Origin of the sequence: Enterobacter cloacae complex sp. P17RS, assembly GCF_014895885.1 — a bacterium.
Taxonomy (GTDB): Bacteria; Pseudomonadota; Gammaproteobacteria; order Enterobacterales; family Enterobacteriaceae; genus Enterobacter; species Enterobacter bugandensis.
Genome location: NZ_JADBQK010000010.1, coordinates 115344 through 172829 on the forward strand (window position 1 = coordinate 115344; position 57486 = coordinate 172829).

Below are 57486 nucleotides of genomic sequence, written 5' to 3' on the forward strand. Positions count from 1 at the left end.
AAGGCAACAGAGTTGTCGTCTACCTATAATAAAATAAAGCCCCACCGTGATGGGCATGTCGTGAAAACAGGGGGCAAGGGATGTTGCTAAAGAAAGAATGTGGTCGTCAGCTGTCAGCGCTGAGTTTATGTCTGGCAGTGATGTTTGCTCCACTGTTAACCGCCCAGGCCGACGAGCCTGAAATTGTGCCGACTGACAGCACCGCAACGACAGGCGCGCAGCCGACGTCATTGTCTCAGCCGCTGGAACAGTCTACGGCAACGGCCATCATGGCCGGGATTAAGCCGCTGCCGGAAGGCATCGACGTTGAATCGCTCAGCCAGCAGCTCCAGACAGGCCTGCCTTCAGGCTACACGCCTGCCTATATCAATCAGCTCACGCTGCTTTATGCTGCCCGCGATATGAAACCCATGTGGGAAAATCGTGAAGCCGTGCGCGCCTTCCAGCAACAGCTGGCGGAAGTGGCGATTGCGGGATTCCAGCCGCAGTTTACGAAGTGGGTTGAACTGTTAACCGATCCTGCCGTCACTGGTCAGGCGCGGGACGTGGTCCTTTCCGATGCCATGATGGGCTACCTGCAGTTTGTGGCGGGTATTCCGGTCAATGGCAACCGCTGGCTGTACAGCGATAAACCCTATAAGCTGGCTACGCCAGCCCTGTCGGTGATTAACCAGTGGCAATTAGCGCTGGATAACGGCGACCTGCCGCGCTTCATTGCCAGCCTCGCGCCGGCGCATCCACAGTATGCCACGATGCACCAGTCGCTCCTCGCGCTGGTCGGGGACTCGCGTCCATGGCCGCAAATGCGGGGGACCGCAACGCTGCGTCCGGGTCAGTGGAGCAGCGATGTGCCAGCCCTGCGCGAGATCCTTAAACGCTCCGGTATTCTTGATGGCGGGCCGAACATTGCCCTGCCGGGCGACGATCCGCAAAGCGCGGTGGTCAGCCCGTCAGCGCCCGTAAAAGAGAACAAGACCACTACCCTGAGCAATAAGCCCAAGGCTTACGATCGCGAGCTGGTTGCCGCGGTTAAACAGTTCCAGGCCGCACAGGGGCTGGGAGCCGATGGCGTTATTGGACCCTCAACGCGTGACTGGCTTAACGTATCGCCTGCGCAGCGGGCCGGGGTGCTGGCGCTTAATATTCAGCGTTTGCGTTTGCTGCCGGGCACGCTGTCTACCGGCATTATGGTCAATATCCCGGCCTATTCACTGGTTTATTATCAGGATGGTAGCGAGAAGCTGGCCTCGCGCGTGATTGTCGGGCGTCCGGATCGCAAAACGCCGATGATGAGCAGCGCGTTAAATAACGTGGTAGTTAACCCGCCGTGGAACGTGCCGCCGACGCTGGCGCGTAAGGACATTCTGCCTAAGGTCTGGAACGATCCGGGTTATCTGGAACGTCACGGCTATACGGTCATGCGTGGCTGGAACAGTAAAGAGGCGATCGATCCTTACATGGTCGACTGGTCGACGATCACGGCCTCCAACCTACCGTTCCGCTTCCAGCAGGCTCCCGGAGCGCATAACTCGCTGGGGCGCTACAAATTCAACATGCCAAGTTCAGATGCTATCTATTTGCACGATACGCCGAACCACAATCTGTTCCAGAAAGATACCCGGGCACTGAGTTCAGGCTGCGTGCGCGTGAATAAAGCTTCGGAGTTGGCCAACATGCTCCTGCAGGATGCGGGCTGGAACGATACGCGTATTTCTGACGCCCTGAAGCAGGGTGATACGCGCTACGTGAATATTCGCCACAACATTCCGGTTAATCTTTATTATCTGACAGCGTTTGTGGGTGAAGACGGTCGCACTCAGTACCGTACAGATATTTACAATTATGATCTCACCGCGCGATCCGGCGCACAAATTTTGCCAAAAGCGGAACAATTAATCAGGTAAATGAAGTAGTTCGGGAAAAATGATTGTCGTAAGTTATGGTGAATCGGGGCCAATATCGCTGTAAGCCGCGTATTCACTGGGGTTGGGCGCCTTGACGTACCCTGTTTTGCCAGTTAAGGTGCCCTTCGTGCGCTAAGCATATTACGATTTCCTTGACCTGTAGACCTGATTATCATGGACAAATTTGACGCTAATCGCCGCAAGCTGCTGGCGTTAGGTGGTGTTGCGCTTGGCGCAGCGGCCATCTTACCGACGCCAGCATTTGCCACCCTCTCGACACCTCGTCCGCGCGTTTTAACGCTCAGCAATCTTCACACCGGTGAGTCGCTAAAAGCGGAGTTTTTCGATGGCAGAGGCTATATTCAGGATGAATTAGCAAGACTCAACCATTTTTTCCGTGATTTCCGCGCGAATAAAGTAAAAGCCATCGACCCAGGACTGTTTGATCAGCTTTTCCGCCTTCAGGGCCTGCTGGGCACCAGCAAGCCGGTGCAGCTTATTTCTGGTTATCGCTCAATTGATACCAACAATGAACTGCGCGCCCATAGCCGTGGGGTAGCGAAAAAAAGCTACCACACGAAGGGACAGGCAATGGATTTCCACATTGAAGGCGTTTCGTTAGCCAATATTCGCAAAGCCGCGTTATCTATGCGCGCGGGTGGTGTAGGATATTACCCACGTAGCAACTTTGTGCATATTGATACCGGGCCGGTTCGGCACTGGTAATAACGAAACACAGGAGCAGTATGAACTATCGTATTATTCCGGTTACCGCGTTCTCCCAGAATTGTTCATTAATCTGGTGCGAGCAAACCAAACTGGCCGCGCTTGTCGATCCCGGCGGTGACGCTGAGAAAATCAAGCAGGACGTTGCCGACAGCGGCGTGACGCTGATGCAGATTTTACTGACGCATGGTCACCTCGACCACGTAGGCGCAGCAGCTGAACTGGCTAAACACTACGGTGTGCCGATTATTGGCCCGGAAAAAGAAGATGAGTTCTGGCTGCAGGGGTTACCCGCCCAAAGCCGCATGTTTGGCCTTGATGAGTGTCTGCCATTGACGCCCGATCGCTGGCTGAACGAAGGAGAGCGCGTTAACGTAGGGAATGTGACTTTACAGGTGTTGCATTGTCCTGGGCATACGCCAGGCCATATCGTTTTCTTTGACGACCAGTCCCGTCTGCTGATTTCCGGCGATGTGATTTTCAAAGGTGGCGTAGGACGCAGCGATTTTCCGCGCGGCGATCACGGGCAGCTGATTCAGTCGATCAAACAGAAGTTATTGCCGCTGGGTGATGACGTAACGTTTATCCCTGGACACGGTCCGATGTCGACGCTGGGCTATGAACGGCTCCATAACCCGTTCCTTCAGGATGAAATGCCTGTCTGGTAACCAGCATAAAAAAAGCCTGCTTAACGCAGGCTTTTTTGTGGGCGCAAATTACAGGACGGCGACAATCGCTTCGCACAGTGGCGCCATGTTGTCAGGGGTCATGCCTGCAACGTTTACGCGGCCAGAGGCTACGGCGTATACGCCAAACTCTTCACGCAGACGCAGAACCTGCTCTTTGGTCAGGCCGCTGAACGAGAACATACCGTTCTGTTTGATGATGAAGCTGAAGTCGCGGTCAGCGCCTTTCTCAGCCAGGGTGTTCACAAACAGCAGGCGCATGCGCTGGATACGCTGACGCATATCGTTCAGCTCTTGTTCCCAAATCGCGCGCAGCGCATCGTTGCTCAGAATGGTCGCAACAACAGACGCACCGTGTGCCGGCGGGTTAGAGTAGTTAGCGCGGATAACGGACTTCATCTGGCTGAAAGCGCGATCGGCGGTCTCATCGTTAGCCGCAACCAGTGTACAGGCACCTACACGCTCATTGTACAGACCAAAGTTCTTGGAGTAGGAACTGGCAACGATCAGTTCCTGATGCATGGCTGCGAACGCGCGCAGGCCTTCGGCATCTTCTTCCAAACCGCGGGCGAAGCCCTGGTAAGCAAAGTCAAACAGCGGCAGCCAGCCTTTCTCAACGGACAGCTTCGCCAGGTGTTCCCACTGCTCAAGCGTTGGATCGATACCGGTTGGGTTGTGGCAGCAGCCGTGGAACAGCACCACGTCACCCGCCTGCGCTTCGCTCAGGCTTGAGAGCAGGCCGTCAAAGTCGAGAGCGTGGTTTGCCGCATCGTAGTAAGCATATTCGCGCACTTCCAGGCCCGCAGAGTTAAAGACGCTCTTGTGGTTCGGCCAGCTTGGATTGCTCACCCATACGCGCTTCACAGAGGTGTTTTTCGCAAGGAAATCCGCCGCCACGCGCAGCGCGCCGGTACCGCCAGGGGTCTGTGCTGTGCGGGCACGTTTGTCACTCACAATTGCGCTGCCTTTACCGAACAGCAGCTCCTGGGTGCAGCGACCAAATTCAGGGATACCATCAATACCGAGGTAGTTTTTGGTGGTTTCATTTTCCAGCAGATACTGCTCAGCTTTCTTAACGCTGGTCAGTACCGGAGTTTTGCCGGTTTCATCTTTATATACACCAATACCCAGGTTGATTTTGCCAGGGCGGTCGTCGGCACGAAACAGATCGGCCAGGCCCAGAATAGGGTCGGCAGGAGCGGCGGTAATGTTCTCAAACATGACGAAGTTCCATTGTGATTACAGAAGTGAAATCCGCTATCAGGTTAACGGTAGATTTACAAAATGCCAACCGTTTGCGACGAAAAGCGTGCGGCTTTTCAAAAGTCGCCATTATTTTCTGTCAGGCATAAAAAAACAGGGCCGAAGCCCTGTTCATTATGCATATAACAAAGTGGTGTTCTGATTAGAACTGGTAGGTTACACCCACAGCAGCCATATCGTCGTTGCCGTTCAGACCGCCAACAGCTTTCGCGTAGTCGGTGTCTTTATCCAGCAGGTTGATGTAGTAGTCAGCCCACACGTTGAAGTTTTTGTTGAAGTAGTAAGTGGTACCAACCTGGATGAATTTAGCCAGGTCTGCATCGCCACCGCTGAAGCCGCCGACGGCAGCCAGGTCTTTACCTTTGGTCTGCACGTAGGAGATTGCTGGACGCAGGCCGAAGTCGAACTGGTACTGAGCAACCACTTCGAAGTTCTGAGTTTTGTTAGCAAAACCTGCATCACCGCTAGAACCGGTACGGGTGGTGTTACGGGTTTCTGCATAGGTAGTTGCCAGGTAGAGGTTGTTAGCGTCGTATTTCAGACCCACGCCCCATGCTTCAGCTTTATCACCCTGGCCATCAGCTTTCTGGTTCAGAGTACGGTTAGCGTTGCTGTAAGATGCGATTGCACCGAAGCCTTCGCCGAAGTCGTAACCCAGAGAGTAACCTACGCCGTCGCCGTTAGAGGTTTTAACGTCAGCACGGTCATTTTTACCCTGGTACTGTACGCCCAGGCTCAGACCGTCAACCAGACCGAAGAAATCGCTGTTACGGTAGGTCAGCAGGCCGGTGCTGCGGCTGGTCATAAAGTTATCAACGTAGTTACCGCCCCAGGTCATACCGGAGAAGGACGGCGCCATATCGGTGTATGACTCAACGTCGTATACGATACCGTAGTTACGACCGTAGTCGATGCTGCCAGCGTCGCCCGCTTTCAGACCAGCAAAGGCCAGACGGTTTTTGTTAGACTGAGCGGTGTTCTCAGCCTGGTTAGCCATGAAGCGGTATTCCCACTGGCCGTAACCGGTCAGCTGGTCGTTGATCTGAGTTTCGCCTTTGAAACCGATCTGCGCGTAGGTAGCGTCGTTATTGTTAGTGTCATCGCCGGAGGTCACGAAATCGTGCTCGGCGTTAACTTTACCGTAGAAGTCCAGTTTGTTGCCGTTCTTGTTATAGATTTCTGCAGCGTTAGCTGCACCGGCTACCAGCAGGGCAGGGATTACCACTGCCAGAATATTGCGCTTCATCATTATTTATTACCCTCATTGGTTTTTTTATGACACTCGCCACTGCCGTCAATAAATTCTGTCAATAAATATTTCCGGAACTATTGATGAGAGTTTGGTGTCTTTATGTATCTGACAGGCATCTTTCCATTCACCGAAGCGTTTCGCTAGCCTGAAAGTGCTACAATTCTCAAGATTGAGTTACAGAAAGAAAATATGTGTAACTAAATGTGTATTTTTGGGAACTTTGTGAACCATCTCAAATTTCAGAACCCCCTGGCGAATTAAGCATCGGTTTGTTTCCTATATATATGAATTCCTTATGTTTAATTTGGATAAAGGCAATTCCTATAAACGAATGTTAAACGACTCGTTTTTTCTTATGACCCAATAAAGACTTCTGGATGGCTGAAAAATTGGTTGAAATTTGTGCTATTACTTCAGAATGTAATAATCGCAATAAGAATGAGGTTGATTTTTTGTGGCTGGATATTTCGCGGAAACAAAACGTAACAGGTAGCGGTTGTGACGGGGTAGTGGTTTAAAAACGCTGACTTTACGCTGACAAAAACTGACAGGGCAGAATAAAATAATGGCCAGCAAATGCTGGCCATTGTCTGTTGCGTTGCTTAGAAGCTGGCGTTGCGTGGTGTACGCGGGAACGGAATTACGTCACGCACGTTCTGAACGCCGGTAACGTAGGCGATCAGACGCTCGAAGCCCAGACCGAACCCAGCGTGCGGAACGGTGCCATAACGGCGCAGATCGCGATACCAGCTGTAGTCCGCAGGGTTGAGCCCCATCTCTGCCATGCGCGCGTCAAGCACGTCCAGACGTTCTTCACGCTGAGAACCACCAATGATTTCACCGATGCCCGGCGCCAGTACGTCCATCGCTGCCACGGTTTTCCCGTCTTCGTTAAGGCGCATATAGAAGGCCTTAATGTCTTTCGGGTAGTTTTTAACGACAACCGGCGCTTTGAAATGTTTCTCGGCGAGATAGCGTTCGTGCTCAGACGCCAGATCGACGCCCCAGTAAACCGGGTTCTCAAACTTCTCACCGCATTTCTCAAGGATCGCCACCGCATCGGTGTAGTCCACCTGCGCAAAGTCGGCAGAGACGAAACGCTCCAGACGCGCTACAGCATCGCTGTCTACGCGTTCGGCGAAGAACTTCATGTCGTCAGGACGCTCTTCCAGCACCGCTTTGAAGACGTACTTCAGCATCGCTTCTGCGAGACCTGCAACGTCATTCAGATCGGCAAACGCCACTTCCGGCTCCAGCATCCAGAACTCCGCCAGGTGGCGGCTGGTGTTGGAGTTTTCGGCGCGGAAGGTTGGGCCGAAGGTATAGATCTTAGACAGCGCACAGGCGTAGGTTTCGCCGTTGAGCTGGCCGGATACCGTCAGGAAGGCTTCTTTACCAAAGAAGTCTTTGTCGTAGTCGACTTTACCTTCCGGCGTGCGCGGCAGGTTTTCCATGTCCAGCGTCGAGACGCGGAACATTTCGCCTGCGCCTTCCGTATCGGACGCGGTGATCAGCGGGGTAGACACCCAGAAATAACCCTGCTCATCGAAGAAGCGATGCAGCGCCTGGGCCAGCGTATGGCGCACGCGAGCCACCGCACCAATCAGGTTGGTACGCGGACGCAGGTGCGCGACTTCACGCAGGTATTCAATGCTGTGACGTTTTGCCGCCATCGGGTAGGTGTCCGGATCTTCAACCCAGCCAGTCACTTCAATGGCAGAGGCCTGGATCTCGAAACTCTGGCCCTGGCCCGGGGATGCCACAACCACACCGGTGACGATAACGGAACAACCCGTCGTCAGGCGCAGAACGTCATCATTGTAATTGGGCAGAGAATTATTAATGACGGCCTGTACAGGATCAAAGCAGGAACCGTCATAGACGGCAAGGAAGGAGATGCCAGCTTTAGAATCTCGGCGAGTACGCACCCATCCGCGCACGGTGACCTCCTGGTCAACGGCGACACGGCCCTGGAGTACGTCGGCTACAGGCACAACGCTCATAATATTCTCTCTGTTAATAGTCGGAAAAAATAAACACTTGTCCACCCCAAGACGGGGGGATATCTATGTTACCTGCCAACCGCTATCAGACAAGTAAATTTCGCAGTCAAAAGAGAAGAATTGAGAAATAAATAAGGGAAGGGAGCCCTGAAGGCTCCCGTAAGCGCTTAACTGGCTTTTTTGATCTGGGGGAGATCGAACGCTTTACGCAATGCGCGAACAAACGCTTTGTCATGGCAGATGGTTTTACCCGGACTGTCGGAGAGCTTTGCCACCGGCTTGCCGTTACATTCCACCAGCTTTATCACGATATTCAGAGGTTTTACCTGAGGAATGTCGCAGGTCAACCGGGTACCGATCCCGAAGCCCAGATTAATTCTGGCATTGAAATGACGATACAGTTCGACGGCTTTTGCCAGGTCGAGATTATCGGAGAAGACCAGTACCTTGCTCATCGGGTCAATGCCGAGTTTTTGGTAATGAGCAATCGCCTTTTCGCCCCATTCAACCGGATCCCCTGAGTCGTGGCGTAACCCCTGGTAACGCTCAGCGAACTCGGGACCAAAGTCGCGCAGGAAGGCATCCATCGTAATACAGTCGGTCAGGGCGATCCCGAGTTGATTCGGGTACTCTTCAAGCCACGCAGCCAGCGCCGCACGCTGGCTGTTAGCCAGGTCCGGGCTAATTTGCTGATGCGCCTGGAACCACTCGTGCGCCTGAGTGCCCATTGGCGTCAGGTTGAGGCGACGCGCCAAATCGTAGTTGCTGGTACCCACGAACCACGGCTCCTGCTGCAGACGTTCAACGATAGCTTGCTGAACCTCGCGAGAGAAGCGGCGACGGGTGCCGAAATCCATCAGGCGGAAGCGGGACATATCCAGCCCTTCGGTCAGCGTTGAGAATGCCTCAAGTTTGTTCTCCAGCGAGGCGACCGCCTGTTCGACGCCCGTTTCAGGCGAACGGTAGCGGTGAGCCAGCTCGCTGATGACGGCCAGAAGCGGCACTTCCCACATGATCACTTCCCGCCACGGACCTTCAAGACGAATATCCAGCTTGCCGTTTTCGTTGGTCACGGTGACCTGTTCAGGCTTATAGCGGAAGTCGCGCAGCCAGTTCAGATAGTCTGCTTTAAAGAAAGGCAGGCCAGAAAGCCACTGATATTCGTCATCGGTGAGCGCCAGATGCTGCATCGCATCGACCTGTTCACGAATGGAGTCTGCGTAGATACCGAGCAAGTCGTCACCACGGCAGCGGAATTCCGCCGCGACGTGAACGTCATAGTAATGGTGGAAAACGGCTTGCTGCATATGCAGTTTATACGCGTCGGTATCCAGCAACGTATGCAGAACCGGAGAAGCGAATTGAGTCATAGGTGCGCTGTAGCATCCTCTCACGGGAGCGTTTAGTACAATAAACAACTCCGGAGTATACCTTGTTTAGTGATTTATTGAACCCCGATCACAACATAAGCACACTTTATGGTCGAGAGCATTTCGTGCCCCGTGTTATACAAATGTAGCGAAAAAGGTGTTTAAGCCTGAAAAGATGAACATTCTGCATAGCGCGTTTTACGCAACAGGAATATATTGAAACGTTACTCGACAAACGATGCATAAGGTTTTCTATGACACAACAGCCACAAGCCAAATACCGCCACGACTACCGTGCGCCGGAATACCTGATTAGCGATATCGACCTGACTTTTGACCTGGATGCCACAAAAACCGTTGTGACGGCCGTAAGCCAGGTGACGCGCCACAGCGCGACTGCCGTACCGCTGCGTCTGGATGGCGAAGACCTGACGCTGGTCTCCCTGCACATTAACGATGAAGCCTGGTCAGATTATAAAGAAGAAGGCAACCAGCTGGTCATCGACAACCTGCCGGAACGCTTTACGCTGCGCATCGTGAATGAAATCAGCCCTGCCGCCAACACGGCGCTGGAAGGGCTCTACCAGTCAGGCGTGGCCCTGTGTACCCAGTGTGAAGCCGAAGGTTTCCGCCACATTACCTGGTACCTGGACCGCCCGGACGTGCTGGCGCGCTTTACCACCAAAATCATTGCCGATAAAACCCTCTATCCGTTCCTGCTCTCCAACGGTAACCGCGTGGGTGAGGGCGAGCTGGAAAATGGCCGTCACTGGGTGCAGTGGCAGGATCCGTTCCCGAAACCGTGCTACCTGTTTGCGCTGGTGGCGGGTGATTTCGACGTGCTGCGCGATACCTTCAAAACCCGCTCTGGCCGCGAAGTGGCGCTGGAGCTGTTCGTTGACCGCGGCAACCTTGATCGCGCGCCGTGGGCGATGACTTCACTCATTAACTCCATGAAGTGGGATGAAGAGCGTTTCGGCCTCGAATACGATCTCGACATCTATATGATCGTTGCCGTCGACTTCTTCAACATGGGCGCGATGGAGAATAAAGGCCTTAACATCTTTAACTCCAAGTACGTGCTGGCGCGTACCGATACCGCCACCGATAAAGACTACCTCGATATCGAACGCGTTATCGGCCACGAGTATTTCCATAACTGGACCGGTAACCGCGTCACCTGCCGCGACTGGTTCCAGCTGAGCCTGAAAGAGGGGCTGACCGTCTTCCGCGATCAGGAGTTCAGCTCCGATCTGGGCTCGCGGGCGGTCAACCGCATCAACAACGTGCGCACCATGCGCGGCCTGCAGTTTGCGGAAGATGCCAGCCCAATGGCGCACCCGATCCGTCCGGATAAAGTCATTGAGATGAATAACTTTTACACCCTGACGGTGTACGAGAAGGGCGCTGAAATTATCCGCATGATCCACACCCTGCTGGGTGAAGAGAATTTCCAGAAAGGGATGCAGCTTTACTTCGAACGTCACGACGGCAGCGCGGCTACCTGCGACGACTTTGTGCAGGCGATGGAAGACGCGTCCAACGTTGATCTTTCTCACTTCCGCCGCTGGTACAGCCAGGCCGGGACCCCGATTGTCACCGTTAAGGACGACTACAACCCGGAAACCGAGCAGTACACTCTGACCATCAGCCAGCGCACGCCGCCAACCGCGGAGCAGGAAGAAAAATATCCGCTGCACATTCCGTTCAGCATTGAGCTGTACGACAACGAAGGCAACGTTATCCCGCTACAGAAGGGCGGCCACCCGGTGCACCACGTGCTGAACGTGACCCAGGCAGAGCAGACCTTTATCTTCGATAACGTCTACTTCCAGCCGGTGCCTGCGCTGCTGTGCGAGTTCTCCGCGCCGGTGAAGCTGGAGTACAAGTGGAGCGACCAGCAGCTGACGTTCCTGATGCGTCACGCCCGCAACGATTTCTCCCGCTGGGACGCGGCGCAGAGCCTGCTGGCAACCTACATCAAGCTTAACGTGAACCGCTACCAGCAGGGCCAGCCGCTGACGCTGCCGGTGCATGTGGCAGACGCGTTCCGCGCTATCCTGCTGGACGAGAAGATTGACCCGGCGCTGGCGGCTGAAATTCTGACGCTGCCGTCCGCGACTGAAATTGCGGAGCTGTTCGACATTATCGACCCGATTGCCATCGTGGCGGTGCGCGAAGCGCTGACCCGCACGCTGGCGACCGAACTGGCGGATGAATTCCTGGCGCTCTACAACGCTAACAAGCTTGACGCGTATCGCGTGGAGCATGCGGATATCGGCAAGCGTACCCTGCGCAATACCTGCCTGCGCTATCTTGCGTTTGGTGAGGCCGAACTGGCGAACACGCTGGTGAGCAAGCAGTATCACGAAGCGGATAACATGACTGATGCGCTCGCGGCCCTGGCGGCAAGCGTTGCCGCTGAACTGCCGTGCCGCGATGCGCTGATGCAGGAGTATGACGACAAGTGGCACCAGGATGGCCTGGTGATGGACAAGTGGTTTATTCTGCAGGCGACCAGCCCGGCGGCCGATGCGCTTAGTAAGGTTCGCAGCCTGCTGAAGCACCGTTCGTTCACCATGAGCAACCCGAACCGCGTTCGCTCGCTGATTGGCGCATTTGCCAGCAGTAACCCGGCCGCGTTCCACGCCGAAGACGGCAGCGGATACCAGTTTATGGTGGAAATGCTGACCGAGCTGAACAGCCGTAACCCGCAGGTTGCATCACGTCTGATTGAGCCGCTGATCCGCCTGAAACGTTATGATGCGCAGCGTCAGGCGAAGATGCGTGCCGCGCTTGAGCAGCTGAAAGGGCTGGAAAATCTGTCTGGCGATCTGTACGAGAAGATTGCTAAGGCGCTGGCCTGATGTAAAAAAGCCCGGTGGCGCTACGCTAACCGGGCCTACGTGGGGGCGCGGGGCATCGGTTTTCTCCCTCTCCCCTGGGGAGAGGGCCGGGGTGAGGGCATCAGGCATTGGCCTTTATCCGCTGAATCTCCGCTTCCCCACGTTTCATCACCCGATCCAGCACTTCGGCTTCCAGCTCCGCCAGTCTCGCCGAGCCCACGCGACGAGGGCGCGGGATGTCCACCGTCAGATCCAAACCGATTTTCCCGTTTTCTATAAGCAATACCCGGTCCGCCATCGCCACGGCTTCGCTCACGTCATGCGTCACCAGCAGTACCGTAAAGCCGTGCGCCTGCCAGAGGGATTCAATCAGATCCTGCATTTCTATCCGCGTCAGGGCATCAAGAGCGCCAAGCGGCTCATCAAGCAACAGCAGGCCCGGACGGTGAATCAACGCCCGCGCCAGCGCCACGCGCTGCTTCTGGCCGCCCGACAACGCCGCAGGCCATTCACCTGCACGGTTTTCCAGCCCGACGGCGGCCAGCGCCTGACGGGCTTCATCCCGCCAGTTGCCTTTGAGCCCTAGCCCGACGTTATCAATCACCGTTTTCCACGGCAGCAGGCGCGCATCCTGAAACATCATGCGCGTATCGTCCTGAATATTGGCCAGCGGCGTGGTTCCTGCCAGAATCTCTCCTCCGTTGGGGGCCTCCAGCCCGGCTAAAAGACGCAGGAGTGTGCTTTTTCCGCCGCCGCTGCGCCCGACTACAGCCACAAACTGGCCGGCGGGAATGTGCAGATCCAGCCCGTTAAGGATGGTGTTTTCGCCGTAGCGTTTGGTTACGCCGTTCAGCAGCAGCGGCGTGCCCTGATTGAGTCGTGCGGTATTCATGCTTTCGCCTCCTGAAGGGTATAGGCCGGGTTCCAGCGCAGCCAGCTGCGCTCCAGCCACTGTGCGCTGACGTCGGCGAGTTTGCCGAGCAGTGCATACAGAATGATGGCGACCACCACCACGTCCGTTTGCAGGAATTCGCGGGCGTTCATCGCCAGGTAGCCAATACCGGAGTTGGCTGAGATGGTTTCCGCCACAATCAGCGTCAGCCACATCAGGCCGAGCGCAAAGCGCACCCCGACCATAATGGAGGGCAGGGCGCCCGGCAGAATCACGTGAGCAAAGAGGGAAAAACCCGATAAGCCGTAGCTGCGCGCCATCTCCACCAGACCGCGATCGATATTGCGGATGCCGTGCCAGGTGTTGATGTATATCGGGAACAGCGTGCCCAGCGCCACGAGGAAGATTTTGGCGCTCTCATCGATCCCAAACCACAAAATGACCAGCGGGATCAGCGCCAGATGCGGCACGTTGCGCAGCATCTGGATGGAGGTATCCAGCAGCCTTTCCCCCCAGCGTGAAAGGCCGCTGATCAGACCCAGCACCAGACCGATGCTGCCGCCGATGGAAAACCCAATCACCGCGCGCCAGGAGCTGATCGCCAGATGTTGCCACAGCTCTCCGCTGACGCTCAGCGACCAGAACGCTTCGATAACGCCCTCCGGAGAGGGCAAAATGCGGCTCGACAGCCAGCCGGTAGACGATGCGAGCTGCCAGAGCGCCACGATGCCAACGGGCAAAAACCACGGGGCGGCGCGCAGCAGCCATTTTTGTGAGGTGGCAGACATGGTCACTCCTTAGCTCTGTGCGGCTTTGCGCGGAATAAACTCGTTTGCCACGGCTTCGCCCTGCAACTGGAGCCGCTGCGGCTGCGGAATTTCCGGAACGGCGACATCCAGATGCGGGAATAACAGCTCGCCCACCCTGTAGGCCTCTTCCAGGTGCGGATAGCCGGAGAGAATAAAGCTGTCGATGCCCAGGTCAGCGTATTCATTAATACGTGCAGCCACGGTTGGCCCGTCGCCGACCAGCGCCGTGCCCGCGCCGCCGCGTACCAGACCCACGCCCGCCCACAGGTTCGGGCTGATTTCCAGATTCTCGCGCTTGCCGTTGTGCAGAGAGGCCATGCGGTGCTGCCCGACGGAGTCGGTTTTGGCAAACGCAGCCTGCGCCTTCGCAATGGTCTCATCGTCCAGATGGGAGATCAGACGGTCTGCCGCCTGCCAGGCTTCTTCATTGGTTTCGCGCACAATCACGTGCAGGCGAATCCCGAAGCGCACCTTGCGGCCATGGGCGGCGGCTTTGGCGCGGACCTGGGCAATTTTCTCTTTCACCAGCTCGGGCGGCTCGCCCCAGGTCAGATAGAGATCGACCTGCTCGGCGGCCAGATCCTGGGCCACATCCGACGATCCGCCAAAATAGAGCGGAGGGCGCGGCTGCTGCACCGGCGGGAAGTAGAGCTTCGCGTCGCGAACGTGAATATGCTTACCTTCAAAGGTGACGGTTTCGCCTTCCAGCAGGTGTCGCCAGACGCGGGTAAATTCGGCGGAGGCTTCATAGCGCTCGGTATGGTCGAGGAACACGCCGTCACCCGCCAGCTCCTGCGGATCGCTGCCCGTCACCAGGTTAAACAGAGCGCGGCCGTTGGAGAGCCTGTCCAGCGTTGCTGCCTGACGCGCCGCCACGGTGGGTGAAACGACGCTCGGACGCAATGCAACCAGGAATTTAAGGCGCTGGGTGACCGGGATCATCGACGCGGCCACCAGCCAGGCATCCTCGCACGAGCGTCCGGTCGGGATCAGCACGCCGGTAAAACCGATTCGGTCCGCCGCCTGGGCAATCTGCTGAAGATAGCCATGGTCAACCGGGCGCGAGCCCTCTTCTGTACCAAGATAGTGTCCATCACCGTGGGTGGGTAAAAACCAGAAAAGATTCAGACTCATGATTTAGCTCCTTCTTTGCCAGCGGGCTGCCAGATGCGTTCGCGAATATCGACCTGTTTTGGTACCAGGCGGTTTTGATAGAAGAGGTCAGCAGTCTGTTGCTGAAGCGCGGCGACGTGCGCGTCGACAGGCGCAATGGTGGTGGGCGGACGGTGGCTGAGGTAGCTCGCGATCACCGGCTCAGGTAAGCCCATGGTTTTTGCCAGCAGGGCGATGCTCGCCTGACGCTGACTCTGGGTCAGGGCATCTGCCTGCGTAAAGGTATCCAGTACGCCCTGAATAAACGCGCCGTTTTTTTCGGCGTAAGGGCGTGAGGCGAGGTAGAACGAACCGGTTTGCTTCAGCGTGGTACCGTCTTTCAGCACCCGTACGCCACCCTGCAGTAATGCCGCGGAGTAGTAAGGATCCCAGATAGCCCAGGCATCAACATTCTTCTGCTGGAACGCGGCGCGCGCGTCAGCGGGCGTCAGGTAAACGGGCTGAATGTCGGTGAACTTGAGCCCGGCTTCCTGTAAGGCGCGCAGCAGCAGGTTGTGCGAGCTGGAACCCTTCTGGAAAGCGACCTTACGCCCTTTAAGGTCGGAGACGCTTTTAATGTCACTGTTTTCAGGTACCAGGATGACTTCGGCTTTCGGCTTAGCGGGTTCTACACCGACGTATACCAGGTCTGCCCCGGCAGCCTGAGCGAAAATAGGCGGGATGTCGCCCGTACTGCCAAGATCGATACTGCCGACGTTCAGGGCTTCAAGCATCTGCGGCCCTGCCGGGAACTCTACCCATGAGAATTTGGTGTCCGGGAAGCGTTTTTCCAGCAGCTGGTGGCTTTTTGCCAGCACCATACTGACGCTGCCTTTTTGGTAGCCAATCCGTAAACTGTCCGGTGCGGTTTCTGCGGCATGTGCCAGCGCGGTAAACGCCATCAGGCCAGCCAGTCCGAGGCGGGTTAAGGTTTTAAACATGTGCGACTCCCTGCGGCGGATTAAAAGAAGGAACCTGGATATCCCGGCGATGCAGCGCGTGCCAGAAAGTTTCCAGCGAGGCATCAAGGCGCGTTTGCAGATTCGGCGTGAAGTGCGGCTTATGCTGGTAGTCAATGACCTGCGAATCATCCGCGAAAACGCCGTGAAGGATCTCCTGCGCCTTCAGGGCGTTCAGCACCGGCTTCAGGGCGTAATCCACCGCCAGTAAATGGGCCACCGTGCCGCCCGTTGCCAGCGGCAGAACCACTTTGCCGTCCAGTGCGCGCTCGGGGAGAAGATCGAGCAGCGTTTTCAGCGCACCCGAAAAAGAGGCTTTATAAATCGGGGTCGCAACGATGAGGCCGTCCGCTTCCTTGAGCTGCTCAGTGAGGGTTTTCAGCGCGGGGCTGTCGAAGCGGGCATACAGCAAATCTTCAGGTTCGAAGTTATGCAGATTCCAGTGGCACACTTCCACGTCCAGGGCATTGAGCTTGTCGCGGGCATATTCCAGCAGGGCGCTGGAACGCGAAGGGAATCGTGGACTTCCGGCCAGGGTAATGACGCGCATACTTCCTCCTTATAACTAATTGTTTGCTTTTGTCTAACATTCATAACAATTTTCAGGAGTGTGACACCGCGCGGTTATTCCACTAAATGATTTATCCGCAATTAAACTGCGAAAAACTGCATAAGAAAGAGAGTGGGAGGTAAACGATTGCGTTTTACGCCGATTTTTTTGCCGCAGGTCAATTCCCTTTCGTGACGGGATCGCCCATAATCCCCTCCCGGTTTGCACACCGGGAATCCAGGAGAGTTCATGTACTACCCCTTCGTTCGTAAAGCCCTTTTCCAGCTCGACCCCGAGCGCGCTCATGAATTTACATTCCAGCAATTACGTCGTATTACAGGAACGCCTCTGGCGGCCCTGGTGCGTCAAAACGTGCCGGAAAAGCCTGTGCAGTGCATGGGGCTGACCTTTAAAAATCCGCTGGGTCTGGCGGCCGGTCTGGACAAAAATGGCGAGTGCATTGATGCCCTGGGCGCGATGGGCTTTGGCTCCATCGAAATTGGTACCGTCACGCCGCGCCCGCAGCCGGGAAATGACAAGCCGCGCCTGTTCCGCCTGGTCGAAGCCGAAGGGTTGATCAACCGCATGGGCTTTAATAACCTCGGCGTTGATCATCTGGTAGAGAACGTGAAGAAAGCCCATTTTGATGGGGTGTTAGGCATCAATATTGGCAAAAATAAAGATACGCCGGTTGAGCAGGGTAAAGATGACTACCTGATTTGTATGGAAAAAGTCTACGCCTATGCCGGGTATATCGCGGTGAATATTTCCTCACCCAATACCCCGGGGCTGCGCTCCTTACAATATGGCGAAGCGCTGGACGATCTTCTGAGTGCCATTAAAAATAAACAAAATGAACTCCAGGCGATCCACCATAAATATGTTCCGGTCGCGGTGAAGATCGCGCCGGATCTTTCTGTCGAAGAATTGATCCAGGTTGCCGACAGTTTGGTTCGCCATAATATTGACGGGGTGATTGCAACGAATACCACGCTCGATCGTTCGCTCGTTCAGGGAATGAAAAACTGTGACGAAGCGGGTGGGTTAAGTGGCCGTCCGGTACAATTAAAAAGCACCGAAATTATTCGCGCGCTGTCTGCGGAATTAAAAGGCCGTTTACCGATTATTGGCGTCGGCGGTATCGACTCGGTGATTGCTGCGCGCGAGAAGATGGCGGCCGGTGCGTCACTGGTGCAAATCTATTCCGGCTTTATTTTTAAAGGCCCGCCTTTGATTAAAGAAATCGTTACACATATCTAATCTTTTTTCTTAATCAGACAACCAGGGCTTTATTTCCAGCCCTGGTTGTTTTATATTCCGTCACTGTTGCTTATTTAGACATTATCGTCTTTTATTACTAGTGTTATAAACGAAGCGGCGAACAGGACATTTTTAGTACAGGACGTTTGGGGACGGGAGAGACACATGCGAATTAAACCTGACGATAACTGGCGCTGGTATTTTTGCGACGAGCATGACCGTATGATGCTCGATTTAGCCAATGGCATGTTGTTTCGTTCTCGTTTTGCCCGCCGAATGTTAACCCCGGACGCGTTTTCTCCATCGGGCTTTTGCGTTGACGATGCGGCGCTTTATTTCTCCTTTGAAGAAAAATGCCGCGACCTGATGCTCTCTAAAGAGCAGCGTGCCGAACTGGTATTAAATGCGCTGGTGGCTATCCGTTTCCTGAAACCGCAAATGCCGAAAAGCTGGCATTTCCTGCCTCACGGCATGGACTGGACGCCAGCAACGGGCGATGCGGCCAGCGTTAACCTGAGCGATACCGCCGAAGAGGTGAGCCTGTTAGTGGTTGAACCGGGCGAAAACGCCGCACTCTGTCTGCTGGCGCAGCCCGGCGTGACGATTGCCGGGCGTGTAATGCAGTTAGGTGATGCGATCAAAGTCATGAATGACAGGCTGAAGCCACAGCTGCGCGTCGATGCCTTCAGCCTCGAACAAGCGGTTTAAGCTTCCAGTTGTACCGACGTTTTCGGTACGCAGCTACAGCACAGGATTGTGCCGTCATTTCCAATTGCAGATTTTTTCAGCGCACTCACTTCTCCCTCCAGCAGCTTGATGCGGCAGCATCCGCAAATTCCCGCGCGGCAGGAATACGGTACGCGAATACCGGCTTGCTCCAGCTGCTCCAGTAAAACCTGCTGATTGTTGCCACGAATAACCTTGCCCTGCCAGTGAATATCCACCCCAGTGGCGACATTCGTCTCAACCTCGACCATTTCTTCTTCCTGGCCTGAGCCGTACACTCGCGCCGGCCCGCGGGCGAGAATTTCAACCTCATCGCCTACGCGGATTGCGCCGCTGGAGCGCGGGATCAGGTTCTGGCCGAAATCGACATCGCCGTTGTCCTGCGCGGTACGGAACGATTGCAGCGTTTTCAGCGGCTCGCCGGAAGGATGCTTCTGGCCTTTCTCAGGGCTTACCGTGGTGAAAATGCAGCGGCTGCAGGGTTTGACGACATCAAAGATGACGCTGCCGATGCGGATGACTTTCCAGGTATCTTCATCCCAGGCGTCCGCTCCGGTCACGACTAGATTCGGGCGGAACTGTTCCATCTGTACGCTGGCTTTACAGCGATTCTGTAAATCACGCAGAGACGCTTCGTTGGTGAGCAGGAACGGGAAGCCATCCGCGAAGGAGAGGGGAACGGCGTCGTGGCGCTTTACGCGACGCGTCAGTTCCGGCCCAACCCACCGCAGCTGCACGTCGCGGGAGAAGAAGCCGCTCAGCCAGCGGTTAATTTCATCCGGGGCGATGCGCGCGGTGAAATGGTTGCCCCATACTTCCGTTGGCGCGTCGACAGCCGCAAAATCCGCAAAGCGAATCACGGCGCTGGAACCGTCCGGCGCGGTAAGGTGCAAACCGTCGTGAAGCGGGGAAGGGGTAAAGCGAACCATCTGAGGGAACTGGCGTGCGGTGATAAACGTACCGTCAGGCTCGGTGACCATAAAAATACGATCGAAGGCGAACCCGCTCATGTCTGCCAGCGCGTGAGTGACGCCGATGCCGCGCATGGATTTCACCGGATGAATAAAAAGCCTGGATAACGTCGCCACTGCACACTCCCTCGAATGAAAATAAGCCTTCAACTTTATGACATACACGCCATATTAGCTATAATGCGCGACAATTTTCTAAGAGTAAAAGTGACGATATGAATTCTCTGTTTGCCAGTACGGCCCGTGGGCTGGAAGAGCTGTTAAAAACTGAACTGGAAGCCCTGGGCGCGCAAGAGTGCCAGGTGGTTCAGGGTGGTGTCCATTTTGAGGGCGACACGCGGCTTATTTACCAGAGCCTGATGTGGAGCCGTCTGGCGTCGCGCATCATGCTGCCGATGAAGGAATGCAAGGTCTATAGCGACCTGGATCTCTACACCGGCGTACAGATGATCGACTGGACAGAGATCTTCACGCCTAACGCCACCTTCGCGGTGCATTTCAACGGCGTGAACGACGAGATCCGCAACAGCCAGTACGGCGCCCTGCGCGTAAAAGACGCCATTGTGGACTGCTTCACGCGTAAAAATAAGGAACGTCCGAACGTCGATCGCGAAAACCCGGACCTGCGTATCAACGTCTGGCTGAACGGCGACACGGCGAGCATCTCCCTCGATCTGAGCGGCGCGGGTCTGCACCTGCGCGGCTACCGCGATCGCACCGGTATGGCGCCGATCAAAGAAACCCTGGCCGCCGCCATCGTGATGCGCTCCGGCTGGCAGCCGGGCACGCCGCTGCTTGACCCAATGTGTGGCTCCGGTACGCTGCTGATTGAGGCCGCAATGCTGGCAACCGACCGTGCGCCGGGGCTGCACCGCGGCCACTGGGGCTTCAAAGGCTGGGCGCAGCACGACGAAGCGCTCTGGAAAGAGGTTAAAGACGACGCGCAGACCCGCGCGCGTAAGGGGCTGGCGGAGTATACCTCTCACTTCTACGGTTCGGATAGCGACCCGCGCGTAATAGAACGCGCGCGCAGCAACGCCCGTCGCGCCGGTATCGGCGAGCTGGTCACCTTCGAGGTGAAAGACGTGGCGAACCTGACCAACCCGCTGCCGAAAGGCCCGTACGGGACCGTAATCAGCAACCCGCCATACGGCGAGCGTCTCGACAGCGAACCGGCGCTGATTGCCCTGCACAGCCTGCTGGGCCGCAATATGAAGGACTACTTCGGCGGCTGGAATCTGTCTCTGTTCAGCGCCTCGCCGGAGCTGCTGAGCTGCCTGCAGCTGCGTGCCGACCGCCAGTTTAAGGCGAAAAACGGCCCGCTGGACTGCGTGCAGAAAAACTACCATCTGGCAGAGAAAGCGGCGGACAGCAAGCCAACCGGCGTGGCAGAGGATTACGCCAACCGCCTGCGCAAAAACCTGAAGAAATTTGAAAAATGGGCGAAGCAGGAAGGGATCGAGTGCTATCGCCTGTACGACGCCGACCTGCCGGAGTACAACGTGGCGGTTGACCGCTATGCGGACTGGGTGGTGATTCAGGAATATGCTCCGCCGAAAACCATCGATGCGCAAAAAGCGCGCCAGCGCATGCTGGACGTCATTGCGGCCACCATTGCCGTGCTGGGGATTGCGCCCAACAAGCTGGTGCTGAAAACCCGCGAGCGTCAGAAGGGTAAAAACCAGTACCAGAAGATGGGCGAAAAGGGCGACTTTATCGAAGTGGGCGAATATAACGCTCGCCTGTGGGTGAACCTGACCGACTATCTTGATACCGGCCTGTTCCTCGACCACCGCATTGCCCGCCGCATGCTCGGCCAGATGAGCAAGGGCAAAGATTTCCTCAACCTGTTCTCCTACACCGGCAGCGCCAGCGTGCATGCCGGTCTCGGCGGCGCGCGCAGCACTACCACGGTGGATATGTCCCGCACTTATCTCGAGTGGGCCGAGCGTAACCTGCGTCTGAACGGCTTAACCGGACGTCAGCATCGCCTGATGCAGGCCGACGTGCTGGGCTGGCTGCGCGATACCGACGAGCAGTTCGACCTGATCTTTATCGATCCGCCGACCTTCTCTAACTCCAAGCGCATGGAGGATAGCTTTGACGTTCAACGCGATCACCTGCGCCTGATGACCGACCTGAAGCGCCTGCTGCGCAAAGGCGGCACCATTATGTTCTCGAACAACAAACGCGGCTTCCGTATGGATCATGACGGCCTGGCAGCCCTGGGACTGAAAGCACAAGAAATCAGTCAAAAAACGCTGTCTCAGGACTTCGCCCGTAACCGTCAAATTCATAACTGCTGGTTGATTACCGCGGTCTGAAAGGAAAAATAAATGTCATTAATTAGTATGCACGGCGCGTGGCTCTCTTTCAGCGACTCACCGCTTCTCGATAATGCAGAGCTGCATATCGAAGATAACGAGCGCGTCTGTCTGGTGGGCCGTAACGGCGCGGGTAAATCCACGCTGATGAAAATCCTCAACCGCGAGCAGGGGCTGGATGACGGCCGCATCGTATACGAGCAGGATCTGATCGTCTCCCGCCTCCAGCAGGATCCGCCGCGTCATGTCACCGGCAGCGTGTACGATTTCGTGGCGGAAGGCATCTCCGAGCAGGCGGAGTATCTGAAGCGCTATCACGAGATTTCGCATCTGGTGATGACCGACCCGAGCGACAAGAATCTCAACGAACTGGCGAAAGTGCAGGAGATGCTCGATCACCACGGTTTGTGGCAGCTGGAAAACCGCATTAACGAGGTGCTGGCGCAGCTCGGGCTGGAACCCGACATGGAGCTGTCGGCGCTCTCCGGCGGCTGGCTGCGTAAAGCGGCGCTGGGGCGCGCGCTGGTCAGCGGCCCTAAGGTACTGCTGCTGGACGAACCAACCAACCACCTGGATATCGAAGCGATTGACTGGCTGGAAGGGTTCCTGAAAACCTTCAGCGGCACCATCATCTTCATCTCGCACGACCGTTCGTTTATTCGCAATATGGCGACGCGCATTGTTGACCTCGACCGCGGCAAGCTGGTCACCTATCCCGGCGATTACGACACCTATCTGCTGGAGAAAGAAGAAAACCTGCGCGTGGAAGAGCTGCAGAATGCAGAGTTCGACCGCAAGCTGGCGCAGGAGGAGGTCTGGATCCGCCAGGGCATCAAAGCCCGCCGTACCCGCAACGAAGGCCGCGTGCGTGCCCTGAAGGCGATGCGTCGCGAGCGCAGCGAGCGCCGCGAAGTCATGGGCAGCGCCAAAATGCAGGTGGAAGAGGCGTCCCGTTCCGGCAAGATTGTCTTCGAAATGGAAAACGTTAACTACCAGGTTGACGGCAAGGTGCTGGTGAAAGATTTCTCCGCGCAGGTTCAGCGCGGGGACAAAATTGCGCTCATCGGCCCGAACGGCTGCGGCAAAACCACGCTGCTGAAGCTGATGCTGGGCCAGCTGCAGGCCGACAGCGGTCGCATTCACTGTGGCACTAAGCTGGAAGTGGCCTACTTCGACCAGCACCGCGCAGAGCTGGATCCGGACCGCACGGTGATGGACAACCTCGCCGAAGGTAAACAGGAAGTGATGGTAAACGGCAAGCCGCGTCACGTTCTGGGCTACCTGCAGGACTTCCTGTTCCACCCGAAACGCGCCATGACACCGGTGCGCGCGCTGTCCGGCGGGGAGCGTAACCGTCTTCTGCTGGCCCGTCTGTTCCTGAAGCCAAGTAATCTGTTGATCCTCGATGAACCGACGAACGATTTGGATGTCGAAACGCTGGAATTACTCGAAGAGCTGATCGATGGGTATCAGGGAACCGTGATGCTGGTTAGCCACGATCGTCAGTTCGTGGATAACACCGTGACCGAGTGCTGGATCTTCGAAGGAGAAGGGCGAATTGGCCAGTACGTGGGCGGTTATCACGACGCAAAAGGGCAGCAGTCGCAGTCTCTGGCGCAGAAACAGTCGAAGTCCAGAACAAGTTCTGAACCTGCTGTAACAAAAGCAGAAACTGTCAAGAAAACCTCGGCTAAACTAAGCTATAACCTGCAGCGCGAACTGGAGGGGCTACCTCAGCGTCTTGAAGAGCTGGAGGCCGCGCTTGAGGAGCTGCAAGCGCAGGTTGCTGATGCCTCATTCTTTACCCAATCGCATGACTATACTCAGAAAGTACTGGCTGAAATGTCCGCGGCTGAAAAAGCCCTGGAAGAAGCATTTGAGCGCTGGGAGTACCTTGAGTCTCTGAAAAACGGCGCATAACAGGGATTAAATATGTGTGACCAGCACCATGCCGACAGGCATATATTATGCTCGCAATGCGATATGCTCGTGGCGTTGCCAGAGCTTGGTCACGGACATAAAGCCCAGTGTCCACGCTGTGGCGCGACGTTGACAACCGAGTGGGACGCGCCGCGGCAGCGTCCCACCGCTTACGCGCTGGCAGCATTGTTCATGCTGCTGCTCTCCAATCTCTTCCCCTTCGTCTATATGAAGGTGGGCGGGATGACAAGCCAGGTGGATCTGCTTGAAATCCCGGGCGTGATGTTCTCGGAAGATTACGCCAGCCTCGGCACCTTTTTTCTGCTATTCGTCCAGATAGTCCCGGCGTTTTGCCTGGTCGTCATCCTGCTGCTGGTTAACCGCGTCAGGATGCCGTCACCGCTGAAAATCCGGCTCGCGCGCATCCTTTTTCAGCTCAAAAGCTGGGGGATGGCCGAGATCTTTCTCGCAGGGATACTGGTCAGTTTCGTGAAGCTGATGGCGTACGGCGACGTGGGGATAGGCAGCAGCTTTATTCCCTGGTGTCTGTACTGTGTCCTGCAGCTGCGTGCTTTCCAGTGCGTGGACAGGCGCTGGGCCTGGGACGATATCGCCCCGGCACCGACGCTCGCGCAGACGGTGAAGGTCGGCGTGCCGGGTATCCGCCAGGGGCTCCGTTCTTGTCCGTGCTGTACCGCCGTGCTGCCCGCCGATCTTGAGGTTTGTCCGCGCTGCGAAACGAAGGGCCATGTTCGCCGTAAAAATAGCCTGCAGTGGACGATGGCACTGCTGGTCACGTCCGTCATGCTGTATCTGCCCGCTAATATTCTGCCGATTATGATCACCGATTTGCTCGGCGATAAAATGCCCTCGACGATCCTCGCCGGGGTCATACTGCTGTGGAGCGAAGGATCCTATCCTGTCGCCGGCGTGATTTTCATCGCCAGTATCATGGTGCCCACTTTAAAAATGATAGCCATTGCCTGGCTCTGTTGGGATGCAAAAGGCCACGGAAAACGCGACAGCGAACGCATGCATCTGATTTACGAAGTGGTCGAATTTGTCGGTCGTTGGTCAATGATCGACGTGTTTGTGATTGCCGTTCTCTCTGCGCTGGTGCGGATGGGCGGTTTGATGAGTATTTATCCCGCGATGGGGGCTTTAATGTTTGCACTGGTGGTGATTATGACCATGTTTGCGGCCATGACCTTCGACCCTCGTTTATCGTGGGATCGTGAGCCTGAATCAAGCCATGAGGAAGAGTAAGAGCATGGAAAATAAGAGTGGAGAGGCGAAAGTGCAGAAGGTCAAAAACTGGTCGCCGGTGTGGATTTTCCCCATCGTGACCGCGCTGATCGGTGCATGGATCTTGTTTTATCACTACAGCCATCAGGGACCGGAAGTGACGCTGATTACCACCAATGCCGAAGGAATTGAGGGCGGTAAAACGACCATCAAAAGCCGCAGCGTGGATGTGGGCGTGGTGGAAAGCGCAACCCTGACCGACGATTTAACCCATGTGGAGATTAAGGCGCGTCTTAATGCCGGCATGGAAAAACTCCTGCACGGCGATTCTGTTTTCTGGGTGGTTAAACCGCAGGTGGGACGTGAAGGGATCAGCGGCTTAGGAACGCTGCTCTCAGGTGCCTACATCGAACTGCAGCCGGGTGCAAAAGGCAGCCAGCCGGCGCAGTACCAGCTTCTGGATTCACCGCCGCTAGCACCGCCTGATGCAAAAGGTATCCGCGTGATCCTCGACAGTAAAAAAGCGGGCCAGCTCACGGCGGGCGACCCGGTACTTTTCCGCGGCTATCGCGTGGGTTCGGTGGAGAAGAGCACCTTCGATCCTCAGAAAAGATCCATCAGCTATCAGCTGTTCATCAATGCGCCTAACGATCGTCTGGTTACCAGCAACGTCCGTTTCTGGAAAGACAGCGGCATCGCGGTGGATCTGACCTCGGCGGGCATGCGTGTAGAAATGGGCTCGCTGACAACACTGTTTGGCGGCGGCGTAAGTTTTGACGTACCCGAAGGTCTGGACCTGGGGCAGCCGGTTGCGGAGAACACCGCTTTCCGCCTGTTCGACGATCAAAAAAGCATTCAGGATGCACTCTATACCGATCACATCGACTACCTGATGTTCTTTAAGGATTCTGTTCGCGGCCTGCAGCCTGGGGCGCCCGTTGAGTTCCGCGGTATTCGTCTGGGGACGGTGGGACAAGTGCCTTACTTTGTTCCAGGCCTTAAGCAGATGCTTGATGATGATTACCGTATTCCGGTGCTGATCCGCATTGAGCCTGAGCGCCTGATCAACCAGATTGGTGAGAATCAGGATATCGGCGAGCACATCACCGACCTGATGAATCGCGGTCTGCGCGGCTCGTTGAAAACCGGTAACCTGGTGACCGGCGCACTGTATGTCGATATGGACTTCTATCCAAAAGCGCCGCCGATTACCGGTATGCGTGAATTTGGTGGTTACAAGATCATCCCAACGGTAAGCAGCGGTCTGGCCCAGATCCAGCAGCGTCTCATGGAAACGCTGGATAAAATTAACAATCTGCCTCTGAACCCAATGATTGAGGCGGCGACAGGTTCGTTACATCAAAGCCAGGCGACAATGCAGCGCCTGCAGACCACGCTGGATAACATCAACAAGATTACTGCAAACCAGAGTATGCAGCAGCTGCCGCAGGATATGCAGAAAACGCTGCGCGAGCTGAACCGCAGTATGCAGGGCTTCCAGCCTGGCTCGGCGGCGTACAACAAGATGGTGGCAGATATGCAGCGTCTCGATCAGGTCTTGCGTGAACTGCAGCCGGTTCTGAAAACGCTCAACGAGAAGAGCAACGCGCTGGTGTTCGAAGCGAAAGATAAAAAGGATCCTGAGCCGAAGAGGGCGAAACAATGAAAAAATGGCTAGCGATTGCAGGAGCGATGGTACTCACGGCCTGTAGCTCCGGGAGCGAAACGAAAAGCTACTACCAGCTGCCTCTGGTGACGCAGGCGGTTACGCAAAGTTCCGCCTCGCAGGGCAACCGTCTGCTGTGGGTTGAGCAGGTCGCCGTGCCGGATTACCTGGCCGGCAACGGGGTGGTCTATCAGACCAGCGATGTACAGTACGTTATCGCCAACAACAACCTGTGGGCTAGCCCGCTGGACCAGCAGTTACGCAATACGCTGGTGGCGAATCTGGGCAGCCAGCTTCCGGGCTGGGTTGTTGCCTCCCAGCCTTTGGGAAGCGATCAGGACACGCTGAACGTCACGGTAACGGGCTTCCACGGCCGTTATGACGGTGCCGTTGTCATCAGCGGCGAGTGGCTGTTGAATCATCAGGGACAGCTGATTAAGCGTCCTTTCCATCTGGAGCTGAAGCAGCAGAAGGATGGCTATGATGAAATGGTGAAAGTGCTGGCTCAGGGTTGGGCGCAGGAGTCAGCCAGTATCGCCAGGGAAATTTCCCGACTGCCATAAGTAAAATTCATCGTCAAAAACCGCAATCGGCCTGGTGCTGATTGCGGTTTTTTTTTCGTTTTTGCGTCAGGTTGTTACTTGTGCCGGGTCACAATTTTTGTACAAATGATCTTCTGGCTAGCTCACAAATATGACACCCGTATGAATTTTGAACGTTGACGCTGGGACTAATTCGGGGTATTCGTTATCTGTGCCTGCGCATCTGGCGCGGACACTGTTTTCTTTCCACCAGACAAAAGAATGAGGGAAACGAGGCATGAAGAGACAGAAACGAGATCGCCTGGAACGGGCTCATCAACGTGGTTATCAGGCCGGCATCGCTGGACGTTCGAAAGAAATGTGTCCTTATCAGACGATAAATCAAAGGTCACAATGGCTTGGAGGCTGGCGAGAAGCCATCGGCGACAGGGCACTTATAGCCTGATAACGTCTCTTTAAAAAAAGAAACCTCCGCACTGCGGAGGTTTCGCCTTTCCGGGGTCGCTTAAAGCGATATCAGAACGCGGAAGTGTCCTGGAACAGACCCACTTTCAGGTCGTTCGCGGTATAGATCAGACGACCGTCTACCAGCACTTCGCCATCCGCCAGGCCCATAATCAGGCGACGGTTAACGATGCGCTTGAAGTGAATACGATAGGTGACTTTCTTCGCCGTAGGCAGAACCTGACCAGTGAATTTCACTTCGCCCACGCCCAGCGCGCGGCCTTTACCTTCACCACCCAGCCAGCCCAGATAGAAGCCAACCAGCTGCCACATGGCATCCAGGCCCAGGCAGCCAGGCATTACCGGATCGCCAATAAAGTGGCAACCGAAGAACCACAGGTCCGGGTTGATATCGAGTTCTGCTTCTACGTAACCCTTATCGAAGTTGCCGCCGGTTTCGGTCATTTTCACGACACGGTCCATCATCAGCATGTTCGGGGCCGGTAACTGTGGGCCTTTCGCGCCAAACAGTTCTCCGCGACCAGAGGCAAGAAGATCTTCTTTTGTATAGGATTCGCGTTTATCTACCATGTTCTCAGTAAGCCTTATTTTAGTGAAGGACGCAGGATAGCTAACACGTGTACGCTGAACAAGTCCGATCAGTTCGAACTGAACCAGCCCAGCCAGCGTAACGGCCATGGATAACGATGGCGAGCATCCTGCTGCGTCGCCTGAGCAATGCGCTCCTGGATAGTCTGCATCAAAGTTGTCTGACCTTCGCCATCCCAAACCAGGTTTGTCAGTAAGGGTAGTGCATCCTCAATCCCTTCGATGGCCCAGATGGCGAATTGTTCCTGTTCAACCGCGTCCAGAATATCCTGGCACAGGCTGAGATGGCGTACGTTAGGCGCCGGAATAATCACACCCTGTTTGCCGTTTAAACCGCGCTGCTGACAGACAGAGAAGAAGCCTTCAATTTTTTCGTTCAGACCGCCAACGGGCTGAGCACGACCAAATTGATCGACCGAACCGGTAATAGCAATGTTCTGGTTGATCGGCACGTCCGCCAGGGCGCTGATTAAGGCGCACAGCTCCGCCATTGAGGCACTATCGCCATCCACTTCGCTGTAGGACTGCTCAAACGTCAGCGAGGCGGAGAAGGGGATTTGCTGCTCAAGCTGCAGCTCAGACATCAAAAATGCCTGCATGATCATCATGCCTTTGGCGTGAATGTTGCCGCCCAGTTCGGCCTTGCGTTCAATATCGGTAAACTCGCCGTCGCCAATATGCACAACGCAGCTGATTCGCGAGGGTTCACCGAACGCGCGCGGATGGCCAGGAAACTCGATCACCGAGAGGGCGTTGATCTGCCCAACGCGTTCGCCTTCTGTCTCGACCAGAATTTGTTCCAGCAGAATTTCATCCTGCATGCGGTCAGCAAGATAGCCTTCGCGCCACTCTCGCTGCGCCAGCATCTGCGTGAGCTGTTCGCCAGTAAACGCACCGTTACCGCTGATCGTACCGACTTCACGCAGCTGCTTGCCGATCCAGAGCGGGCAGAGCGGCAAGGTTTCCTGGTCACCGGTATAGCGAACAGCTTCGCGGATTAAACCCGGCCACGCGTCGGCGGCAGGCGCTGGCAATGCAAAACGTTCCGCCACGGCCATCACCCACTGACACCACTGCGCCATGTCGTCCGCATCGGCAATCTGAATGTTGTCTTCGTATTCGCTGTAAACTGCCTGTTCGGCCAGTTCCGGCTCCATCTCCTGGAAGTCCGCCAGCGATTCGCGGTCACCCATCAGCACGACGGTCAGCGACAGCGGCATTGACGGCACGGAGACAGGAAGAGGACGAGACTCGTCGTAACCGACCCAGTCAAAGCGCTGTTGGGTCACAATGGTTTTCAGACGCATCCACAGCAGCGGCTGCGAGAGCAAAGTGCGCAGAGAGATGATGAGCACGCCGCCGTTTGCACGATGCACCAGCCCCGGCTGCAGGGAAAGCTCGCCGTTAAACTGGCGCAGACAGCCAAACAGCTGTTCAGCCTCGACCCAATTAGCGGTAATTACCTCGCCGTTAGCAGCAAAACGACCGTCGGCCTGGTCCGCCGGTCCGAAGGTAATATTATGCCCCGCGATACGATACTGGCCGCCAAATACCGCGGTGGTGTCTGGCCGCAGCTGGCGCGTGGCATCCCCAAGCAGCGACAGATATTCCGCTTCTTCCGGGGCTTTCAGCAGCATGAAGGGCGATGTCGCCCACGGGCTTAACGTCTGCTCCAGCGCATAATGTAAGCGTGGTTGCGTATCGCTAAGGATGAATTCGTGTTCTTTTGCGAGATCGGGCTGTGCAAACAGTTCCTGATAGCTCTCGGCATCCGGAACAAGGTCACGCCATGCTAGTTTCGTAATGGTCAAAGTTGATGTTTTTTAGTCAGATGTAAAAGCGTGGAGTATACCGTAAGCGGGGGGCTCTACCCAAGCAGGATTGGTGTTTCAGCAGGCGGATTGGCTGCAGTCACTCACAGGATATGATTTCTTTTCAGCAGATTGCTAAAAAACTGATATTCTGAACAGAGTTACGTGGTAACACTGAGATCGCAATGAAATATCAACAACTGGAAAATCTCGAAAGCGGCTGGAAATGGAAGTACCTGGTCAAAAAGCACCGTGAAGGGGAGCTGATCACCTGCTACATCGAAGCCAGCGCTGCGCAAGAAGCCGTGGATATTTTGCTGACCCTCGAAAATGAACCGGTACAGGTCAATGGCTGGATTGAGAAGCACATTAATCCTGCGTTGTTAAACCGGATGAAGCAAACTATCCGCGCGCGACGTAAACGGCATTTTAATGCTGAGCATCAGCATACCCGGAAAAAATCCATCGACCTGGAGTTCGTGGTCTGGCAGCGTCTGGCCGGGCTGGCACAACGGCGTGGTAAGACCCTGTCGGAAACCATCGTGCAGCTGATTGAGGATGCCGAACATAAAGAGAAGTACGCCAACCAGATGTCGTCGCTAAAAAACGACCTTCAGGCGTTGTTGGGCAAAAAATAGATTTTAGTTTTCTTCAGACAATAAAAAACCCCGCATGGCGGGGTTTTTTTATAAGACGATAACTTATGCCGCAGGCTGAGTTACAACGTCTTTAACGCCTTTAACTTCGATCTCTACGCGACGATCTGGTGCCAGGCAGTCGATCAGTGCAGCGCGAGCTTTAACGTTGTCACAGGTGTTGCCAGTAACTGGGTTAGATTCGCCCATACCACGTGGGGAGATCTTGTTAGCTGGGATACCTTTAGAGATCAGGTAATCAACAACAGACTGAGCACGTTTCTCAGACAGTTTCTGGTTGTAAGCGTCAGAACCGATGCGGTCGGTGAAGCCCAGAACCACTACAGAACCGTCTTTAGGATCCAGGTTGCTCAGCTGGGTGTACAGCTGATCCAGTGCCTGCTGACCTTCTGGTTTCAGGGTCGCTTTGTTGAAGTTGAACAGAACGTCAGACTTCAGAGTGAAGTGCTTGGTCTGTACTTCTGGAGCTGGAGCCGGCGCTGGAGCAACAACTGGTGCTGCATCTTCCTGCTGGCCGAAACGGTAGGAAACACCTACGCTCAGCATGCCGTTGTCTGGACGAACGCCAACGGTAGCACCGTCACCGATGTTGTTAACCCACTGGTATTCCAGACGGGTAGCGATGTCACGGGTCATAGCCCACTCAACGCCACCAGCGAATACTGGGGAAACGCCAGTGTCATGGTCGTCGCCAGCGATGTTGTTGCTGGAGTCTGCACGCCATACCATGCCGCCCAGACGGGTGTACACGTCCAGATCGTCAGTTACTGGGTAACCCAGTTTAGCGGTCAGCTGAACGCCCTGAGCTTTGAAAGCGCCATTGATGGTGTCGCCTTTGTATGGCATACGACCTAACCAGTCGTAACCCATTTCAAAGCCAACATACGGGTTAACCTGATAGCCACCGAACGCACCTGCACCAAGCTGGCTCTCGTGAGTAGGGCCATCGTTGTTCAGGCTGCTGTTGTACCAGCCAGTGTCATGGAACTGAGACCAGCCCAGTTTACCACCTGCATACCAGGTATTATCTTTCGGAGCGGCCTGCGCTACGGTAGCGAAGCCAGCCAGTGCCACTGCAATCGCGATAGCTGTCTTTTTCATTTTTTGCGCCTCGTTATCATCCAAAATTCGCCATGAAGGTCTCAAGAGAGAATCACGGTTAAATCCTTCACCGGGGGGCGTGGTCAAATATAAATCTACCGATATCTTCGGCTTAGGCCGAGCACCCCTGGCGATGTAAAGTCTACAACGTAGCTGAAAACTTACAAGTGTGAAGTCTGTCAGGCATATGAAAAAAAAAGTTCCGTATACCTATTATTTAACATTTTTAGAACGAATTTTGTGCAATAAAATTAAGGAGAACCGCACCAGACAAGCCTTGCCGCAATTTTGAGGCCGGGAACTAAAACCGCATCCTGCGGTCAAAAAAAATTCCAGGAAAAATCTTAATTTCACTCAATGATACAAATTTGAGTGAATTTTTAGCCCAGAAAGTTGTCCTCTGCGATAAGAATCTGGACGAACCGGGCGCATGATAAACCCGATCGCATTCCCTTCTTCAGCCGCTTCGGTCAGACGAAAATGTTCCTCTTCCGTCAATTCTTCCGGTAACCACCCGATCACCACGCTGTAATTTCCGGTGCGTAACGCGCGAATCATCGATTCGACGGTATCGCAGGGAGAAAGCTGGTTGATCTGCATAACCTTTGCCAGCGGCAGGCCTGCAGACTGCACCCATTGGCGGCTCAGTTTTTGCTGCGGCGTCAGCCAGAGCTGCCAGCGTGATTGCTGACCAAGCTGCTGTAATAACGGAAGCAGCAGGAGTTGGGTCAACAGAGGCTGGTCTTCACGGTAAACCACTTCACTAATAAGCCCCGTCGAAGCACCCCCAACGGTGTTCTGCGCGACAGTGCCCGCGGTAGAGGAGAGAGAAGTTGAGCGATTTGCATAGCCTGAAGTGTACATATTCATTCCAGCCCTGTAGTTACTGTATGGATATACAGTAACCCCTGTATGCATAAAGATCAACCTCATTTTCGGAAAGCGACTCGCAAAATTCATTCAATGTTGATGCCCTTCGAAAAATCATCTTGCTCAACGACGCTAAGTTGCCTATTTTCCTGCTAACGGATCCGCTAGTAAGAAATTTCGTTGTTACTTTATGATTTTGAAGGGAAATATCATGAAAAAGATATCTTATGAACGGATTTATAAATCCCAGGAATACCTGTCACCACTGGGTGAAATTCATCATCGCGCGCTTTTCGGCGGCTATACCCTGGCAGTGGATGATGCGGTTTTTGCCATGGTGTCAGAAGGTGAGCTCTACCTCCGCGCCTGTGAAGAAAGTGCGAAATACTGTGTGAAAAATGCCGCGTCTTTTTTGACCCTGATGAAGCGGGGCCGTCCGGTGCTTCTCAACTATTACCGGGTGGATGACGGGCTATGGCAGGACAGGGAGCGTCTGCTTCAGCTCTCCACTTTCGCACTTAATGCGGCAAGAAAAGAGCGTTACCAGCGGCATCAGCGCAATCGACTTAAGGACCTGCCAAACCTGACCTTTCAGCTGGAAGTGTTGCTCTTTGAAGCGGGCATCACCAACGAAGAAACGCTGCGGGCGCTTGGCGCAAGGGAGAGCTGGCTGAAGATGCGGGCGAAAAATAAAGCGCTGAGTATCAAAGTGCTATTCGCGCTGGAAGGGGCGATCGAGGGGCTGCATGAGGCGGCACTCCCGGCCGGCATTCGCCGGGAGTTGACGGAGTGGTTTAATGCGCTGCCTGAGCCACTGGAGAATCACTCCTCCAGGTAGCGATTTGCTGTTGCAGCCGGCAAATTTCTGGCAGCAGGGCGATGAGCAGGCCAATCTGCTGTAACACCAGAGGCGCTTTGCTGTCGTTTCCAGGCTCAAGATGCGCAATACGTTGGGTAAGTTCATCCAGCGCCTGTCTCACGCGCGGTTCATCGGCTGGCCGGTGATGCAGTGCATCATCGACATAACAGACCGCGTCATCCAGCAGGTTGAGGATGCCCGGGTTGGTGAGTTTTTCGCGGTGGGCGCCCAGCGTGGAAATATAGCTGGTGAAGGTATGGTTCAGGCAGAGCAGCCGGAAAGCCGTCTCACGAATCTCGGCCGTGGCGCGAGGCTCCGTTGACATGTTAGAGACCACCGAGGCCAGTTCCGCATCGCTGTTGTGCGCATCGCGGCGCGCTATCCGGTAAGCCAGGCGGTTATCGCGGCCCTGATGATACTGCTCAAGGATGGCATCCAGGTATCGGCAGTTGGCGTTCATAGCCCTGTCTAACACGCGCGGTAGATTACGGAAACGCCAGTCCGGCCAGATAAAGCTGACGGCGGCCCAGGCGATAGCGCAGCCAATCAGGGTATCGAGTACGCGGGGCAGGGCGACCTCGAACCCTTCACCCAGCAGGTTAAAGCAGAGCAGAACCAGCAGCGTGATGAACATTGTGGCATGGGCGTACTGCACGTTGCGAAACGCGAAGAACAGCACGCCGGTGATCACGATCAGGATCAGCTGTCCTTCAATGGACGGCACGAAATAAAGCACCGGAAGGCCGATCGCGACGCCGACCAGGGTGCCGATAATACGCAATGCCAGGCGGTGTCGGGTGGCGTTATAGTTCGGCTGACAGACAAACAGGCTGGTCAGCAGGATCCAGTAGCCGTGGTGCAAACCGGTTATCTGGATAAAAGCATACCCCACGCATAAGACCAGGGACATTCGCACCGCGTGACGAAACAGCGCCGACTCCGGCGTGAAGTTGCGGCTCAGCCTTAGCCACATATCGCTCACGCTGTGCACGCTGTCATCTGCAAGCTGGTTATCCACCTCGCTGCCCGGCAGTGCCATCGCCTGCTCGGACTCAATCGTCGCCAACTGAGCATCAATCGCCCGCAGGTTGTTGAGCAGAAAACCCAGCGCTTTGATCTGTTCCGGTGACGTTCCGCTGGCCTGCACGCGGTCGAGCGCCGCATCAAGATGGCTAAACACGCGTTCGAAGCGGGAGTCGTGCTGATAGGGCGTGCGCAAAAGAATGGATCGCGCGAGCTGCTGGCAGGCCTGTGACTGCATGGACAGCAGGCGCTGAAAGCGGAACATGACGTCGCTGTAGCGGAACTTCTCGCGCAGGGCGGCATACTGAACGTGCGAGGAGCTGGCGCGCTCATGAATGTCCTGAGCGGCAAAATAGTAGTGCAAGGTTCTGCGCGTGCCGCGCTGGCCGCGATCCCCGCGCAGACGGGTAAGCAGCGAGGCTTTCGTCTGGTTAAGGGTGGCGACCAGCTGGCCGTTTGCCAGCGCCAGATCGTAAAGCGGCGCCTGGCTTTCTTCCTCAATATCCGGGTCGAACAGCCGGGATTTCAGTTCCAGATAATGGGCTAGCTGCTCATAGCTGCGGGCAAGGTTATCCTGCAGGGGACGAACCGGGAAGATTAGGTGGCCGGTTAACGTCAGCAGGTTATACCAGATGGCGCCCAACAGCAGCAGCACAGGCTGCTGATACCACTGGTCGTACAGGGAAACGCCCAGCATGGTGTAGATGGCGATCAGCAGGGCCCCAAAGGCGATAGTGGCATAGCGCTGCCCCAGACCGCCCAGCAAAATAAACCCGCTGGTGGAGAGTGTAAGGCCAAGGGCAAACAGCCACGGCCAGGGGAAAAGTAACTCAACGGACGCGGAGGCGATAAAAAAACAGACGAGCGTAATGACCAGATTCCGCAAACGCCCGGCCAGGCGATCGTCCAGATCCGCCAGCGCTCCGGCCACCACCCCCAGCGTGAGGGGGATGGTGAGCTTGACATCATTCAGCCACCACGGCAGGGCAGCCGTGCCGCAAAGCGCGATAAATATCCTGACGTTGTAGAGCCAGGCGCTGTTCCAGGTATAACGGCGAAGCAGTGGACTTAGCATAAACGCGGCCAGTCCTTATTTACTGAAAACGACGACGTGCGTTCGCTTCACGCGCCGCCTGGGCCACTTCGACCGGAACCACCCTGCGCCCGACGGGCCAAAGGGCGATGGCGGCGATCTTAAAGTTCGCGAGCCCGACCGGAATACCAATTATTGAGATGCACTGCGCAATACCGGCAAAAATATGCATGATGCACAGCCACCAGCCGAAGAAAATCAACCACAGAATGTTCAGCAAAGTTCCCCCCGTATTCATCAGGGCGCTTTTGCTCTCCGGGTTCAGCTCGTTAACGTGGATAGCTTCGTTACCGTAGGGGATGAACGACAGTTTCGTGATTTCCCAGCAGGAACGGGTCAGGGGAAGCGTGAAAATCAGGACGATGCTCACCAGCGTGGCAAAAAGCCAGGAAAGGGTGGTGGCAAAACCGCCCAGCACAAAATTCAACACATTCAGAACGGTACGCATAAACCCTCACTTCCTTTCGATAAAATTAACGCCCAATGATTGTAACGTTTTTTTAGGCTGGAGCACCTTAAAACTGGCAGTTAAACTGTCAGGTAAATTATCTCTTCGTGGATTTGGCGGGACATGGAACTGAAAGCAACTTCTTTAGGCAAACGCCTGGCGCAACACCCCTATGACAGAGTTGTTCTGCTCAACGCCGGGGTTAAAGTCTCCGGAGAACGCCACGAATACCTTATTCCGTTTAATCAGCTTCTGGCTATTCACTGCAAGCGCGGGCTGGTGTGGGGCGAGCTGGAGTTCGTTCTGCCTGACGACAAAGTCGTGCGCCTTCACGGTACCGAGTGGGCGGAAACCCAGCGTTTCCACCATCACCTGAACGCGCTCTGGCAGCAGTGGAGCCACGACATGAGCGTGATTGCCGCTCAGGTGCTGCAGCAGGTGCTGGACGATATCGCGCAAAGCAACGCGCAGCAAACGTGGCTGACGCGCCAGCAGACCGCCGGTCTGCAGCAAAAGATTCGACAGGCACTTTCGGCGCTGCCGCTCTCCGTGACGCGTCTTGATGAGTTCGACAATTGTCGCGATGCCTGGCGTCAGTGCCAGGCCTGGCTGAACGATATGGATAAAAGCCGGCTGGCGCATAACCAGGCCTGGACGGACGCCATGCTCACCCAATACGCCGACTTTTTCAGTACGGTGGAGTCTTCACCGCTCAACCCTGCTCAGGCGCGCGCGGTGGTGAACGGCGAGCAGTCGCTGCTGGTGCTGGCGGGGGCCGGAAGCGGTAAAACGTCGGTGCTGGTGGCGCGTGCGGGCTGGCTTCTCACCACCGGGGAGGCCGTTGCCGATCAGATCCTGCTTCTGGCTTTTGGCCGTAAGGCGGCACAGGAGATGGACGAACGCATCCAGGAACGGCTGCACACCCGGGATATTACCGCCAGAACCTTCCATGCCCTCGCGCTGCATATCATTCAGCAGGGCAGTAAAAAAGTGCCTGCCATCAGTAAACTGGAAAACGACGCGCAGGCGCGACAGGCGTTGTTTATTAAAACGTGGCGTCAGCAGTGCAGTGAGAAAAAGGCGCAGGCGAAAGGGTGGCGTCAATGGCTGGAAGAGGAACTCAACTGGGAGGTACCGGAGGGCAGCTTCTGGCAGGATGAAAAACTGGCGCGTCGGCTCGGCTCGCGTCTTGACCGCTGGGTCAGCCTGATGCGGATGCACGGCGGCTCGCAGGCAGAGATGATTGAAAGCGCGCCGGAGGCGATCCGCGATCTGTTTTCAAAACGGGTCAAGCTGATGGCTCCGCTATTGAAAGCCTGGAAAACCGCGCTGAAAGAGGAAAATGCCGTTGATTTCTCCGGTCTTATCCATCAGGCGATCGTCATTCTGGAGAAGGGGCGCTTTGTCAGCCCGTGGAAGCATATTCTGGTGGATGAGTTCCAGGATATCTCACCCCAGCGTGCGGCACTGCTCTCGGCGCTGCGGGCGCAAAATAAACATACCTCGCTGTTCGCGGTGGGGGACGACTGGCAGGCCATCTACCGCTTCAGCGGGGCGCAGCTTTCACTGACGACCGCCTTCCACCACTATTTTGGCGAAGGCGACCGCAGCGATCTGGACACGACATACCGCTTCAATTCACGGATTGGTGAAATCGCCAACCGCTTTATACAGCAGAATCCGTATCAGCTGGCCAAGCCGCTAAACAGCCTGCGGGCAGGGGATAAAAAAGCGGTCACCCTGCTGGCGGATGACCAGCTGGAGCCGCTGCTGGACAAGCTCAGCGGCTATGCGAAACCCGATGAACGTATCCTGGTGCTGGCGCGTTATCATCACCTTAAGCCTGCTGCGCTGGAAAAAGCCGCTACCCGCTGGCCGAAACTGCAGCTTGAATTTATGACCATTCACGCCAGCAAAGGGCAGCAGGCCGATTATGTGATTGTGGTGGGGCTGAAGGAGGGCAGCGACGGATTCCCGGCTCCGGCCCGCGAGTCGGTTATGGAAGAGGCTCTGCTGCCGGTGCCGGAAGACTTCCCGGATGCCGAAGAACGACGTTTGCTGTACGTGGCCATCACCCGCGCGCGTCACCGCGTGTGGCTGCTGTTCAATAAAGAGGAGCCATCCGTGTTTGTCGATATATTGAAGAGTATTGACGTGCCGGTGGCGCGGAAGCCATAACGGCGTCAGGCAAGATTTCCAGGCCGGGTAGACGTAGCCGCCACCCGGCAAAAAAAGCTACTTCAGTCTCTCGGAAAGATAGCGCTGATAGTCCGGAATAAGGATCTCAACCGGCGAGTTAAACTGTGGTGATTCAATGATAAAATCCGCCGTTGACAGGTTCGTCGCCACCGGAATATTCCACACCGTTGCCAGACGCAGCAGCGCTTTGACATCCGGATCGTGTGGAACCGCATTCAGCGGATCCCAGAAGAAGATCAGCACATCAATTTTCCCTTCGGAAATCTGCGCCCCGACCTGCTGATCGCCGCCCATCGGGCCGCTCAGCATCGCATTCACCTCCAGACCCGTTTCGCGCTGGATCAGGTTACCGGTAGTGCCGGTCGCCGAGAGGGCATGCTTTTCCAGCAGCGGCTGATGGCGGCGAACCCAGTTAAGCAGCATTTGTTTACAGTGATCGTGCGCCACCAGCGCAATGTGTTTGCGTTCAGGCAGCGTGCGTGTTGTCAGTTCCATAATCATATCCATCAGGTTAACTGACTACACGATGACGGGAACCGTCTGACGCTGCAAGAGAAAGGCGTAAAAAATGTGGCTTAAGATGAAGGTTGTTGCTTTGCCCACTGTAAAAACCGGGCCCGCGTGTCGGGATCGGCCTGCTGGAACCAGAATTTAAGGCGCTGTTCCGTCAGGCTCTGGGACTGCGGCGGAATGACGTCCAGTTCCGAGACGCCGGATAGCAGCGTACTGTCGTCCGCCATCATGGTGGCAAACTGCGGAAGGGAGGCGCGTTTGCCGGCTTTGTTATAGACCTGCGTTGCGGCCTCGTAGTCCGGGCTTTTTGTGGCGCTGGTCAACGCCAGAATATCCAGCTTGACCGGGATCGGCATTGCATTCCCGTCCAGCAGCTCAACGCGCGGCGAGGCGTCGAAGGCCGCTGATTCCTTCTCCGTTTCAAGGCGAGGCAGGGTAATGTTCACCTGGCTGATTTGCCGGGTATTAAAGCTGACAATCAGCGGCGGAGAGATGTACATCCGTTGCTCATGGTTAGTCAGGCCGATCGCTTTTTCGACCCGGAACACCAGCTGATGTGGCCCGTTATCTAACTCAATGCTGTCAGCCCCGCGCAATAACGAGCTGGAAACCTTTTTCCCGTCCAGAACCAGAAGATCAATGTCGCCAGAAAGCCGAAGCGTGGTCGCAAAAACGCAAACCGGCATCGCTAACGCAATCAGAGCAGTGGCAAAACCGGTTTTCATAGAAGGCTCCCGTCAGAGATACTGTCGCCGCATTAATGTATCTAAATCTTTCGATAATCACGTTTACTAACATATAGACATATTTTGCCGTTTTGCCCTCATACATCTGTATGGGATGGATGGTTGAGATGTGCGCTTTGGCGTACACTTTTAAAAAAGCCAGGAGAAAAACCATGAAAGAGAACGATATTGCCGAGATTCTGACCTCCACGCGTACCATTGCGCTGGTGGGCGCGAGCGATAAACCCGACCGTCCCAGCTATCGGGTGATGAAATACCTTCTCGATCAGGGCTATCACGTCATCCCCGTCTCACCAAAAGTGGCGGGGAAAACCTTACTGGGCCAGCAGGGTTATGCCACGCTCGCTGACGTGCCGGAAAAAATTGATATGGTCGATGTCTTCCGTAATTCCGAGGCGGCGTGGGAAGTGGCGCAGGACGCGATTGCCGTCGGGGCGAAAACATTGTGGATGCAGCTGGGCGTGATTAACGAGCAGGCTGCCGTGCTGGCGCGGGATGCGGGATTGAAGGTGGTTATGGATCGCTGTCCGGCGATCGATATCCCCCGTCTGGGGCTGGCGAAGTAATAAAAAAAAGCCCGTTCATCGGGCTTTTTTTACACGCTTAGTTCCGCAGGCGCGGAGCCTGTAACTGTTTGCGGATAGTCTGAGCAAGTTCATCCATCGTGGGTTGTTCCGGATGCTCTTCCTGCAGCTCGCTACTTAGCTGCGCTTCGGCAAGGTAGGTATGTACGGGTTGTCCGTCGTCACCTTCCATCACCACATGGTACCAGGGTGCAGCGCGAAGCTCTGCGTTCACCGCCAGTTCGTCTGCTGACGGTTCATCAAGGGAATACTCCGGGTCGATATCCACGACCACACCCAAATACCCAAGCAAAGTGTGGCGGACCTGCTGGCCGATACCGAATTTGCTGGCAATCATAGTCACCTCCCGGGAAATACGACTTACACATTAAGTGCGGGCAATATTTCTCTTTTCAAGTTACATGACGCGACAGGCAAACCCTTTCAGATACAGTCCTTCCGGGTAGGTAGCAATCACGGGGTGATCGGCTGCCTGACGGAACTGCTCTATAAATTGTACATCACGACCAGCATCTATTGCGGCATCGGCGATGATTTTTTGGAATAAATCGGTGGTCATCAGCCCGGAGCAGGAGAAGGTGAGCAGCACCCCGCCCGGGTTCAGCAGCTGGATCGCCAGCATGTTGATATCCTTATACCCACGGCAGGCGCCCATCAGCTGGCTTTTGTTTTCCACAAACTTTGGCGGATCCATCACGATGACGTCGAACTTCTCGCCCTGATCGCGATATTTACGCAGCAGCTTGAAGACGTCGTCGCGTATAAATTCGGCTTTGCTCAAGTCCAGTTTGTTGAGCTCGACGTTCTGTTTTGCCACGTCCAGCGCTTCCTGCGAGGTATCCACGCTGACCACCTGGGCACAACCGCCCATCAGCGCCGAAACGGCAAAACCGCCGGTGTAGGAGAAGCAGTTCAGCACGCGTTTGTCGGCAACGTACTGACGCGTAGCCAGGCGGCTGTCGCGCTGGTCAAGGTAGTAACCCGTTTTGTGCCCGGCCTGAATATCCACCAGCAGCTTCATACCGTGCTCTTCAATCGGCAGCAGGGCAGGCGGCAGTTCACCCGTGACCGGGCCCTGCGTCAGCTCCATGCCCTCTTTTTTGCGCACCGCCACGTCGCTGCGGTCGTAAATAGCGCATTCCGGGAACAGGGTTTGCAGGGCGCTAATCAGCGCGGCACGCTGGTATTCCGCCCCGGCGCTGAGGAGCTGCAGCACCAGGAAGTTGCCGAAGCGATCGATGGTCACGCCCGGCAGGCCGTCGGACTCACCGGCAATCAGGCGATAGCTGTCCAGCCCGTCGCGCTTTGCCAGCCACTCGCGCCACTGCTGCGCCTGCTGCAGGCGGCGGACGAAGAAGTCAATGTCGATGGTTTCGTCTTTATCGAAGGTCCAGACGCGTGCGCGGATCTGAGACGCTGGCGAGTAAGCGCCGCGCGCTAACCATTTCCCCTGATGGTCAACAATATCAATGGTTTCACCGAGGCTGGCTTTGCCTTCCATACGGGCAACCGCGCCGGAAAAGACCCAGGGATGACGGCGCAGTAATGACTTCTCGCGCCCTTTGGCTAACACTAAACGTACACTCATAATTTGCTGTTCTGTCGATTTCAGGGAAATGGCGCGTAGAGTAGCACATTCAGCCAGGCGCAATCATCTGCGGATGTCGTTGAGCGTTTCGGCAGATCGTGGAGGAGGTGAGAATGGCCGTGGCGCTGTCACAGTTACAGTCGACTCGCTTACCGATCGGTGAAATCGCATTACAATGTGGGTATCTTTCCAGCTCTCGTTTCACCGCCCGTTTCCGGCAGCACTATGGCTGTTTACCGAAAACGCTACGTTAAGGAGAAGAAAAATGTCAAAAGTCTGCACCATTGCCTGGGTCCACGGCCTTGTTCAGGGCGTCGGGTTCCGCTACAGCACCCAGCGCGAAGCGATGACGCTTGGGCTAACGGGATACGCGCGAAATATGGACGACGGCAGCGTTGAGGTGGTCGCCTGCGGCGACGCGGAGCAGGTTGAAAAACTGATGGCGTGGCTGAAAGCAGGCGGGCCGCGCAGCGCCCGGGTTGATAAGGTCTTAACGGAACCGCATCAACCCGGCAGGGAATATGTGAACTTCGGTATTCGGTATTAAATACACTTCACCGGTTTAGGCAGGCCGGCAATTTTGGTGGCCTGTTTTGCCGGGCCCTTCGGGAACAGGCGATACAGATAGCGGCTGTTGCCTTTTTCTTCGCCAAATTTGTTGGCCATTGCTTTAACCAGCATGCGGATCGCCGGAGAGGTGTTGAACTCGAGATAAAACTCGCGCACAAAACGGACCACCTCCCAGTGTTCGGGGGAGAGGGCGATACCTTCGTTTTCGGCGATTTTCTCCGCCAGCGGCTCGCTCCATAGCGTGGTGTCTTTCAGATAGCCTTCGCTATCGGTCTCAATTTCCTGGCCTGCAAAAATGAACATAGTGCTCTGTCGGTAAAGTAAAAAACGCCCCTAGTCTAGCAAATAAGGGGCGGCGTGAGAAACCTCGACCTACAGAAGAAGCTGGAGCAGATTGTTGGCATTAAGCTTTTTCAGCGCGTTGCATTTATACGTCGACACCTGTTTTTCACTCATCTGCGTCATATGCGCGACATGCCGTACCGATTGTCCGTTCACCAGCCTGTCGAGCACGTTGAACTCCATGCCTGTCAGGCAACAATTCAGGGTGCGCACCCGGCGGGGCTCTCTGGCAAGCAGATACGCCGCATCCGCAACGGCAATCCGGTCATCAATGATATATAAGGTCAGCGTGGCAAACCGCTTTCGCAGATGGGTAGCCAGTGCCCAGCCTTTTTCATTGCACACCAGATAAACCGTTCCTTCCCAGCGCCTGGCTTCCAGCTCCAGAAGAATGTCGACCAGCGCCAGATGCGTCCCCGCGACGGAAAAGCGGCAGCGAACAACGAGGGTGTCGCGGGCCAGCAGCGAACGGCACCACTTTACCGTACCGCTCTCAACCTGCGTCTGAGCGTTACGGCGCAGAAGGGCGTAGCGCAACCCTTCAGCATAAAAACGATTGTTGTCGAGGATGGCGTAACTCACAATGGCCTCTTTATAAGGTACTGGGCGTATAGATAACGCGTAGGGTGCCGGTGTAATCCCCGGCATTTTTGCTGCTGGCAGCAAACGACGGCGTGGTCAGAATGATAGGTGCGGGGACGCACTGTACTGTTTCACGCCCGCCGGGCAGGATCACTTGCCGAAGATATTTAGGGTCATTCACCCCCTGCCAGACCACGGTAGTGCCGTTTGTCACCGTTTCCGTGGCGCCCGTGACAGGATGGGTCACCGAAACCCGGTAATCGAGACGGTCTCTCGGTTCCGTCTGGCTTCCGCCGCGCCTGCGGATGGAGAATGCCCCAGCTGCGCGATCTGCTGCTTCCAGCCCGTCGTCTTCAAAGCGCAGGAAGAGGCGACGACTGGTGCTGTTGTTACCATCGTAAAGACACATATCGAGCCCGGTTTCACCGCTGATCTCACTTCCTCCTGGTCTGCCAGGAAAGTTTGTCAGGTTTAGATTGACGACAGGGGTTGAATGCGGGAAGGCTGGCAGATAAATTTGCTGATTGCCTGTATCGACAACTTCAAGCTTAATTTCTGCAGACCATTTAGCGAGTGTGGCGTCACAAGCCAAATTAATCGGAAGTCCCCCACAATTCCCAGAATTCCATAATTTAACGTTCTGTATTAACGTTTGGGTCCAGATACCTGAGAGATTCAGCTTGCTCAATTCACTGCCGACAATGTAAAAATCAAAATAGGGCTCGCGGTCCCAGTCTGCTGGGCTGTACGACCCATCGGAAACGTAGCTCGCAAGGGTGATTGCGCTTTTGCGTAGAAACATATGTTTCTCGCCATATACCTTTAGTTCTACTTTTTTGTTTGTCACCAGATGGGTAAATTGCACGCTAATTGCATATGGCGGAGAGGGGTTATCTGTAACCCAGTATGGATATGTACGACAGCCTCCTTGCGGGTTCGTAGATGATAAGCAGGTGAGGGTATTCATTCCCCATTTATATGGATATGAAGGATCATAACCAGCTGACTCCTGTTTCCATATGTAAAAGCGGTTGGGTGGCGCTGTACGGTCAAAGCTCAGACTGACCGTGGTGTTTTTGTCTGCAGGGGGCGCTGCTGGCGATTTCACTGCCCAGAGGCAGGCAAGCAACGAAAGTAAAATGTGTTTGTTCATCATTTTCCTTTTAAATCGTTATCAGTATTCATTACCGTGGCGTCAACCGCCTTCCCGTGTCTGGTCAGCATTAACTGCGCCTGCTGTTGAACCGTTTCCGGCAGAGCGGAAAATGTTATTCCCCGGCAAGTTATGGTGCCGACATAGCGCACCACATCACGCATGCTCTTGACGTTAAGCGCGCATTGATAAAACTGCTGCTGGCTAACCATATAAAGTTGGTGGAGAAGGACATCGCTTTGTGCGCTAAAACCTCCTTGCCCCAGATCGTTCCAGCCATTGACATTCAGAGGTACGCCCCCCGTCAGAGGAGCATGGCGTTCATCTGTCAACCGCCCAACCCAGGTGTAGCTTGCTGAAGTGTGCACTTCTCGATGAAGCAATTTCCCGGGCACCATAAACACCGTTCTGCTCCCTGATCCCTGTGTGATTTCACTGCTGGCGCCGTGAGATAGATTCAGAGATTCGTTAATGGTCAGCGTCGTTTGTCGATAGCCCGGAACGGTGAACAACCCCTGGCTGTTAGCTGGGATATCCGCACTGCCGCCGTTATCCAGCGAGACGGCAACACGGGAAGTCTCGCTTTCTTCCGGTGTAGAGACGTTAATCGCAACGGCTGATGCTGGACGTCCATCACTCCAGCGGCCAAGCCACAACCCGGAGCGCGACAGCGCGAATGTTGAACTGTAATTTCCGCTTCCGCTCGGAGTGTGGCTGCGCGCGTTTCTATTCCAGAAGTCGCTAAACATCAGGCTGACATTGCCGAAACGCCCTCCCTGTCGGGTGTATGCCGATGTGTTAAGCGAATTACTGTTGAACCCGGATGCGCTGAGACCGTATTCATTCTCTCCACGTGCATCTACGTACCAGTTATGCGCTACGCTATAGCTGAGCTGGTTTTTTTCGTTTTGCTGCTCCTGCCAGGTAGCCCCCAGAGAGGTATAACTTGATGCCTCCCTTTGAGCGTTATTTGCCAGAGACAGGTTTAAGCTCAAGTAACCGCCTTTATCGCTGCCACTGCGTGAGTCGTCGTTGCGCTTAAACACATTGGCGCTGCCGTAAATATTCAGGCCGCGGATATTAAAACTGTTGCTCAGCCCCGCCTGCCATGCACGAGAGTGAGAACGTGTCATATAAACTTGCTCCCAGGGGAGACCCTTGTCGTAATGATCGTCATAATGAGCAAGCTCGCGGCGGTAGACGTAACGTCCTTCGCTGTGGTTATCGGAATAGCCCAGGCTGGCATACCACGATCCGAGAGGTACGGAAAACAGTGCCGACAGTGTACGGTAACAACCGTTAATAGCGTCGAATCCCTGGTTTCTGTTATCGCATCTATCTGCTGATAATGCGTTACGATAAAAACTCAGGGAAAAACCATCGTTATAGCTGACCTGTTGGATATCTCCTCGTTCTCCATTGCTGCCGTACAGATAACTAAAACGTGTGCTCAGTACCCCATCAATAGGCCCTGAATTAAAACCCTGGCTCCAGTCAACGGCATTTTCCAGAAAACGGCGCTCACGTGTTGCAGTGACGCCACTGGACAGCGCCAGTGTCGGTGTGAGAGGAAGGCGAATCCCTGCTTGTGCCACGGCAGAACGTGATTCATCTGGCCCATCATTATTAGTCTCACCACCCTGCATAAACCATTCGATGCGATCAAACGGGGTTATACCGGTACGAGTAAAGAGAACTTGTTCAGTGCGTGTTAGAAGGTTATTTTCATAGATTGCCAGAGTGACGGTGTAGCTGCCCTCCGGGAACGAACGGGTATCCAGTGTTTGCGCCCCGGCGTTCAGGTAAAAGCTGGCCAGCAACTGATCTCCCCGACGTGCGTCAATGCGCGCGTCATGGGACAAAAGAACGGTGAGTGGCGTGCCGTGCGAAAGCTGAACCGGATTGACCCATGCCCGGGTCGAACCCGCGCGTAGCCCACGTATTTTCCCCAAAGGAAGCTGACTGAGAGAAATATTTCCCCCGGTGTTGCTGAACAAATCGCGGGTGTCCATCTCCCCCAGTTGAATATAGTGTTCACGACTTACGTCCTGACGATACCAGGCATTGTTGACGGTGACATTCTGCTGTTGCTGATGGCGGGATCGTTGCCCAAGCCAGACCCAGTCGAGATTGAAATAACCGTCTTCTGTAACCGCCAGCGCCCCGCTACCTTGAACGGTGGCCGACTGATAGTCTCTGTCCGCAACAAAGTTAATATTTTGCTGATGAATAAGCGCGTTTTCGCTGCCGTGCGTCGGCTGATACCATTGACTTCCCGCTGTGCGCCTTGGCAAATACTGCTTATCAAAAAAAAGATTTATGCGTGCGTTATTTTCGTCATAGATAATTGCCGCACGGCGGGTATCGATATAATCACATCCTGGTGCTGAACCGTTGCTACTGCAGGCGAGGTTGCCGTTGCGAGGCAGCGGTGCAGTGAGCGTATTGCTTACGGAGGCAAGCAGCGCCGGATCGTCATTAAATTGACGTTTAACGGCGGCGATAAGCGCCTGCGGCCTGATAAAGGTGACAGTATCAAGATTAATATCTATTTCAAAAAGACCCAGCGATTCTCCATACAGGCTGACTTCCGTCCACAGACGCTGAGTTTTTGCCAGATCCTCAAACCCAGATGGGATTGCCATTTCTGCACAGGCAAGTTGAATCGATGCGGGTAATAGAGTAACAAAAAGGAGAGTACTTCTGTGAAAAGCCATAAGTGAGCCTCAACATCATCCTGACATCAGAGGGAAAGCTCCCTCTGATGTTATTTCCTTTGTGTAACAGTGAATTATGCTGTAGTTGCCTGTGTTAACATCAGGCTCACAACGCCGCTATACTGGCCGCTTTTTAAAATACCTTTCGTCGTTTGAGAAATAGTCAGTGGTAATACGGCTGAACCGTTTTCAGCAGTGCCCGGGAAAAGCTCCGTACCGGTAAACACCGTGTCAGTCGTATTGAGCGTTTTATCGCCAAGAATAACGGTCATCGGAATGTTCTGGTTACCATCGGTATTGGTCAGTTTGGCTGCGCTGACAAGACGAACCTTGACGTTGCTGGTGGCGGAGTTAGACCAGATTTTGGTATTTAAACGGTAACTTACCAACCCGCTGCCAGGCAGATACTGCATATCGATACTGGACGGAAGTGGTGTGTTGTCGGCCTGAGTCATATCCAGCTGCGAATCTACGCTGGCATTGATAGTAATATCTTTCTGAATGGCCATTGCGTTCAGAGATGCTGTCATCGAGGCAACGATCATCAGAGGTTTAATAAACTTATGCATTGATATCTCCATATTTACAAGTGAGCGCCATAGCGCTTTAAAAAAACACATTAGGACTACAGATGTCGTGTTATTCCACGACGGGTAACTCAGCTTCTTCAGTGGTTTTGTTTATCCAGTTGAAGTAGCGGAATTTGTACTTAATGCCCTGTAATTGCGAAAAGGTTTTTAATTTTCGTTCCGTCTCCGGATAAATTGTTGCCTCTTCTTTAAGCCACCGGCATTTGTATTTTTCATCACATATACCGATTTCTTTTAGCGGTACGCGCAGGGTGCCCTTATTTATTAAGGCGCCGTGAGTTTTATCCAGTGTCAATGAGATGTTGTTTTCCGTGGGCGCGATGTGCACCAACGCACCCCAGATAACATTAACCCCTATTTTCGCTAAGGCAGCAGATTGTCCTTGTTCTGTGAAGGCAATGCTGTCTGGCTGGTTTACCCCTTCGAAATAGATGCGCCAGGTACTCTCTTTTGAGGGGGGAACCAGAGACACCAGGCGAACCACACGCATGCCGCCCGCCGAAAGGGCAAACTTTTCAGGGGTGACGATAATGCCGCCTTCTTGCCATGGAGGAACATCGATCTCTTTTTCCAATGATGTTCCGGGATTAAGAATTTTCTTTTGCTTCACCCGAATGAACTGAATATCATCGCTCTTCGACGCCACTGTTATTTGCGCTGTTCCGGAGCTATCCACATTGAGTTCCATCGGGTATACACTCATATTAGCCACTGAAATTTCTGAGAAAAATGACAGTGAAAATACGACTGCGTAAAAAGCATAGGGCCTTTTCTTTACAAATTTTAATTTCAACATCTGTCTGCTCTGGTTACTGAGTGGTTTATTGCCAGTGGCCGTCTGCTTGTGAATCGCTTCAGGGCAGAGAAACTTTAACCAGAACAACATCTTGAGAAAATTTGTATTAGTTGACTCGATATATACAGTTTTTTATCCTGATTTTCTGGTCTAAAGGATGTATAGTTAATATTAAATGCCGCTATCGTGGATAATGGAAAAAAACGCACCTGCTCAAAAATTAATCAAATCAGGGCTGTTTTTATGTCTGTTGTACTTTCGAGTGGAACAAAGACAGGTGGCATAACCTGAGAACTAAATATGTTATTTATATGCAATAATTCGTTATTATTTAATCCAGAGACACACGCAATTAGCCTGGTCGGACAACCAGAGTCGGTATTAACCCTCTCGGCTCCCGCTGCCCGGCTTTTACAGGAGTTTATTCGTAATAAAGGATGCGATCTCAGCCGGGAAGAGTTAATCACACGTGTCTGGGAAGCGTATGGCTTTACCCCATCAGGCAATAATCTTAATAAGGCGGTGAGTGAGCTACGTAAGAGTTTTCAGGTTTTGGGTGAGCGTCAGGATATGATTGTTACCTTGCCACGTTTTGGTTTTCGTTTTGATGCGGAAGTTGTCAGTCACCCAAAGCTGCTTTTTTGCGTACCCGACCCGGTACCTGCATCGATTTCAGTATCGTTCAACAGTAAAATATCGAAAATATGGAGTCGGGTTCGACTCACAAGACGGACAGGTCTATTCGTGCTCACTGCTACATCAATAGGAATTGCGTTTTTATTGTATCGTTTGCATTACGTCATCGCGCCCGTAGAACTTAAAGCAATCAATGAAACAATCGGAAGCTGTAGATTCTGGTTTATCAACGAACAGGATCGGCCATTAAAAATGTCAAAAATATCAAGGTTGCTTGAGGAAAATAATGTCATGTGCCAACAGGAGGAATACGATATTTATTATTTTAGTGAACGACTTACACTTTCTGCTGCGGATGAGATTTTTATTGGGGCGTGTCCGGTAAATAAAAGCAGCCCGTGCAAAAGTATTCGTTATAAAAGTGGTCCCGAAGAATGAAAACAAAACTCCTGTTTGGACTCGGGGGGGCTATGATCGGAAGCTTGATGGTAGTGGCTTTCTCTCCTTCCCAAAACGATACGCAAGATGTCCTGGCTTGTACTACCGAATTTAATTTTACCCGAAATGAGGGAAAACCAAGCGAAGTGAAGGTAAATGCCATAGCTCAGTTCTATGTACGTGCGGATGGTACTGGCTTAACAACCTATAAAGGCGCTTCAAGGATAAAAGGGAAAGAGATGATTGTCGATCGCGACGTGAATTTTACGTGGGAGCGGCGAACGAATGACCATGTTATTATGTTGACCTATAAGAATACCTTGCGTCGACATAATGACAATACGCCCGATGCGTTGTGGGGAAGCTTTGCGCGTCCGGGGGCGCGTTACTATATCACTCTGTCCAAACTTTCCTCTTCCGTGTGGATGATTCAGGATCGGCTCTATCCCACCTACATTTGCCGTGAAGATTAAGCATAAAAAAAGGAGAATGCCTGAGGCATTCTCCTTTTTGTTTCAGCAGGTCTGCTTAATCGCGGCTGGCGAAGCCCAGGATGCTCAGCAGGCTGACGAAGATGTTGTACAGCGACACATACAGGCTCACGGTCGCGCGGATGTAGTTGGTCTCACCGCCGTGAATGATGTTGCTGGTTTCATACAGGATCGCGCCGGATGACAGCAGGATAAATACCGCGCTAATCGCCAGGTGCAGGGCAGGCAGCTGCAGGAAGATGTTTGCCACCATACCAATCAGCACCACCACGATACCCGCCATCAGCATACCGCCGAGGAAGGACATATCCTTGCGCGTGGTCAGCACGTAGGCCGAGCAGCAGAAGAACACCAGCGCGGTACCGCCCAGCGCCATGCCAATCACGTCACCCATACCGGCAGACAGATACGCGTTCAGGATCGGCCCCAGGATATACCCCAGGAAGCCGGTGAAGGCGAACGCGGAAAGAATACCGACCGGTTTATCAGCGGTTTTGTAGGTCAGGAACATCAGACCGTACATCCCCACCAGCGTCAGGATCAGGCCCGGAGATGGCAGCATCAGCACGGTGCTGGCGGTAGCGGTGATCGCTGAAAACGCCAGCGTCAGGCTGAGCATGAAATAGGTATTGCGCAGCACCTTGTGGGTGCTGAGTAGCGATGTGCGGTCGCGTGAGGAAGTAATTATACGATCCATGAGTCACTCTCTTATGACAGATGTAATTAACGGAAAGAATAGGAAACGGCGCGCCAGTCTCAAAGTGGTTTTACCCATCTTTACTCAGCACGTTAGCGCTGAAGGTGGTCGTTTCTTCTGCAAAAGCATGTGTAACCAGTATGAACGGCGGTTTAAAAGTATTTACCAGATCAACCTCTTATAGGTTACTGAAAAATATTGCGTTATTGCCTTTCGGGCGCTAAGAGTTATCTCCGGATCGTCATAAAACAGACAATAAGGCGAAGGAAATGAAACCACAAACACGCACGCGCTTTACGCTCTCTTTACTCACCGCCGGGATCCTGTGCGCCAGCACGGCGACCTGGGCGGCTAACGTGCCAGCAGGAACAGCGCTGGCCGAAAAACAGGAACTGGTCAGAAACAATGGCAGCGAACCGGCCTCGCTCGACCCGCATAAAGTCGAAAGCGATGTCGAATTCAATATTATCAGCGATTTATTCGAAGGGCTGGTGAGCGTCTCCCCGTCAGGGGAAATCCAACCCCGGCTGGCTGAAAAATGGGAGAACAAGGACAACACCGTCTGGACGTTCCACTTACGTCCGGGCATTACCTGGAGCGACGGGACGGCCATTACCGCAGAGGATGTGGTCTGGAGCTGGCAGCGCCTGGTTGATCCAAAAACCGTTTCACCGTACGCCAGCTATCCCGGCAACATGCATATCGTCAACGCGGCCGATATCGCTCAGGGGAAAAAATCCCCCGACACGCTGGGCGTAAAAGCAATTAACGATACCACGCTGGAAGTGACGCTCACCCAGCCCAACGCGGCGTTCCTGGCGATGCTGGCGCACCCGTCGCTGGTGCCGGTGGATAAAGTGCTGATTGGCCGCTTCGGTGAAAAGTGGACCAAACCGGAGCATTTCGTCAGCAGCGGAGCGTATAAGCTGTCCCAGTGGGTGGTCAACGAACGCATTGTGGCGGAGCGTAACCCGCGCTACTGGGATAACGCGCATACCGTTATTAACAAAGTCACCTATCTGCCGATCACCTCCGAGGCCTCGGATGTGAACCGCTATAAAGCGGGCGAAATTGATATTGTGTATACGGTACCCATTAACCAGTTTGCTCAGCTGAAGAAAACGCTGGGCAGCCAGCTGGACGTCTCCCCGCAGCTGGCGACCTATTACTACGAATTCAACACCACCCGTCCGCCGTTCAACGATGCCCGCGTGCGCAAGGCGCTGAACATGGCGCTGGATAAAGACATCATCGCTGAGAAGGTGATGGGGCAGGGGCAGCGCCCGGCGTGGCTGATTAGCCAGCCGGACATCGGCGGGGTCAAGCTGCAGAATCCGGATTACGCCAGCTGGCCGCTGGACAAGCGTATTGCTGAGGCGAAAAAACTGCTCAACGAGGCCGGGTATAACGCAAGCCATCCTCTGAGCTTCAACCTGCTCTATAACACCTCTGAATCGCACCAGCGCATCGCGATTGCGGCCAGCTCTATGTGGAAGAAAAACCTCGGCGTAGACGCGAAGCTGCAAAATCAGGAGTGGAAAACTATGCTGGATACCATGCACACCCACAACTTTGACGCGGTGCGCTACGCCTGGATTGCCGACTACGACGACGCGGCGACCTTCCTGAACAACTTCCGTACCGGCGACAGTGAAAACACCAGCCAGTACAGCAACCCGGACTACGATCAAGCCTTGATCAACGCCGCAAAGGCCAAAACGCCGGCAGAGCGGGGTAAGTTCTACCAGCAGGCAGAGGATCTGCTTGGGCGTGATGTGCCTGCCATTCCGGTTTATCACTACGTCCGTACGCACCTGGTGAAACCGTGGGTGGGCGGCTTTACGCCGGATAAGCTGGGGTACTATTTCACAAAAGATATGTACATCAAAAAGCACTAAGCGAGAGGGCTGGATTTTATGCTGATAAAATCGCCGATGTGTTGTCAGTTCAACCGATTAAGCACATTTTGGCTAATTTTAAAGCGAACGATTGCAGCCACTCTTTACAGCATGCGGTGAGGTGTTTATAGTTCGCCTCACTCAGGAAGTGTGGCCGAGCGGTTGAAGGCACCGGTCTTGAAAACCGGCGACCCGAAAGGGTTCCAGAGTTCGAATCTCTGCGCTTCCGCCAGATATAAACCCCAGCTTACTCGTTAAGCTGGGGTTTTTCTTTTTGCGCGTATCTGTAAACCTGACGTCTATGAGCGGATAAAGGCCAGAATATCCGCGTTAATGGTATCCGCGTGGGTGGTATGCATCCCGTGCGGGAAGCCCGGATAGATTTTCAGCACGCTATTCGCCAGCAGCTGGTCCTGCAGAAGGGCGGCATTCTTATAAGGCACGACCTGATCGTCATCCCCCTGCATCACCAGAACGGGAACCGTGATGGTTTTTAAATCTTCCGTCTGGTCGGTTTCTGAAAACGCCTTAATCCCCTCGTAGTGGGCCTTGGCGCTGCCGATCATGCCCTGACGCCACCAGTTCTGAATGGTGCCCTGTGAAACCTCGGCCCCCGCCCGGTTAAACCCATAAAAAGGACCGCTGGCGACGTCGAGGTAAAACTGGGCGCGATTCGCGGCCAGCGCTTTACGAAAGCCGTCGAAAACCTCTACAGGTGTCCCGCCAGGGTTGTTTTCTGTTTTCACCATCAACGGTGGAACGGCGCTCACGAGTACCGCTTTGGCAACGCGCCCCTGCGGCTGGCCGTACTTCGCAACATAGCGGGCCACCTGGCCACCGCCGGTAGAGTGGCCGACGTGCACCGCATTGTGCAGATCCAGGCTTTCAACCACGGCCGACGCGTCAGCCGCATAATGATCCATATCGTGCCCTTCGCTGACCTGGTCCGAACGCCCGTGACCACGGCGGTCGATTGCGATAACGCGATAGCCTTCCGCAAGGAAGAAGAGCATCTGGTTATCCCAGTCATCGGCACTCAATGGCCAGCCGTGATGGAAAACAATGGGCTGAGCCTCTTTCGGACCCCAGTCTTTGTAGTAAATATTGACGCCGTCTTTCGTTGTTACGAATGCCATACCGCAGACTCCTCTGTTAAAGACGCAACGATCGCTGGCTGAGCGCAGAGCGAACCATTATTGTCTTCATGATGTTGGCTTGTTTTGTTTCCCGTACCGACAGTACCCCTAAAGTGTAGGAGAAATAGTAAAACCGGTGGGTTTCATTCGTGTGAATGGTATCCAGAAGGGGAAAGCGAATGATGGGCTCTGGAGTGAGTCCCAGAGCCATCAGAGGAGGAGGCGTTAACGGTTCTCTTCAATATAACGGGCGAGATCGGCCGGGGTTTTCAGCACCGTCGCCACGTCGGTAGGCGGTATCATACAGCCGTAAACGTCCTGCACCTCCAGCACCATGTCGACTGCCAGAATGGAGTCGAGAATGTCGGATTCAATCAGCTCATCGTGAAAGCCAACCTTGCGGGATAACACTTTTTCAAACAGGGCGAGAATATCGTGTTCCATCATTTTTCCTGGGATAATTAATGTGTGCGGGCGTAAGCGTCCAGCAGCTTGCGGTCAATTTTGCCGTTAGGATTTAGCGGCAAAGCGTCTTTTACGATAATTTGTGAAGGCACCATGTAGTGGGGCACCACGTTTGCCAGCGAGGTTTTGATTGCCTCCGGTGCCAGCTCCGTCACGCAGAACGCGGCGATGCGCAGCACGCTGCCGCAGGGTTTCATCAGCGGCATCACCACCGCTTCGCTGATGCCGGACATGGCCAGCAGGCGGTTTTCAATCTCGCCGATCTCGATGCGGTAGCCATTCAGCTTGACCTGGCTGTCGTTGCGGCCCTGGCAGTAGATGAGCCCGTCTTCATAACCCAGATCGCCGGTCCGGTAGCCGCGGAACGCATCATTTTCCCGACGCAGCAGTTTTGCCGCGTTCTCCTGCGGCAGGCCTAAATAGCCGCGCATGACGTTTTTGCCCCAGATAATCAGCTCGCCCTCGGCGGAAATTTCCATTCTGCTGTCCGGCATCATCACGCCCACCGGCAGCACCGCGCTGTCGCTGTTAAGGATCTCATCCGTGATCTCAACCACGGTTGTCGCAATGGTCGCTTCCGTTGGGCCATAGGAGTTGATGATTTTGGCCTGCGGGAAACGGCGGCGGAGCTGTTTTACCAGCGCTTTATTGAGCACTTCACCAATGAAGATAAAGACGCTGAGTGCAGGCAAATACTCGCTGTTAAAGTGCGGAGAAAGCAGTTGCTGGTAGGCAAAAGAGGGGGTGGAAACCCAGGCGGAGACCGCGTTGCTTTGCAGTCGCTCGAGCCAGTTCTCTTTCTGGATATCCTCTTTGGCATTCAGCACGATGTGGCCTCCCATCGCCAGGTTCGCCAGCAGAGGGATCAGGGAGAGGTCAAAGCTGAACACCGCGTGGTTCATCAGCACCGGTTTTTCCGGCAGCGAAAAGTCCTGGCTGACCCACTTCATGAAGTGCCATACGCTTTCACGTCCAATCTGCACGCCTTTCGGTTTTCCGGTGCTGCCTGAGGTAAACATGATATAGGCCAGATCCTGCTCCTCCAGCACCTTGCCCGCCTCGCCGGTGGCGATGAACTGCCGCGTCGCCACGTCGTAGTAGTAAGGGGCGCCGGTCAGGTTGCAGATCTCGCGAAGCCGCTCCTGCGGGTAGATGCAGTCCACCGGGATGTACGGAATGTTGTGCAGCAGGCAGCTATAGATCGCCACGGCGAACTCGGCCTGCTGATGGCCGTACAGCACGATCGGCGTACCGTCTGCGGGCTGGCAGCGTCGATAACGCTCTGCCCAGTCCGTCACGGCAGAGGAAAGCTGGAGCCAGCTTAAGGTTTCGTCGCTGCCGCTGATGGCCAGCTGCTGCGGGGAGGCGGGATCGCGCAGTGCCGCACGCAAGAAATCCTGCAGTTCCTGAAGATCGGAGTGATTTTTCATAGAGGTGACATTCCACTGAAGATGTAAAGGGATCCTGCGGCGCTTCCCAGCGTCAGAATTCGTCCCAAAAACGCAACGGCCGGATACTGCAATCCGCGGTGTAACGTTGGGCTGCGTTTGGCTGACCACAGCAGCATGTTGTGCGCGACGGAAATCGCGCCAAACAGCGCGCCGCTGATGACGTAATGGCGTTCCAGGCCATTCCACGCCCCCATGCAGAACAGGGTGCAAAAAATACCGATATTTTGCGCCAGCGTTTTGTTCTGGCGGAAAAAGTTAAACTTCATTAGGTTCATATAGACGGGCATAAAGACCACGTCGCGCAGCCATTCGGACAGGCTGATGTGGAAGCGGCGCCAGAAATCCTGCGGGTTCTTTGCAAGAAGCGGCATGTTGAAGTTTGCCGGAATATTCAGCCCAAACAGCCGGCCCGCGCCGATGGCCATATTGCTGTAGCCCGCAAAATCGAAGTACAGATAGGCGCTGTAGGCAATCGACATCACCACGCCCACGGTCAGGGTAAACGGCTTATGGCTCCAGGGCTGCACGACGAGCGAATCGATCAGCATGGCAAACAGGAACTTCTGAATGATGCCGGTAATAATTTGCTCTAGCGCCGTTAAAAACTGCTCGCGGTTCAGGACAAATGCCGGCTTATTCACATCGCTCATCCATGTCCGCCAGCGATACATCGGGCCGGCCAGAATAATAAAGGGCATAAAGAGATAGCAGAAATAGTGCAGGAAATTCTGGCCCTCTTTTTTACTGCGATACAGCAGTACATCCACAGCACGGAAGGTCATAAAAGAGAGACCGATTGTGCCGAGGTGATAATTAAAATGTAATTTCACCAGAACCAGGGGCAGCAGCGTTAAAACGACCGCCTGCCAGGTTTTTAATCTGCCTTTTTCTTTTAACGTGGCGACAAGATAAAACCAGCAAAAGACGGCCACGGGAACACTGTAATTGCCCTGAAAAATATAACCCCAGCCTAATGCTGTCACCACGGATAAGGAAACTAGCCAGGTCAGACGGTGGCGTAAAACACGATTAACCATCGCAAACACCAGCGCGGATGAAAATAAACAGACAAAAAACATTCCTGAGCTGTACATCATTTCGCCTCAGAATTTTTGATATTCAAAATGCAGCTGCATACTCATGCTGTCATCGACAGCGGTCCATGCAACGACGGTGATCGCCAGCAGTAAATAAAGGCAAAAAAGACGGATCGCGATTTTCATTATTTAAAACTCTGTGCAATAAAGCGAAGCATTGGCACCCAGGCCAGTTCGGTAGGGTGCAGACGATCCCAGTTCCAGCCGTTCTGATACGGCATGGCGTACATATCCAAATACGGGATCTGGTTCTCTTTCAGAATGGTTTGAATCTGCTTATCGAACGGGCGGAAGGTGTCGGTATTGTAAAGCGCCCAGGGGTTAACCGGGTCGACGATAGCAATCACCTGCACGTGATGCGCTTTCAAAAGCTGAACGGTTTTCCTGAACGCGGCGAACTGCCCCGGCACCACCGGCGTGTCATCCCACTGCTGCGGCTTACCGTCCTCGTCGTAAATCGTTTTGTCCATCCACAGCGTGGCCGCGCTCTGATGGCGCTTTTTATTCAACTCGCGGGCATTCGCCAGCGCTTTATCCCAGTCAGGTGAAAGACGGGCGGTTGGCTGCTGAGGCCAGGGCTGCGCCGTCTGTGGCCTGATGTTGAGCAGCGACAGCCAGTCGTTTTTAATCAGGGTGCAGAAGTTTGCAAACTGAAAACTCAGCTCGTCCCACATCAGCGCCGGATGCCAGCCATACACACGCATTTGCCCGAAGGTTAAATGGCTTATCTCTTTCGCATCAATATGCTTCAGGTAATTAACCAGGAACGGGCGCGCCTGCGGATCCTTCATCAGGGGATTAAAAATCGAGCCCGGAA

At 54.6% G+C, this 57486-nt stretch carries 52 protein-coding genes, 1 tRNA gene and 1 pseudogene (1 of these 54 cut by a window edge); 22 read left to right on the plus strand and 32 right to left on the minus strand.

The window, feature by feature from the left end; genetic code table 11:
• Positions 1 to 80: 80 nt before the first annotated feature.
• The 3 genes from ldtD (at position 81) to IM265_RS10605 (ending at position 3298) form a co-directional block, all read left to right on the plus strand.
• A complete protein-coding gene (gene ldtD, locus IM265_RS10595; RefSeq protein WP_063437611.1) occupies positions 81 to 1904 on the plus strand; it encodes a L,D-transpeptidase in 1824 nt (607 codons plus the stop codon).
• 174 nt (positions 1905 to 2078) lie between these two features.
• Positions 2079 to 2630, plus strand: a complete 552-nt coding sequence (locus IM265_RS10600; protein ID WP_028012580.1) for a YcbK family protein — start codon at positions 2079 to 2081, stop codon at positions 2628 to 2630.
• A 20-nt stretch (positions 2631 to 2650) separates the two neighbouring features.
• Positions 2651 to 3298 carry an MBL fold metallo-hydrolase gene (locus tag IM265_RS10605; RefSeq protein ID WP_028012581.1) on the plus strand — a complete coding sequence of 216 codons (648 nt, stop codon included), beginning with the start codon at positions 2651 to 2653 and terminating at the stop codon, positions 3296 to 3298.
• A 48-nt stretch (positions 3299 to 3346) separates the two neighbouring features.
• Here IM265_RS10605 and aspC read toward each other — a convergent pair whose 3' ends face one another.
• The 4 genes from aspC to pncB all read right to left on the minus strand — a co-directional run bounded on the left by aspC (position 3347) and on the right by pncB (position 9204).
• Positions 3347 to 4537, minus strand: coding sequence for an aspartate transaminase (gene aspC / locus IM265_RS10610; RefSeq protein ID WP_193030947.1), 1191 nt, complete (start codon positions 4535 to 4537; stop codon positions 3347 to 3349).
• Positions 4538 to 4721: 184 nt separating this feature from the next.
• Entirely contained in the window at positions 4722 to 5828 is a 1107-nt protein-coding gene (locus tag IM265_RS10615) for a porin (RefSeq protein WP_041910616.1), read from the minus strand.
• Positions 5829 to 6433: 605 nt separating this feature from the next.
• Entirely contained in the window at positions 6434 to 7834 is a 1401-nt protein-coding gene (gene asnS, locus IM265_RS10620; RefSeq protein WP_028012584.1) for an asparagine--tRNA ligase, read from the minus strand.
• Positions 7835 to 8001: 167 nt separating this feature from the next.
• Positions 8002 to 9204, minus strand: coding sequence for a nicotinate phosphoribosyltransferase (pncB, locus tag IM265_RS10625; protein ID WP_045630030.1), 1203 nt, complete (start codon positions 9202 to 9204; stop codon positions 8002 to 8004).
• A gap of 254 nt (positions 9205 to 9458) precedes the next feature.
• Here pncB and pepN point away from each other — a divergent pair, with 254 nt between their 5' ends.
• Complete coding sequence (pepN, locus tag IM265_RS10630; protein WP_028012586.1) at positions 9459 to 12071, plus strand: aminopeptidase N; 2613 nt, start codon at positions 9459 to 9461, stop codon at positions 12069 to 12071.
• A 100-nt stretch (positions 12072 to 12171) separates the two neighbouring features.
• Here the strand turns inward: pepN and ssuB are convergent, their stop codons facing one another.
• From ssuB to ssuE, 5 genes are read right to left on the minus strand one after another with little or no spacing between them, the layout of a single operon-like run.
• Positions 12172 to 12942, minus strand: a complete 771-nt coding sequence (gene ssuB, locus IM265_RS10635) for an aliphatic sulfonates ABC transporter ATP-binding protein (RefSeq protein ID WP_041910612.1) — start codon at positions 12940 to 12942, stop codon at positions 12172 to 12174.
• The gene (gene ssuC, locus IM265_RS10640; RefSeq protein WP_047368223.1) at positions 12939 to 13730 is read right to left on the minus strand and encodes an aliphatic sulfonate ABC transporter permease SsuC; all 792 of its coding nucleotides are present in this window, start codon (positions 13728 to 13730) and stop codon (positions 12939 to 12941) included. Before ssuC ends, ssuB begins: the two co-directional genes overlap by 4 nt.
• A gap of 9 nt (positions 13731 to 13739) precedes the next feature.
• Complete coding sequence (gene ssuD, locus IM265_RS10645; RefSeq protein WP_193030949.1) at positions 13740 to 14885, minus strand: FMNH2-dependent alkanesulfonate monooxygenase; 1146 nt, start codon at positions 14883 to 14885, stop codon at positions 13740 to 13742.
• Entirely contained in the window at positions 14882 to 15844 is a 963-nt protein-coding gene (locus IM265_RS10650; RefSeq protein ID WP_028012590.1) for a sulfonate ABC transporter substrate-binding protein, read from the minus strand. Before IM265_RS10650 ends, ssuD begins: the two co-directional genes overlap by 4 nt.
• The gene (gene ssuE, locus IM265_RS10655; RefSeq protein WP_028012591.1) at positions 15837 to 16412 is read right to left on the minus strand and encodes an NADPH-dependent FMN reductase; all 576 of its coding nucleotides are present in this window, start codon (positions 16410 to 16412) and stop codon (positions 15837 to 15839) included. The genes IM265_RS10650 and ssuE overlap by 8 nt, the downstream gene beginning before the upstream one ends.
• Before the next feature lie 249 nt (positions 16413 to 16661).
• Between ssuE and pyrD the strand changes: the two genes are divergently transcribed.
• Both pyrD and zapC read left to right on the plus strand, forming a co-directional pair.
• Positions 16662 to 17672 carry a quinone-dependent dihydroorotate dehydrogenase gene (gene pyrD / locus IM265_RS10660; protein WP_045261711.1) on the plus strand — a complete coding sequence of 337 codons (1011 nt, stop codon included), beginning with the start codon at positions 16662 to 16664 and terminating at the stop codon, positions 17670 to 17672.
• Positions 17673 to 17837: 165 nt separating this feature from the next.
• The gene (zapC, locus tag IM265_RS10665; RefSeq protein ID WP_028012593.1) at positions 17838 to 18380 is read left to right on the plus strand and encodes a cell division protein ZapC; all 543 of its coding nucleotides are present in this window, start codon (positions 17838 to 17840) and stop codon (positions 18378 to 18380) included.
• Here the strand turns inward: zapC and IM265_RS10670 are convergent.
• The gene (locus tag IM265_RS10670; protein WP_047368226.1) at positions 18377 to 19486 is read right to left on the minus strand and encodes a YcbX family protein; all 1110 of its coding nucleotides are present in this window, start codon (positions 19484 to 19486) and stop codon (positions 18377 to 18379) included. The two genes, zapC and IM265_RS10670, sit on opposite strands and share 4 nt — an antisense overlap.
• A gap of 98 nt (positions 19487 to 19584) precedes the next feature.
• Between IM265_RS10670 and rlmKL the strand changes: the two genes are divergently transcribed.
• The 6 genes from rlmKL to rmf all read left to right on the plus strand — a co-directional run bounded on the left by rlmKL (position 19585) and on the right by rmf (position 27511).
• Entirely contained in the window at positions 19585 to 21693 is a 2109-nt protein-coding gene (gene rlmKL, locus IM265_RS10675) for a bifunctional 23S rRNA (guanine(2069)-N(7))-methyltransferase RlmK/23S rRNA (guanine(2445)-N(2))-methyltransferase RlmL (protein WP_028012595.1), read from the plus strand.
• 12 nt (positions 21694 to 21705) lie between these two features.
• Entirely contained in the window at positions 21706 to 23613 is a 1908-nt protein-coding gene (locus IM265_RS10680) for an ABC transporter ATP-binding protein (protein WP_028012596.1), read from the plus strand.
• A 12-nt stretch (positions 23614 to 23625) separates the two neighbouring features.
• Positions 23626 to 24879: a membrane integrity-associated transporter subunit PqiA gene (pqiA, locus tag IM265_RS10685; RefSeq protein ID WP_100170519.1), complete on the plus strand. Its 1254-nt coding sequence runs from the start codon at positions 23626 to 23628 to the stop codon at positions 24877 to 24879.
• A gap of 4 nt (positions 24880 to 24883) precedes the next feature.
• The gene (gene pqiB / locus IM265_RS10690; protein WP_028012598.1) at positions 24884 to 26524 is read left to right on the plus strand and encodes an intermembrane transport protein PqiB; all 1641 of its coding nucleotides are present in this window, start codon (positions 24884 to 24886) and stop codon (positions 26522 to 26524) included.
• Complete coding sequence (pqiC, locus tag IM265_RS10695; protein ID WP_028012599.1) at positions 26521 to 27087, plus strand: membrane integrity-associated transporter subunit PqiC; 567 nt, start codon at positions 26521 to 26523, stop codon at positions 27085 to 27087. Before pqiB ends, pqiC begins: the two co-directional genes overlap by 4 nt.
• Positions 27088 to 27343: 256 nt before the next feature.
• On the plus strand, positions 27344 to 27511 hold the full coding sequence (gene rmf / locus IM265_RS10700; protein WP_013097261.1) for a ribosome modulation factor: 168 nt from the start codon (positions 27344 to 27346) through the stop codon (positions 27509 to 27511).
• A gap of 71 nt (positions 27512 to 27582) precedes the next feature.
• Here rmf and fabA read toward each other — a convergent pair whose 3' ends face one another.
• Together fabA and IM265_RS10710 are read right to left on the minus strand one after the other, a co-directional pair.
• Positions 27583 to 28101: a bifunctional 3-hydroxydecanoyl-ACP dehydratase/trans-2-decenoyl-ACP isomerase gene (gene fabA, locus IM265_RS10705; RefSeq protein WP_000227926.1), complete on the minus strand. Its 519-nt coding sequence runs from the start codon at positions 28099 to 28101 to the stop codon at positions 27583 to 27585.
• A gap of 68 nt (positions 28102 to 28169) precedes the next feature.
• Positions 28170 to 29930, minus strand: coding sequence for a Lon protease family protein (locus IM265_RS10710; protein WP_069732531.1), 1761 nt, complete (start codon positions 29928 to 29930; stop codon positions 28170 to 28172).
• 185 nt (positions 29931 to 30115) lie between these two features.
• Here IM265_RS10710 and matP point away from each other — a divergent pair, with 185 nt between their 5' ends.
• Entirely contained in the window at positions 30116 to 30568 is a 453-nt protein-coding gene (matP, locus tag IM265_RS10715; RefSeq protein ID WP_023332611.1) for a macrodomain Ter protein MatP, read from the plus strand.
• A 63-nt stretch (positions 30569 to 30631) separates the two neighbouring features.
• On the opposite strand, the gene ompA is transcribed toward matP, so the two are convergent.
• Both ompA and sulA read right to left on the minus strand, forming a co-directional pair.
• Positions 30632 to 31687, minus strand: coding sequence for a porin OmpA (gene ompA / locus IM265_RS10720; RefSeq protein ID WP_108780329.1), 1056 nt, complete (start codon positions 31685 to 31687; stop codon positions 30632 to 30634).
• 354 nt (positions 31688 to 32041) lie between these two features.
• Complete coding sequence (gene sulA, locus IM265_RS10725; RefSeq protein WP_041910604.1) at positions 32042 to 32551, minus strand: SOS-induced cell division inhibitor SulA; 510 nt, start codon at positions 32549 to 32551, stop codon at positions 32042 to 32044.
• A gap of 217 nt (positions 32552 to 32768) precedes the next feature.
• Between sulA and IM265_RS10730 the strand changes: the two genes are divergently transcribed.
• Positions 32769 to 33395: a TfoX/Sxy family DNA transformation protein gene (locus IM265_RS10730; protein WP_041910603.1), complete on the plus strand. Its 627-nt coding sequence runs from the start codon at positions 32769 to 32771 to the stop codon at positions 33393 to 33395.
• On the opposite strand, the gene yccS is transcribed toward IM265_RS10730, so the two are convergent.
• Complete coding sequence (gene yccS, locus IM265_RS10735; protein ID WP_041910602.1) at positions 33352 to 35514, minus strand: YccS family putative transporter; 2163 nt, start codon at positions 35512 to 35514, stop codon at positions 33352 to 33354. The genes IM265_RS10730 and yccS overlap by 44 nt on opposite strands.
• A 19-nt stretch (positions 35515 to 35533) precedes the next feature.
• Positions 35534 to 35980 (minus strand): YccF domain-containing protein, encoded by a 447-nt coding sequence (locus tag IM265_RS10740; protein ID WP_041910601.1) that lies wholly within the window; start codon positions 35978 to 35980, stop codon positions 35534 to 35536.
• A gap of 123 nt (positions 35981 to 36103) precedes the next feature.
• Here IM265_RS10740 and helD point away from each other — a divergent pair, with 123 nt between their 5' ends.
• Positions 36104 to 38158, plus strand: coding sequence for a DNA helicase IV (helD, locus tag IM265_RS10745; protein ID WP_193030951.1), 2055 nt, complete (start codon positions 36104 to 36106; stop codon positions 38156 to 38158).
• 57 nt (positions 38159 to 38215) lie between these two features.
• On the opposite strand, the gene mgsA is transcribed toward helD, so the two are convergent.
• Together mgsA and IM265_RS10755 are read right to left on the minus strand one after the other, a co-directional pair.
• The gene (gene mgsA, locus IM265_RS10750; protein ID WP_041912035.1) at positions 38216 to 38674 is read right to left on the minus strand and encodes a methylglyoxal synthase; all 459 of its coding nucleotides are present in this window, start codon (positions 38672 to 38674) and stop codon (positions 38216 to 38218) included.
• Positions 38675 to 38754: 80 nt separating this feature from the next.
• A complete protein-coding gene (locus tag IM265_RS10755) occupies positions 38755 to 39417 on the minus strand; it encodes a DUF2057 family protein (RefSeq protein ID WP_041910599.1) in 663 nt (220 codons plus the stop codon).
• Between the two features lie 173 nt (positions 39418 to 39590).
• Here IM265_RS10755 and IM265_RS10760 point away from each other — a divergent pair, with 173 nt between their 5' ends.
• A complete protein-coding gene (locus IM265_RS10760; RefSeq protein ID WP_028012609.1) occupies positions 39591 to 40004 on the plus strand; it encodes a CoA-binding protein in 414 nt (137 codons plus the stop codon).
• Between the two features lie 37 nt (positions 40005 to 40041).
• Here the strand turns inward: IM265_RS10760 and hspQ are convergent, their stop codons facing one another.
• Both hspQ and rlmI read right to left on the minus strand, forming a co-directional pair.
• A complete protein-coding gene (gene hspQ / locus IM265_RS10765; RefSeq protein WP_008499919.1) occupies positions 40042 to 40359 on the minus strand; it encodes a heat shock protein HspQ in 318 nt (105 codons plus the stop codon).
• A 60-nt stretch (positions 40360 to 40419) separates the two neighbouring features.
• Positions 40420 to 41610, minus strand: coding sequence for a 23S rRNA (cytosine(1962)-C(5))-methyltransferase RlmI (rlmI, locus tag IM265_RS10770; protein WP_193030953.1), 1191 nt, complete (start codon positions 41608 to 41610; stop codon positions 40420 to 40422).
• Positions 41611 to 41632: 22 nt separating this feature from the next.
• On the opposite strand from rlmI, the pseudogene IM265_RS22195 reads away from it, so the two are divergent.
• Positions 41633 to 41864, plus strand: a pseudogene (locus IM265_RS22195) (helix-turn-helix transcriptional regulator); the annotation flags it as partial.
• 11 nt (positions 41865 to 41875) lie between these two features.
• Positions 41876 to 42157, plus strand: coding sequence for an acylphosphatase (gene yccX, locus IM265_RS10780; protein ID WP_048999181.1), 282 nt, complete (start codon positions 41876 to 41878; stop codon positions 42155 to 42157).
• Here yccX and tusE read toward each other — a convergent pair.
• From tusE to IM265_RS10810, 6 genes are all read right to left on the minus strand, one after another.
• Positions 42154 to 42483, minus strand: a complete 330-nt coding sequence (gene tusE, locus IM265_RS10785; RefSeq protein WP_028012611.1) for a sulfurtransferase TusE — start codon at positions 42481 to 42483, stop codon at positions 42154 to 42156. The two genes, yccX and tusE, sit on opposite strands and share 4 nt — an antisense overlap.
• Before the next feature lie 69 nt (positions 42484 to 42552).
• Positions 42553 to 43104: a LuxR C-terminal-related transcriptional regulator gene (locus IM265_RS10790; protein ID WP_126345210.1), complete on the minus strand. Its 552-nt coding sequence runs from the start codon at positions 43102 to 43104 to the stop codon at positions 42553 to 42555.
• A 10-nt stretch (positions 43105 to 43114) separates the two neighbouring features.
• Complete coding sequence (locus tag IM265_RS10795; protein WP_193030955.1) at positions 43115 to 44257, minus strand: CfaE/CblD family pilus tip adhesin; 1143 nt, start codon at positions 44255 to 44257, stop codon at positions 43115 to 43117.
• Positions 44257 to 46974, minus strand: coding sequence for a TcfC E-set like domain-containing protein (locus IM265_RS10800; protein ID WP_126345211.1), 2718 nt, complete (start codon positions 46972 to 46974; stop codon positions 44257 to 44259). Before IM265_RS10800 ends, IM265_RS10795 begins: the two co-directional genes overlap by 1 nt.
• A gap of 74 nt (positions 46975 to 47048) precedes the next feature.
• On the minus strand, positions 47049 to 47543 hold the full coding sequence (locus tag IM265_RS10805; protein ID WP_063431260.1) for a CS1 type fimbrial major subunit: 495 nt from the start codon (positions 47541 to 47543) through the stop codon (positions 47049 to 47051).
• 70 nt (positions 47544 to 47613) lie between these two features.
• On the minus strand, positions 47614 to 48360 hold the full coding sequence (locus IM265_RS10810; RefSeq protein ID WP_193030958.1) for a fimbrial protein: 747 nt from the start codon (positions 48358 to 48360) through the stop codon (positions 47614 to 47616).
• 300 nt (positions 48361 to 48660) lie between these two features.
• Here IM265_RS10810 and IM265_RS10815 point away from each other — a divergent pair, with 300 nt between their 5' ends.
• A complete protein-coding gene (locus IM265_RS10815; protein WP_193030960.1) occupies positions 48661 to 49434 on the plus strand; it encodes a winged helix-turn-helix domain-containing protein in 774 nt (257 codons plus the stop codon).
• Positions 49431 to 49907 carry a hypothetical protein gene (locus IM265_RS10820; protein ID WP_063431258.1) on the plus strand — a complete coding sequence of 159 codons (477 nt, stop codon included), beginning with the start codon at positions 49431 to 49433 and terminating at the stop codon, positions 49905 to 49907. The genes IM265_RS10815 and IM265_RS10820 overlap by 4 nt, the downstream gene beginning before the upstream one ends.
• Positions 49908 to 49962: 55 nt before the next feature.
• Here the strand turns inward: IM265_RS10820 and yccA are convergent, their stop codons facing one another.
• The gene (gene yccA / locus IM265_RS10825) at positions 49963 to 50622 is read right to left on the minus strand and encodes an FtsH protease modulator YccA (protein WP_013097244.1); all 660 of its coding nucleotides are present in this window, start codon (positions 50620 to 50622) and stop codon (positions 49963 to 49965) included.
• A 269-nt stretch (positions 50623 to 50891) separates the two neighbouring features.
• Here yccA and IM265_RS10830 point away from each other — a divergent pair, with 269 nt between their 5' ends.
• Positions 50892 to 52520: an ABC transporter substrate-binding protein gene (locus IM265_RS10830; protein ID WP_048961453.1), complete on the plus strand. Its 1629-nt coding sequence runs from the start codon at positions 50892 to 50894 to the stop codon at positions 52518 to 52520.
• Between the two features lie 144 nt (positions 52521 to 52664).
• Positions 52665 to 52752, plus strand: a tRNA-Ser gene (locus IM265_RS10835).
• A 67-nt stretch (positions 52753 to 52819) separates the two neighbouring features.
• On the opposite strand, the gene IM265_RS10840 is transcribed toward IM265_RS10835, so the two are convergent.
• The 5 genes from IM265_RS10840 to IM265_RS10860 form a co-directional block, all read right to left on the minus strand.
• Complete coding sequence (locus IM265_RS10840; RefSeq protein WP_088204958.1) at positions 52820 to 53656, minus strand: alpha/beta fold hydrolase; 837 nt, start codon at positions 53654 to 53656, stop codon at positions 52820 to 52822.
• A gap of 225 nt (positions 53657 to 53881) precedes the next feature.
• Positions 53882 to 54100: an acyl carrier protein gene (locus IM265_RS10845; protein WP_028012621.1), complete on the minus strand. Its 219-nt coding sequence runs from the start codon at positions 54098 to 54100 to the stop codon at positions 53882 to 53884.
• 17 nt (positions 54101 to 54117) lie between these two features.
• A complete protein-coding gene (locus IM265_RS10850) occupies positions 54118 to 55551 on the minus strand; it encodes an AMP-binding protein (RefSeq protein WP_193030962.1) in 1434 nt (477 codons plus the stop codon).
• Positions 55548 to 56666 carry an MBOAT family O-acyltransferase gene (locus IM265_RS10855; RefSeq protein ID WP_041910592.1) on the minus strand — a complete coding sequence of 373 codons (1119 nt, stop codon included), beginning with the start codon at positions 56664 to 56666 and terminating at the stop codon, positions 55548 to 55550. Before IM265_RS10855 ends, IM265_RS10850 begins: the two co-directional genes overlap by 4 nt.
• A gap of 128 nt (positions 56667 to 56794) precedes the next feature.
• A protein-coding gene (locus tag IM265_RS10860; protein WP_045630047.1) for a D-alanyl-lipoteichoic acid biosynthesis protein DltD crosses the window boundary here: on the minus strand, positions 56795 to 57486 show its 3' portion. 445 nt of this gene lie beyond the right edge of the window; only the last 692 of its 1137 coding nucleotides appear in the window; the start codon falls outside the window, past its right edge — the gene reads right to left on this strand; the stop codon is at positions 56795 to 56797.

Bases quoted from the DNA above. Each gene is read 5' to 3' on its own strand.
- ldtD (WP_063437611.1), top strand. From the start codon at position 81: ATGTTGCTAAAGAAAGAATGTGGTCGTCAGCTGTCAGCGCTGAGTTTA.
- IM265_RS10600 (WP_028012580.1), top strand. From the start codon at position 2,079: ATGGACAAATTTGACGCTAATCGCCGCAAGCTGCTGGCGTTAGGTGGT.
- IM265_RS10605 (WP_028012581.1), top strand. From the start codon at position 2,651: ATGAACTATCGTATTATTCCGGTTACCGCGTTCTCCCAGAATTGTTCA.
- aspC (WP_193030947.1), bottom strand. From the start codon at position 4,537: ATGTTTGAGAACATTACCGCCGCTCCTGCCGACCCTATTCTGGGCCTG.
- IM265_RS10615 (WP_041910616.1), bottom strand. From the start codon at position 5,828: ATGATGAAGCGCAATATTCTGGCAGTGGTAATCCCTGCCCTGCTGGTA.
- asnS (WP_028012584.1), bottom strand. From the start codon at position 7,834: ATGAGCGTTGTGCCTGTAGCCGACGTACTCCAGGGCCGTGTCGCCGTT.
- pncB (WP_045630030.1), bottom strand. From the start codon at position 9,204: ATGACTCAATTCGCTTCTCCGGTTCTGCATACGTTGCTGGATACCGAC.
- pepN (WP_028012586.1), top strand. From the start codon at position 9,459: ATGACACAACAGCCACAAGCCAAATACCGCCACGACTACCGTGCGCCG.
- ssuB (WP_041910612.1), bottom strand. From the start codon at position 12,942: ATGAATACCGCACGACTCAATCAGGGCACGCCGCTGCTGCTGAACGGC.
- ssuC (WP_047368223.1), bottom strand. From the start codon at position 13,730: ATGTCTGCCACCTCACAAAAATGGCTGCTGCGCGCCGCCCCGTGGTTT.
- ssuD (WP_193030949.1), bottom strand. From the start codon at position 14,885: ATGAGTCTGAATCTTTTCTGGTTTTTACCCACCCACGGTGATGGACAC.
- IM265_RS10650 (WP_028012590.1), bottom strand. From the start codon at position 15,844: ATGTTTAAAACCTTAACCCGCCTCGGACTGGCTGGCCTGATGGCGTTT.
- ssuE (WP_028012591.1), bottom strand. From the start codon at position 16,412: ATGCGCGTCATTACCCTGGCCGGAAGTCCACGATTCCCTTCGCGTTCC.
- pyrD (WP_045261711.1), top strand. From the start codon at position 16,662: ATGTACTACCCCTTCGTTCGTAAAGCCCTTTTCCAGCTCGACCCCGAG.
- zapC (WP_028012593.1), top strand. From the start codon at position 17,838: ATGCGAATTAAACCTGACGATAACTGGCGCTGGTATTTTTGCGACGAG.
- rlmKL (WP_028012595.1), top strand. From the start codon at position 19,585: ATGAATTCTCTGTTTGCCAGTACGGCCCGTGGGCTGGAAGAGCTGTTA.
- IM265_RS10680 (WP_028012596.1), top strand. From the start codon at position 21,706: ATGTCATTAATTAGTATGCACGGCGCGTGGCTCTCTTTCAGCGACTCA.
- pqiA (WP_100170519.1), top strand. From the start codon at position 23,626: ATGTGTGACCAGCACCATGCCGACAGGCATATATTATGCTCGCAATGC.
- pqiB (WP_028012598.1), top strand. From the start codon at position 24,884: ATGGAAAATAAGAGTGGAGAGGCGAAAGTGCAGAAGGTCAAAAACTGG.
- pqiC (WP_028012599.1), top strand. From the start codon at position 26,521: ATGAAAAAATGGCTAGCGATTGCAGGAGCGATGGTACTCACGGCCTGT.
- rmf (WP_013097261.1), top strand. From the start codon at position 27,344: ATGAAGAGACAGAAACGAGATCGCCTGGAACGGGCTCATCAACGTGGT.
- fabA (WP_000227926.1), bottom strand. From the start codon at position 28,101: ATGGTAGATAAACGCGAATCCTATACAAAAGAAGATCTTCTTGCCTCT.
- matP (WP_023332611.1), top strand. From the start codon at position 30,116: ATGAAATATCAACAACTGGAAAATCTCGAAAGCGGCTGGAAATGGAAG.
- ompA (WP_108780329.1), bottom strand. From the start codon at position 31,687: ATGAAAAAGACAGCTATCGCGATTGCAGTGGCACTGGCTGGCTTCGCT.
- sulA (WP_041910604.1), bottom strand. From the start codon at position 32,551: ATGTACACTTCAGGCTATGCAAATCGCTCAACTTCTCTCTCCTCTACC.
- IM265_RS10730 (WP_041910603.1), top strand. From the start codon at position 32,769: ATGAAAAAGATATCTTATGAACGGATTTATAAATCCCAGGAATACCTG.
- yccS (WP_041910602.1), bottom strand. From the start codon at position 35,514: ATGCTAAGTCCACTGCTTCGCCGTTATACCTGGAACAGCGCCTGGCTC.
- IM265_RS10740 (WP_041910601.1), bottom strand. From the start codon at position 35,980: ATGCGTACCGTTCTGAATGTGTTGAATTTTGTGCTGGGCGGTTTTGCC.
- helD (WP_193030951.1), top strand. From the start codon at position 36,104: ATGGAACTGAAAGCAACTTCTTTAGGCAAACGCCTGGCGCAACACCCC.
- mgsA (WP_041912035.1), bottom strand. From the start codon at position 38,674: ATGGAACTGACAACACGCACGCTGCCTGAACGCAAACACATTGCGCTG.
- IM265_RS10755 (WP_041910599.1), bottom strand. From the start codon at position 39,417: ATGAAAACCGGTTTTGCCACTGCTCTGATTGCGTTAGCGATGCCGGTT.
- IM265_RS10760 (WP_028012609.1), top strand. From the start codon at position 39,591: ATGAAAGAGAACGATATTGCCGAGATTCTGACCTCCACGCGTACCATT.
- hspQ (WP_008499919.1), bottom strand. From the start codon at position 40,359: ATGATTGCCAGCAAATTCGGTATCGGCCAGCAGGTCCGCCACACTTTG.
- rlmI (WP_193030953.1), bottom strand. From the start codon at position 41,610: ATGAGTGTACGTTTAGTGTTAGCCAAAGGGCGCGAGAAGTCATTACTG.
- yccX (WP_048999181.1), top strand. From the start codon at position 41,876: ATGTCAAAAGTCTGCACCATTGCCTGGGTCCACGGCCTTGTTCAGGGC.
- tusE (WP_028012611.1), bottom strand. From the start codon at position 42,483: ATGTTCATTTTTGCAGGCCAGGAAATTGAGACCGATAGCGAAGGCTAT.
- IM265_RS10795 (WP_193030955.1), bottom strand. From the start codon at position 44,257: ATGAACAAACACATTTTACTTTCGTTGCTTGCCTGCCTCTGGGCAGTG.
- IM265_RS10800 (WP_126345211.1), bottom strand. From the start codon at position 46,974: ATGGCTTTTCACAGAAGTACTCTCCTTTTTGTTACTCTATTACCCGCA.
- IM265_RS10805 (WP_063431260.1), bottom strand. From the start codon at position 47,543: ATGCATAAGTTTATTAAACCTCTGATGATCGTTGCCTCGATGACAGCA.
- IM265_RS10810 (WP_193030958.1), bottom strand. From the start codon at position 48,360: ATGTTGAAATTAAAATTTGTAAAGAAAAGGCCCTATGCTTTTTACGCA.
- IM265_RS10815 (WP_193030960.1), top strand. From the start codon at position 48,661: ATGTTATTTATATGCAATAATTCGTTATTATTTAATCCAGAGACACAC.
- IM265_RS10820 (WP_063431258.1), top strand. From the start codon at position 49,431: ATGAAAACAAAACTCCTGTTTGGACTCGGGGGGGCTATGATCGGAAGC.
- yccA (WP_013097244.1), bottom strand. From the start codon at position 50,622: ATGGATCGTATAATTACTTCCTCACGCGACCGCACATCGCTACTCAGC.
- IM265_RS10830 (WP_048961453.1), top strand. From the start codon at position 50,892: ATGAAACCACAAACACGCACGCGCTTTACGCTCTCTTTACTCACCGCC.
- IM265_RS10840 (WP_088204958.1), bottom strand. From the start codon at position 53,656: ATGGCATTCGTAACAACGAAAGACGGCGTCAATATTTACTACAAAGAC.
- IM265_RS10845 (WP_028012621.1), bottom strand. From the start codon at position 54,100: ATGGAACACGATATTCTCGCCCTGTTTGAAAAAGTGTTATCCCGCAAG.
- IM265_RS10850 (WP_193030962.1), bottom strand. From the start codon at position 55,551: ATGAAAAATCACTCCGATCTTCAGGAACTGCAGGATTTCTTGCGTGCG.
- IM265_RS10855 (WP_041910592.1), bottom strand. From the start codon at position 56,666: ATGTACAGCTCAGGAATGTTTTTTGTCTGTTTATTTTCATCCGCGCTG.